Here is a 57,671-nt window from a genome sequence, read left to right as displayed (position 1 = left end):
GCTAACTGCCCTTTAGAGTATTCATGAATAAATGTAGTTAAACGTTTTAATGTATCTGGATTTACTTCTGGGAATACACCGTGACCTAAGTTAAAGATATAACCCGGCTGTTTCATCCCTTGATCTAAAATACCTTTTACATGTTCTTCAATAACAGACCATGGCGCAAGTAAGAACGAAGGATCCATATTACCTTGTACCGCCTTGTGAACGCCGCGTGCACGTGCTTCTTCAATTGGTAAACGCCAGTCTAAACCGACTACATCAAGCGGTAAGTCGTGCCATTCATTTACTAAGTGTGCAGCTCCTACGCCGTGCATAATCATCGGTACACCCATCGTGCGAACTTCTGCAAAAATACGCTCCATTGCTGGTTTAATAAATACGCGGTAATCTGCTACGTTTACTGTTCCAACCCAAGAATCAAAAATTTGAACTGCTTTTGCCCCTGCGTTAATTTGCGCTTTTAAATATGTAATAACCATATCTGCTAGCTTATCCATTAAAGCGAACCAAGCTTTTGGCTCTGCATACATGAACGCTTTCGTATTATGGTAGTTACGAGATGGACCGCCTTCAATCATATAGCTCGCTAATGTAAATGGAGCTCCTGAAAAACCGATTAACGGTACATCTAGCATTTCAGTCGTTAATAAACGAATTGTATCTAATATGTACGGTACGTCATCTTCTGGATTGATTTCCCCTAGTTTTTCTACGTCTTGTAAAGAACGGATTGGATTATCAATAACTGGGCCAATACCTGATTTAATTTCTACATCCACACCAATTGCAGGTAGTGGTGACATAATATCTTTATAAAGAATTGCTGCGTCTACGTTATACTGATCAACTGGCAGTTTTGTAACGTAAGCACATAACTCTGGATTATGTGTAATTTCAAATAAAGAATACTTTTCTTTTATCTTTCTATATTCCGGCTGCGAACGACCTGCTTGACGCATATACCATGCTGGTACATAATCAGTACGTTCCCCCCTACATGCTTTTAAAAATGTCTCATTTATAGTTCTTACCAAGACCCTAGCTCCCTTCCTTACCACAATGCTTCGAATACGTTCGATATTTATCTTTTTTTACTATACAGCTTGTAAAAACAAAATGCATAATATTATGTACGTTGTTCATTAAATTGACACAAACATTCTTAAAAACGCTTACTATTTTCACAACATTCTTATTATAACACAGAGAAAAACTATGGTTTAGCTACTTTTGACTTTTCTCCTTCGCGATTCGTTTGTGTGTTATATGGTACAACGTAAAAACTCGGTTTTGAAAAGATGTTAACGAACTTTTCCTCATATTCCCCGGCACCATTTACAGTACCTACATGCGTATGAATTCCATTTTCCACTCTATAAATACGATACATAATTCTTTCATCTGGAAGTGGTGTCCAGCTTAATTTCGCTTTAAATAAACCGAAAGGGCTAAATGCTAATTTCATTTTCACATCTTCAATCTTGCGCAGCCGAATTGGAGCACCGATTGTTTCCACACCTTCTGGTTTCCTAAACTGCTCTTTCTGTTCTACATTTGCTTTCGTTAAAATTTTCTTAAATAATTTTGTTGCTGACGCACTTTCTCCTTGCAACTGATGCTCTTTATCTATGCGGTCATAACCAATCCAAACAGCGCCTACTAAATTTGGCGTATAGCCAACGAACCACATATCCCTCGCCCCATTATCGTCATTTGGTAAGGAAGTTGTACCTGTTTTCCCAGCTAACGCTCCGTTATATACACCGGCTTTCGCTGTCCCTTCCTTTACAACTCCTTCTAACATTTTCGTCATATACCATGCCGTTTGTTTCGAGAAAATTTTCGTTTCTACTTTTGGTGATTCTCCAATGACTGCGCCGTGTCTATTTAACACTTTATCAATAACGTGCGGCTCAATAATATCACCATTTGCTAAAAACGCACGATACATTTTCACAAGATCAAATGTTGAAACACCATTTTTCAATCCGCCAAGCGCTGTGCTTAAACCAGCATCAGCAATGTGAACATTTCCTTTCTCTAAATATTGCTTTCCTTCTTCTACCCCTAACTCATTTAATAAAGAAACTGCTGGTACATTTGCTGACTCTACAATCGCATCGTACATCGTCATTTCTTTCGAATACTCATGGTTATAATTTCGAGGTTCATACCCTTCAAAAGAATGTCTTTCATTCTTTAATAAAGAATACGGATTATACTTTTTCGTTTCGAGTGCTGGCGCATAAACGATAAGTGGTTTTAGCACAGAACCGGGCTGTCTTTTTGCAAAAACACGATTGAACCCTCTCGGAACGTACTTTCTTCCGCCAATCGCCGCTTTAATGCCGCCTGTACGATTATCCATTAATAAAAAAGCACCTTGCGCTCCCTCTTCTTTCCCAGGGAAATTCCTTGCATCTTGAAACTGGTTATATGCTACCTTTTGAATTTTTTCATCCATCGGTACGACAAACGTATATCCTCCGCGAAGCACTTCTTGATGAGACAATCCGTATAAACGAGCTGCTTCATCTATAACCATATCAATATACGGCATATATGCGAGCTCATTCTCATCTAAGTTTTTATAGAGAGCGATTGTCTTTCCTTGATAACGTACGCTTTCTTCGGCAGTCAAATAGCCTTGTTTATGCATAAGTGACAATACGAGATCGCGGCGTTCTTTACTCTTCTCTGGAGAAAAATAAGGTGAATAACCGTTTGGCGACTTCGGAAGACCTGCAAGCATTGCTCCTTCTTCTACTGTTAAATCCTCTACATTTTTATTAAAATATAACTTTGCTGCTGCTTGAATACCGTAAGCTCCATGGCCAAAATAAATATGATTCATATACATTTCAAGAATTTGTTGCTTCGTATATTTTTGCTCTAACTGAAGGGAAATTGCGACTTCCTTCACCTTACGCGTAAATGTTTTTTCACGAGTTAAAAAAACGTTTTTAGCAAGTTGCTGCGTAATCGTGCTACCGCCTTCGACCTTTCCTCCAGCTAACGTGTCTTTATAAAGAGCACGAAATATAGACGGGTAATCAATTCCTTGATGCTCATAAAAACGAGAATCTTCCACCGCAACGAACGCCTGCTGCACATATTTCGGAATTTGCTCGATTGGCACCAAGTCTCTATTTTCTACGTATAATTTCGTAATTTCTTTCCCCTTCTGGTCAACGATACGTGATGAAGAGTGGAAAACGAGCTGCTTTTCATCCATCATATAGCCACCAGCTAACACAATTAGTTTATAAAGGACAATCGCTAATAGTAGCGTTGCTAACCCACCTAATAAAGTCCACTTTACTTTCTTCATACATCGGCCTTCTTTCCAAATGATGGTACATTTATTATTTGAAAAAGAAGTATCTTTATGTATATAATCTTCGAAGTTTTTTAAGAGAGTTGATATAATAGAAACAAATAAGTAAGGGGGCATTAAAATGAAGGCTATTATTTCATACGAAACACCTCTAGAACAGGCACATTTCACTGCAAAAAATGATGAAAAAAATATGTTTTATAAAGAAAATACAGAAGAATCTGTAGAAGGATCACTTCAGTATGACGTACTAGACGCTGTTGGAGAAATTAAAGGACAACCTGGCTACATCGTTTGTAACAACATTTCTGTAACAGATGAAGGTCGCCCAGTATTTGAAAACCGTTTTAAAAATCGCGCAGGCCTTATTGAAAACGAACCAGGATTCCAAGCAATCCGCGTTCTACGCCCATTAAGTAACGATACATATGTCATCTTAACGATGTGGGAAACAGAGCAAAACTTTAAAGACTGGACAGAATCACGTTCATTCGAAAATGCTCATAAAAAACGCCCCGCACATGCAGAAGGACAAGCTCCGGCGCATCCACATGCAGAACAGCAAAAGAGTATTTTCTCTCGTCCGTCATTTGTAACTACTTTTGATGTGTTAGTTTAGTTTTTTTGTATCGTGGTTTCTCCAAGGATGCGGTACATGAAATTATATCGGCGATTTTTCGAATATATCTGTCACTATACTCATAAATTTGCCGCAATTGGAAGCATAAACTTGCCGGAAATCACTTATTTTAGAAGAGATTCATCTAATTTTCCATAGAAAATGGAATCATAAGCTTGCCGTAAGTTAATTATTAAACCATAAGCTTGCCGTGTGTTTTATTAATATAGCTTTGGAATAATATTTGGTTAAATTGATACTAATAATCTTGATAAACGAGCAAAAAGAAAGGGCGTGTTTTGAAAAAAGATTGATCAAAATACGCTCTTAATTTATTTAATTGAATCATTATTTTATAAAAAGTCTGACCATCTCTGTGATTCTTCTTCCATTAAAGCGCCCGATAATTGAACAAGATAAATTCCAAAGTTACCCCCATTTATGTATATAACAACTTTACTTCTATTATAAATTAATAGCGTTATGAAGAATGAATACGAATCAACGCTTCCGCATGATTAATGCTTTCTTTTAAATAAATTGGCGAATTGGGGTGATTTAATATTTCTTTAGTAGTTAACCATAATACCGCTTCAACCTCATCGGGACTTTTAGAAAATGCCTCCCCCGATTCATATTCGCAAAGAAAAACAATATCGACAACATTTTCACCTGTTTCGGTTACGAATGATGTACTATGTACATAATTTATCCTGTCTTTTACGCTCACACCAACTTCTTCTAATATTTCTCGCTTTACTGTTCGCTCTAATATGTCTGAGGAATTTCCTTCTATATCTACCTTACCTCCCACAAGAGAAAGCCAACCACCAGCATGTTCCTCTTTTTTGCTTCTTTCAATAATAAGCCATTTATCATTTTTCCTTATAGCACCTTCAACATTTACGATAAACATTTTAAAGTACCTCCTATAAATTATCCTTAATCACTTCTTCAAGGTTTGTAATATTCCCTTCCCTTTACATGAATTATAAATTCGCCACAGACAAAAAGAACCATAACCTTGCCCAAGAGGCAAAGTTATGGTTCAAATCACAATATCGGCGCAACTCAAATTATATCAGCGATTTTCAAAATATATCGACTTATCGACAAATCATGACACAAAAAAGGAAACACCGTTACACACCGTTGTTTCCTTTTTCTTTGTACCAATTATATATACGAAGCGCATCTTCTTTTTGCATATGTTTCACTTTATAACGATGCCCTGCTACTGATACGACAGCTGCACATAGCTTGTCTTTCTTTTGAAAATACGACTGACTGTATCCGACTGCTTGCACATGCCTTCTTCGCATGATTCCTGTATATTTCGCGAGTCCTCGGTATACCATGACTAACTGATTGTCCCGTATCATATAACCACTACTTGTATACCGCGCGTATGCAAGTAACGTAAATATAATACATAATGGTATGAGAGTGAATAACGCGATATTTTGTTTAAAATATATACTCGCACCTATGATTGGCACAGCGAGTACGGCACTTGTAATCCAGCCCATGATGACATAACGACGTAATGCTGCTTTCGGTAAATGAACGATTTCCGCTTCCATTTCATACGGCAACTGTAAATATGCGAGTAACTGCTGCACATCTTTTTTCTTCATAAAAGGATGTAACATCACTTCATTTCCTGCCGCTTCTATACTTTGAATGACTTCTACTTCGACAGAGCAATATCCGAAAGGCTGGCGGAGAATGCCTTCTTTCACCGTAATCGCTTGAATACGGTGTAATTTTAAAACAAACTCTTTCTTATCAAATAAACCTTGCACGATGCGAACTTCATTTCCGTTTCGCTCAATTTTAAAGTTCGCATATTTTAATGCATAACCTGCTGTTGAAATGACCCACGACACTGCCATTAAAATCGCCGCCATAACGATTAATTCATATACACCGTTATCCATCACATACGTTTCTACTTTATTGATAAGCCATTCTGGTAGAAATTGATTAAACTCTGTGTAAAGGATGACTAACATAGAAAACACTAATCCGAATCTACCAGATGTAATAGATGCTGCTAAAATCTCTTTCGTTGTTAACTGATATACCGTCTTACTTCCTTCTTCCGCAGGCCCTTCTTCACTCACAACACTTCTTTCTTTATGTAATAAAGCAATGAGTTCCTTCGCTTCTGCTTCTCTAATACCCGCCAACATCACTTCTGGCTCAGTACCGCCACCTGCCACTTCAATATTTAATTTGGTCAGTCCAAATATTTGATAGATGATGTTAGAAGACGTACTAATATTTTGCACACGTTCTTTATTTAAGTAACTTTCTTTCTTTACAAAGACGCCATGTTTAATATGTAAAATATTATTTTCAACCCAGTACACTTTAAAATACCATTTTATAGCTGAGAAAATAGCCATAATGAATAATACAAACAAAAGAACAAGATGCAAGAAATACCATGGTTCTACTTCACCATCTGATCGAAATAAAACAAGAAAAATAAAAGGCAACAAAGTCGCAACTCGAATCCCTAATAAAATCGTGATCGGATGTTGCCTCTTATACATCCTCATCACTCACTTTCGCAAGTTCTCCAATTTGTCTTTTCAACTGCTCTGCTTCTTCTTTCGTTAAACCTGGAATACTATGAGAAGTTGCTGCTGTTGAAATATGTAATTCTGCTAAATTGTACTTTCTCATAATCGGGCCCTGTTCAATCGTTACGTGCTGCACACGAATCATCGGAATAAGCACGCGTTTTACAACGAACATTCCCTTTTGAATCTCAATCTCTTCTTCATTTAATCTGTAACTATAATAGCGCTGACGTAAATTTGGAAATACAAAATAATCGAGCGGAATAAATAGAATAGCTCCTGTGACTAACAAGCCAAACAACCAACCCCACCAATTAAAATTGATCATAAAAAAGAAATACGCAATTACGACTGCTAGTATAACTGCCGCCCCAATTAAAGCATGAATTCGCCACACTTTCAGCATATTAGAATGAATCTCCCTTTCTAACGGCTGCATCTCATCACTCCAATTATATGAATGTATTACTTATATATTAGTTGGTATATACATTTTTGTAAAATTATAGTTTTTTTACATCGTATCGAGAACTTCTTTAAAATTCCCTTCATTAATGGAATACACTTGAAACTGAATGTAATCTATCTCATTCGTATCTGGCTTAGCAAATGGCAAAATGTTAAATCTAGAAGCCGATCTTCCTAGCACATCTACAATCATAAGAGAAACGTCAATATATTCGAAGTCTACACAGAATACGACTGCTTCTCCCGTACATTCATACTCTTTAATCGCATCGTAAGACTTATTGGCACTAATTAACATTACTTTTAATAGTTGGTTCAAATTTTCTGGTTTAAAATTAATCATATACGTGGCTCCTTTTTCAACAAAACACTACAAAAATAGTGTAATCTTATACTTTCATAGCTTCACACATCAATTATATTAAAAATAAAGCTAGTTTTTTATAAATTTTTTGATATAATTACTTACGGGAAAAGGGAAGAATTTTGTCTTCCCTTGTGTTTTTATTTGCATCTAGTACTTTTGCTAGATGCTTTTTTTACGCTAAAAAGGTATCCTCAAACACTTTGAGGATACCTTTCCATTAATTTAGTGCACTTCAACAATCGTACCATCTTCAAATACTTTAAATACGCCAGTAAATCCTGATCCAGCTGCGCCTTCTATTTTATATGTCGTACGCACTCTAATTTGATAATATTTCTTTCCATTCTCTACTTGCGTATTTTCTAGCGTATAATCATAGTCTTCTTTATATTCATTTTTAATATATTCTTTCGCTTTCTCAAAAGTAAATGCATCTTGAGTCTTTCCTGTTTCTACCTTTTGGTTCTTCTCTGTCGTTACCTTCTGGTTCTTTTCTGTTTCTACTTTTTGAGGCTTCTCTGCCGTTACCTTTTGGTTCTTTTCTGCTTCTACCTTTTGAGGCTTCTCTGTCGTTACCTTCTGGTTCTTTTCTGTTTCTACTTTTTGAGGCTTCTCTGTTGTTACCTTTTGATTCGTTGCTACATTAGTTTTTTCTGCCTTCGCTACCGTTGCATTCTTTTCTGCTTCACCAATTTTAGTAATTAATCCTGAAGCCTTTTTATTATATTCTTCAAGATTTTTGTTATCTTTTGTTTCTGAAACTAGCTTATTTAATATATCTTTCGCTTCTGCGTAATTTTTCTTATTTATTAACTCTTCACTTTTCACTAGTTGCTCGCTATACTTCTTTTTTTGTTCGACGATAGCTAATAATGCTGTTCGTTCTTCCTTCGCTTGTTTTACTAACGTACTATTTCCATCCTTCATGTTCTCTACTTTTTCAAATGACTTGATTGATTCTTCTACCTTTGTTTCTTCTTTTAACTTCACAGCTTCAATCATTGCTTTTGTTTGTTCTACAAGCACCTTTGCATCTGAATCATCTTTCTTCTCATCTAGTGCTTTTTCAAATGATGATAAGGCATTTTTATACTCTTTATTCGTTAACGCGGTCTTTCCTTCATCCATTACTTTGTCAAAATTCCCATTACTACATCCAGCTAACATTAAAAATGTAAGTCCAATTACCATTAATAACTTTTTCATTTTTTCTCCTCCTATATATCCCCTAAAACAATAGCTTTATATGTATAAAAGTCTGTGTAGTAATTAGACTGAGCGTAAATATGTACTTTATGTGCGGGAAAGGAAGTACATTTCATTTACTATCATTACTTAAAACTCCTAAATAGTTGGTTTTCTTCTTTTAAAGACAGAAAGGAATTTTAATAATGTGCGCAAAGTTCTCACCAAGCTCTTTACTACACACACTCTTATACACATAGAAAAACTTTTTGAACTTCATATATCCTCTGACGATTTGATACACACTCCGATTTGTAACATACCGAAAAACAAAAAGAAAACAAACTGTAATATAAGTTACAGTTTGTAACTATTTTGTAACACAAATGTAACACACGGTTTTTAAACATACAATAGTTTTTTTACATTATTTTCCCCACCTTCTATATTTTAAAGCGTTAATCCGGTTCTAATCCTTAATGTAATACGTATTTTCATAACAATCGCGCTAAAAAAAGAATTTACATTTTTGATTAAATTGAAGGATATACCCCCTTAAAAAGAAAAAATACGCTATTCTTTCCTATGAGCCTATAGGAAGAAAGAATAACGTATTTTTCAAAAATGAGTTCTTTTATACAAACGCTTTAGTTCTATATCACAATTAAAAGGGCAATCAACGCTAATATAGCTGGAAGTCCTTGTTTTACAATAATTGATTTATTAGATGTGAAACCGCCAAACAGAGCTGCTACTACCACACACATTACAAAGAATAATTGAACCATATAACCAATTGAATTGAGACCAAGTATAAGTCCCCAAATGAGACCAACGGCTAAAAATCCATTATATAAACCTTGGTTTGCAAACATAATGGCTACGTTTCGATCTCCTTCTAAATGCTCGGGTAATTGAAAAGCACGTTTTGCCACTTTTGAATTCATAAAAAACATTTCGAGGATCATGATAAATAAATGTTCTAATGCTACGATCCCGACTAAAATAGCTGCGATTATTTCCACAGTATTGTGCCCCCTCTATCTTCGCTTTAATCTTATAGCTTATATAAAAATCCGACATCGTCTGAATAATACGTTTTCGAAAATTCCTTCTTCTTACTTATTAAAACATTAATTGATACATCAATATTTGATGCATCAATTAATATACAACTCCTCTTTTAGTTTTGCAAGTTTTTTTGCTCTATTCGTTTATTTTGTTCCGTCAACTTCAAATCAATTCAAAACCCCTGTTCACTCTCTAGAAACTATGGTGTTTTTCAATAACTACAAAAAAAATCAGCTAAATCATCAAATTAATAATTAGTTGTCTCCAAAGACGAAAATTTTATTTCTTTTTTATTTGATAAGGCGGCGTTCATTCTTTCATCATGGCATAAAAAAATGTTATTACTCTTGTTAAATTGAGTAATAACATTTTTATTTAAAGCTATTTAACAAATTTGCTTCCAACTAGCATCCTTCACATCTTCACTAGTCGGCTTTCTAACCAATTCAATACATCGCTTTTCACAGGCACCAAACACAATGAAATTTTCCTGCGCTTGTCTTAACGAAACTTCATTTGCCCCGCCTTCATAGTCAGGCTCTTTAAATTGAACAGAATCATCTTCCCAAAAACATATGTTACAAATTTCATATGTACCTGGTGGTTCTTCTTCTAATGTTTTATATCCGCAGCATGGACAAGTGTATTTCATATAATCACCTTATTTTCCTTCATATGTAGTCCTACTTACTAAAAATGTAATAGAGCAAATTATAGTTAATCCCATAAAGTACATCATTTTAATAATACGAGTATTTTCATATGTTGTAGGAACCCCGTCAGATATAACTTCATAGCAAAAAACAATACTTATGGCTAAAAGAATATATAAAATTAAGGATGGGATAAAATGTAGCTTTATAGGTAAAATAACGCACCTAAACAATATCTCTCCAAGAAGACATCCAACTAAAACAACAGGGACTCCAACTATTAAAGTAGCGGCCAACATTTGGGTCATAGCAATAAAAAGATTCGTAAAAATAGAAAATAGCTCTCCTTCAAAAATCCCCTTCTCATCGTATATTTGAATTATCGTCATTGAAATAAATAAGCTTAATAAAGAATGGGAATACGGAATTAAAAATTTCCCCAATCCTGCTCACCTCACTTTTTTTTGCGTCACATATATTATTCATTATTTCCTATCATTTTTACATAGAAAAATAACTCGCCTTCCGCAAAAGACGAGCCATTCCATTTAATTCTCACTTATTCTCTTCTTATACCAATTCTGCATTCTCTCCGCATCTTCTACTCTCGTATGCTCTAATTTATAACTCGATGATGCGCTAGAGAACTTATACGTACATAAATCCGCGCGGCGCTGGAAATAGGATTTCGTCTTTTCCATTGATTGGACGTGTCTTCTTCTAACAAGTCCTGTATATTTTCCAACACTACGATATACAAGCGTAATTTGCTCTCCATTTACACTGTAACCATTTGTTTTAAATGTTGCGTATCCAAGTATAAAGATGAGGATCGCAAGCGGAATGAGTGCCCACATAATGAAGTGCTTTTCAAAGTATATACTTATTCCAATAAGCGGGATAGCTAGCATTGCGAAGAAGATGAAGCTATCAATGAGATAGCGGCGTAATGCTGCTTTTGGTAATGAAATAATATTTGTATTCAGTTCGTATGGTAATTGTAAATGTGCGAGTAACTGTTGTACTCGGTCTTTTCGAATGATTGGATGGAGTGTAACTTTTTCTTTTTCGTCACCCGTTCCCTTACTTTGAATCACTTCTACTTGCACAGCACAATAGCCGAATGGCTGACGTAAAATACTTTCTTTTATCGTAATACCTTGAATACGGTGCAATTTTAGGACGAGTTCTTTTTTCTCAAGTAATCCTTGTGAAATGCGGACCTCATCATTTCTTCGATTCACTGTGAAATCTCCATGTTTTAGCGCATAACCGATTGTCGATATAATCCATGAAAGGACGATCAAAATGGCTATCATGAAAATCAAGCCATATATATCGTGGTCCATTACATACGACTTTACGCCATTCTCTATCCATTTCGGAATGTACTCATCTACTTGGTGGTACACGAAAAAGATTAATGAGAATAATAGTCCAAACTGACCAGATGTAACAGAAGCTAATAAAATCTCTTTCCAAGTTAACTTGTATTCTGTCGATTGTTTTTCTTCTGTAACGATTTCTTTTTCTATTGCATGTTCCGCTTTTTCGTCTAGCGTTCCTTCTGCTTTCACTTCTGGAGTTGGCTCATTTAGCAAAGCAATAAGCTCAGTTGCCTCTTCTACTGTAATACCGGCTAAGCTAACCTCCGCTTCATCGCCCCCACCAGCTGTTTCGATTTGGATTTTCTTTAAGCCAAGCATTTGATATAACACGTTAGAACTTGTATTAATCGTTTGAACACGTTCTTTATTTAAGTAGCTCTCCTTCTTCACAAAGAGGCCTTGTTTTACATGTAATACGTTATTTTCAACCCAGTATGTTGTGTAATACCATTTTTCAAACGCTGAAAAAACGGTGAGTAAACCGAATGCAGCGGGAATTAAATACCAAAACGGGAATTTTCCATTTAAGCTAAACATGAAAATAAAGAGTGGTATAAAATCTGTTATTTTTAATTCCAGTAACATCGTGATTGGATGCTGCCTCTTATACATCCTCATCACTCACTTTCGCTAATTCTGCGATTTTCGTTTTCAACATTTCTGCTTCATACATCGTTAAGCCTGGGATGCTGTGAGAAGTTGCTGCTGTTGAAATGTGTAATTGTGCTAAACCGTATTTTCTCATAATCGGCCCTTGTTCAATCGTCACGTGCTGTACACGAATCATCGGTACTAATACGCGCTTTACGACGAAAAGACCGTGTTGAATTTCAAGTTCTTCTTCATTTAGTTGGTAGCTGTAATAACGTTGACGTAGTTTTGGGAATACGAAGTACTCCAATGGTGCTAACGCAACTGTTAAACCGATTAACACGTACAAAATCCACGCCCACCAATCAAACTTTATCATGAGGAAAAGGTAAGCTAAAATGACAAGAATACCGATCCCTTCTTCTATTACAGCCCGAACTTTCCACACCTTGACCATGTCAGGGTGAATTTCATTTTTCAATGGATCCATGTAACCACTCCAAATCTAGTAATCTACTATATGAATAGTCTCAATCTATATTTTACATAACCTTACAGAAAATTGAAATTCAATCTTCTTTCTTCTCAGGAATAAAATATCCGAACCAAAGTAGCCAAATGAAACCGATTAACTTCATCCAATTTCCATCCGCTTGAAAAGCTTCTATCATGCCTGGAATTTTATACACCCCAATGAATCCAAGAAAACCGAGCCACCAGTTTTTTTGCATTTTCATCTTTACTCCTCCTTCATGACGTTTTTCACATTTCGAATCCAAATTTCTTTATACTTTAACTGAAATCCCATGAGCATGTAATTGCTCATATTATCAATTACGAGCGCTAGCGTATGAGCGTTTTCTTCCGTTGCATCTTGTGACACAACGCCTAGTCTCGCGCCTTTCTTCAATAGATCGTGGAAACCATTTAAAAACTCTTCTTGTATTTCAAATAAGCGTTTCTGATACTTTTCATTTCGCGCCGCAGTTACGATAAATTCATTTATGACACGTAGTATTCCTTCTTGTCCTTCATATTCAGATAGCATATGTAAACCATCTGCGATTAACTTTTCTGCAAAATTTTCTTTCGTATATTGCTCTTTATCAAAATAACTCACGAAATGATACCCAGAAAAAATTTCTTCAAATAAAAAGTCCACTAACGCTTCTTTAGAAGAAAAATGATAATAAATAGCCGGTTTTGAAATACCTACCTCTTTCGCAATCATGGAAAGACTCATCTTCTCAATGCCGTGCTCTGCCATAAGTTTAAATGATGCCTCTACAATGTTTTGCGATGTTTGTAAATTCTTTGTCATACTGTACCTCACTTATTTTTACTTACCGGTCGGTAAATAAATTGTAAAATAAAAAATTATCGTTTGCAAGTTGGATTCAAAATTACATATTACTTTCTCCATTTACTTTATGAAGCGGAATCATATTCCTCCATAATTACTATAGTAATCTTTCAGCCAATTAAACTACAAAAGCACCTTTGCGAGTGCTTCTTGTAATTTAATATTTAGGCCCCATGTAATCATAACTTTGATCTAACGCTTTTAATAAATCAATCGCACCCTTTAACTCTCTTTTATCAGACTCTAATTCTTCCATTCTTCTTTCAATATCTTTTTTAAAAGATTCTAAATCGCTAATGGCTTTTTTCCCTACTCCAAGTTGAGACCAGCTTGATAAAAGTAAATTATGTACATTACTTACAACCCTTTTATTATGGTTTAAGTCTTGAATCATCTGGTCAAATTGTTGTAAAGCTTGGCTCAATACTTCTTCATTTAAGTAAATTCTCGGCATCCTAATCTTCTCCCTTAATATTGTTGATCCGTCTTCTTATAATCATCGGCTTTCTTCTCAATAAACTCTGAAATTTCCGTCGCTGTTCGTATGTACCAAAAACTTAAATGCTCTACATGTGCGCGTATATTATTTACTTTAGCTTCTACCCGTCTACTTTCAGCCGTTTCTAATAATGTCATCATATTAGAAATTAACCTTGGTACTCTATCTTGAAATTCTTGTGCGTTTCGCTTCATATCTCTTACAGCTTGTTCTAAATTCTCTACCACTACACGAATCTCTCCCCCGCCTAATAACGCGCCTGGTGAATCATAAACTCTTTCATTCGTGTCTACATTTAACAAGTATTTATTGGATAAAGACCCATTCTCTCCAAACCGGAAGTTCTGATCTGTTTGATAATGATAACCAGGGCCACTTATCGAATTTAAAAATCGAGTAACATCCATCCCAAGCTTTTGCTGCAATGATAGCTTTGACATTTCTTCTTTCGAAATTGGTGGGGTTACCGCATAAGTAGAGCCTATATGACTTTCATATGCACCAAATGGTCCATAGCCAATTGAATCATTTCCGTGAACAACACTTACAATTCTATTATTAAACTCACCATTATTTGCTTTTTCTTGTAAATCAGGCGGTAACAAATGTTTTGCACTCGGTGCATTCCATGACATACACCTTACATTGTCATTAGATGCCGCTGCATATTCCGCTAAGGCGCCGCCTAATGAATGACCCGTCGTATATATCTCCACATCATCCCTGCCCTTATATGTATCCGTTACTTGTTTCATGACCCTTTCAGCTTGTTCAAATTGATTATGTGTTTCCCAGCGCTCATTCTCTTCATTCCAATATTTCTTTGAACCTGCATTCTCAGTTCCTGCTACTGGAGGTGCTGCTGGTTCATGAACACCTTCTCGTAATACAAAATGATTTGTATCCGTTTTTAAATCCTTCATACCTTCCCCTGGTTTCATCGGAATGCCTAAAGAGTTTTTCTCTATAATTTTATCCCCTTCTGTTCCTCGGAAAGATATCATAACTTGCTTTTTCCCATCCACATCTCGTTCAAAGACTACTGCGTCCATTCCGGTTTGTTTGTCGTGGAATGTTTCTCCTACTTTCCATGTTTGTAATGTTTCTTTATTCCTATTTTTCACTGTAATTTCGCTTCCCAGCTCTTCATCTGTCATATATGCATCTTGAGCCATTCGATAATAACTTATATCTAATAATTGTTCCGACCCTTTATTCTCCAAAGTATTCCCCTCCTAGGTGATTTAGTATATTCTTAATAATAAGAATAACATTTTTGGAGGATATATATGGGAATAAAAATTAAAAAATATACCTTCTTAACTTTATTTATCCTGTTAACTACAATGATTGGAGGGTGTAACATGGGACAAAATGAAAAAGAACAACAAATAGTTAATAAAGCAACAGAAACTACAATCCAATATTTTAAAGAAAAAGAAAATTTAGAAGTGACTATTACGAATCATCGATTTCCTTCTAATGACATCGAAACTATTTTTATAACTGGTCATATCAAAGATGATACAAATAAGAAATTTACTACTTCAATTGATTATAAAGATGATTATAATATCGGTTCTATCTCTACCACTAATTTCAGCCTAAAACACTGAATAGACAATCTGAAATTTTCCTTTTAAACATTAATCATTAGAACAAAAAGACATCCTAAATGTGTGATTAGGATGTCTTTTTTATAAAACAAATCAATTCCTATTTGGATAAACGAAAAAAGGTTTCATCTGTATTTTTATTATTTTCTTTCAAAACACTCCCTCCTTGTAAAAAATGATATATCCTAATAACTGGGACAACATCATTGGAGGGAGAAAATGGTTATCAAATTCAAAAAAATTAGTTTTTATTTCCTTTTAATCTTAGTATTTGCTACTTTAGGAGGGTGTACAATAAATCCAAAGAATGATGAACAACAAATCATTAATAAAGCTAAAGAACAAACTTTTAAATACTTCAAGGAGGAGGAAAACGTAGATGTAACTATTACTAAACATAAATTCACTCCAAATGATCTTCAAACAATTTTTATATCTGGTTATGTAACGGATGACAAAAGCAAAGAATTTAGTGTTGCAGTTGAATACGCTAATAACTATCATATCAGTACCATTTCAACCACCAAAAATTTTGAACTAAAACATGATTAGTTAACGATTTGTTGTAATATTTTTTCTTTATGAAAACCCTAAACAAATCCATACCGTCAAAAGCACTCGTAGATTGTATCTATGAGTGCTTTTTTTACATTCCTTAAGTACAATCGAGAAACATACAAGCTATTAAAAACCGTAGGGACATCTATAAACGATATCAATATATTGATAAATGCCCCTTTTCACGTAAAATATTTTAGCATATGAATTTTTTTCTTAACAAAATGATTTGTATCCGTTTTTAAATCCTTCATACCTTCCCTGGCTTCATCGGAATGCCTAAAGAGTTTTTCTCTATAATTTTATTCCCTTCTGTTCCTCGGAAAGATACCCTAACTTGCTTTTTCCCATCGGCATCTCGTTCAAAGACTACTGCGTCCATTCCGGTTTGTTTGTCGTGGAATGTTTCACGGACCTTCCATGTTTGTAAAGTATCATCATTCGCATTATTCACTGTAATTTCATTTCTTAACTCTTTATCTGATTTATACGCATCTTTAGCCATTCGATAAAAGCTTAAATCTAACACTTCTTGTGTATTTTTGCTATCCAAAGTATTCTCTCCTCGGGATATTTAGTATATTCTAAATTATAGAACAACATTAACGGAGGATAAACATGAGAATTAAAATCCGAAAATTTACCTTTTTTGTCTTTTTTATCTTTGTAAGTACAATAATTGGGGGATGTAATATGCAGGAAAATAATAAAGAAAAACAAATAGTAGATAAAGCAACAGAAAAAACAATTAATTACTTTAAAGAGAAACAAAATTTAGATGTAACTATTACTGATTACAGGTTCCCTTCTAATGATCTAGAATCAGTCTTCATAACTGGTCATATCAAAGATGATGAAAGCAAGGAATTCACTGCTACAATAGATTACAATAATAATTATAATGTTGGTTCTGTTTCAACGAATTTTTCTCTAAAAAAATAATACAATATGGATAAAAAAATGAGGAAATAGCATTAAAAGAAAAAGCAAAAAAGATCGCAATCCAACATTTTAAAGAAGATAAAAAGCTAGGTGTCACAGTGACAAGAGTGGAATTCGCCCCCTCAGATTTTTGGGTGATTTTTGTATCAGGTCATGTAACAAATAATCCAAACCGTAAAATAACTGCAGATATAAATTATAAAAATAAGGTTGAAAGTATTAGTTATGATGACTGAAATTAATATGAAAATAAAGTATATTTTTGTTGGCCCTTTATATTAATTCCAATTATTTCATATGTATATAAAGGATGATATCAATATTCAATAAGCTCAACTTCTAACGTTAAAAATTTAGAAGCAATGTATCAAACTTTTGGGCACCTAACAATAAGGTGTCTATTTTTATTTTCAAAAGGAGCCCCTCAAATAATTCTTAAAAACCTAGATTGATTTGAACCTATTAAAACATTTTAAAGTTTCTCTTCTGCAACATTTGATATATCCCTAATTTAGGAACCAATGATTGGAGGAGAATTATGTTGCATAAAAGATTGTTTTTTTATTTAGTTTTCATTATTACTACCTTAGGAGGCTGTAATAATGAAAATAATACCGAGGAAGAAATCATTAATAAAGCAAAAGAAGAAACCATTCAATATTTGAAAAAGACAGAGGGCTTAGATGTATCAATTACTGATCATGAATTTGGACCAAAAGACTTTCAAACTATCTCTATATCAGGCTATGTGACTAATGATAAAACGAAAGAATTTACTGCTTCAGTTGGATACGCAAATAATTATCATATCGGCGCTATTTCAACCACCAAAAATTTAGAGCTTAAAAACTAATAATCCAGGCACTTTAGAGTGCCTTTTCTTTATACTTCACCACACAATGTTCAGTGAATATAAAATTTATTGAAGAGGAATATAACTCAACATTCATGGAGTGATTGTTCGTGAAAAAATGTGATATAAGATTATTCTTTATTTTTACACTTATCCTTTTAGGAGGATGTACTATAGATCAAAAGAATGAGGAACAACAAATAGTTAATAAGGCAACAGAAACTACAATTCAATATTTTAAAGAAAAAGAAAATCTAGATGTAGAGATTACTAAACATAAATTTGCCCCAAAGGACTTTCAAAGTGTTTGGATTTCAGGACATGTGAAAGATGATAAAAATAAAACATTCTCGGCAGCTGTTGAATACGCTAATGATTATCACATCGGTTCCATTTCCACATCTGAAGGTTTTGATTTAAAACAATAAATCTAACGGTTTCACTTCAACATAACTAGTTAAGTTTGTTTCTTTCATTCAGGAGTGTTCCTTATAAAAAATAAAAAGCATCCTAAATCACAATTTTAGGATGCTTTCTTGTTAATCCTTATTCAACAATCGCATACGATAACAATTCATCGTTACTTCTCCAAGTCTTTGCAGTAATTGATAGTTCGCATATGCGCCGACTGGGGCACCGATTATCGGTACGAGCTGAAGCATTTTCGCTAAATCGATATAGTCTCGGTACTCTGTTTGGAACTTTTCCCAGTCCATATGATTTTCTTCTTCTGTATCCCACGTTTCGATGGCTTTCCATATTTCTTTTCGGTGTTCATCACTTGAAAAGGCAAGTTGGAAAACGTGAAGGATAAAAAGGCGCTCTTCTTTATCGCTCGTATCAAATCCGTACAATGTTGCTGCATCGAATAAAAATTTAATTTTAATGCCGAGCAACAGCGGAAAGTCAGCAAGGCCAAGGAGAATACCGCCTGCTCCCGTCCCCGCTCCTTCTGCCGCTGCTATTTTTTTGTACTCATCCATTTTTTTACGTACTTCATCATCTCGTCTTTGCAACGACCAGTTCGTCTCTTTTAATTTCGGCTTTATAAAGTTTGATCCGGCACTAATTGTTTGCACCATCATCCGAATCGTTTCTGTTAATACTTTTTGCACTTTCGCCGGAATAAGCTGCTGTACTTTCGTCTGCACTTTCTTTGAGAAGCGTGTCATCATAGAAGAATCTTTCATGAATGTAGCTTTCCACTGCTCCAGTTCTTTTATAACCTTTTCTTCATATGTAATCATAGGTTCATTCCCTTCAATTTAAACGCTCAATACGTTTTGCCCCGTATTGATAAACGAAACCGATACTAAATACTATGCTTAGGACTAGTAAAATTCCTGTCATCATGAAATCTTTCGTAGCAAGTGCAAATATGATTGTAAATACAACGCTGCCAATAATGAGAATTGCATTTAATAAAGTAAGAAAATCTTTCTTCTTCTCTTCTCCGCCTACTGGGTACAAATCAAGCCAAATTTTCATGCGGTGATGTTTCCATAAAGTTAATAGCTGATAACCGATTAAGTATAGGAAGATAAGGCTTACGATAAATCGTCCATATAAAAACGGAATGAAGTAAAGAATAACTCCGCCAAGAGCGAGCAGGCGCACATATAAGCCAAAATAATTACCAGATCTTAAGAACGTTCTCGTATATAAGTATAAATAGGTACGCTTTTCACCGATCATCGAAAGAATGAAATCAAGCCATTTTCTACGTGCTACTCTCTCTTTTAATGCTGGTACATCAACGAACATATTCGCGATGCGGTACAGCAGCATCATCTTCTTACCTTCTTCAGAAATTAAATACTCCCAGTTTAGTGGTTTCCCCTTCACGATTTGATACATAATCGCAAGGTATAACACCATGAGAAGGACGATTCCAGCAATAAAGATAACGGAAGTACGTTCTACAAGGAAATACACAAATAAGGCGTTTAAAATAAATCGAATGAACCAATCGGCTCTTTGTATATTTTGATCTGTTAAAAATGACTTTTCCCACGCTACGAATAAATTCCATGCTTTTACAATGATAAACGCGATTACAACCCATATGTAAGCCGCTCCTGTTTGCTTCATTTGCTGGAAATATAACGGAGCAAGCGCTGCCGCTACAATTGCGATTATGTATAACTGAATCATAAACGTAAAAAGAAACGCCTTTGTAAAATATGGTTTTAACTTTTCTTCCACTGGCAGTAAATAAACGAGATCCGCTTCTTTTAATAACGTTTGAATGGATCCGGCCGTTAATACGAATCCAAGTAACACTGCCATAACGAGCGCAGTCGGAAACGAAGGTGTTAACGTTTGTAACCATTGCTGGTAATAATACGCTCCTGCGCCGATGATGAATACGAAAATAAATTTTAAATGATCATTAAATACGTATTTACTATATGTACGAACTTCTTGTAAAAAGTAACGAAATCGTTCTTTCCATAACGCTGTGCTATTCATAATCTTCTTCCTTCGTTAATGCAATATAAATATCATCTAACGTTGCACCTGGCATATGAAACTGTGATTGCAGCTCAGATAATGTTCCCTTTGCTCTTACTTCGCCTTGATGCAAAATTATGAACGAATCACAATAACGCTCTGCCGTCGCTAAAATATGTGTACTCATTAAAATACCTGCACCACTCTTTTTCATTTGGTCCATCATTTGAAGGAGTGATTGGATTGCTAACGGATCAAGCCCAACGAACGGTTCGTCCACAATGTAAAGAGATGGCTCTACTAAAAACGCACTCATAATCATTACTTTTTGTTTCATCCCTTTTGAGAAATGAGACGGAAACCATTTCAAACGATTTTTCATACGGAATTCTTGTAATAATTGTCCTACACGTTCTTCATATTGTTTTTCATCAACACCGTAAGCCATCGCTGTTAACTTCAAATGTTCTTCTAGCGTTAGCTCATCATATAATACTGGTGTTTCTGGGATGAACGAAAAACTAGAACGGTACGCTGTCATATCATCACGAATTGTTTTCCCATTAATCGTGACAGTTCCTTTTTTCGGTTCCATTAAACCGATAATATGTTTAATCGTCGTACTTTTACCTGCTCCATTTAAACCGATTAAGCCGACAAGTTCACCTTTATTCACAGAGAACGAAACATCTTTTAATACAGGTCGTTTCGTATATCCTCCTGTAACATTTTCTACACGCAATAACTCGCTCATACGACACCACTTTCTTCATTTATATTCGTTCTATATTCATCTTACCAAAAATTACGCTGTACTACATAGTATCGATGCATTCAAAAAAATTTAAATTTGTTCGCATATATTTTCCCGAAAGCGGACATCATAATTAAGGAAGAAGGAACACATTGAAAAAGCGACCACCAATTGATGAGTACAACAACATAGTGAAGTCATCATGAAATGGGGTGTCCAAGTTGGACAAAGGAATTTACACATAACCAGATTATTTGTTTTATTTTCGAAACGGGGTGTCTCCGAAAGAGCATATACTGTTTTAAAAAGTAAACAATTTCATTTAAAAAGATTGCAATTCATTTCACTTGAAAATGGGGTGTCTACGGCAGAAACTTTAGCCGATTTACCGTGCATTTCTTAAAATAAATGAGGTGTCTGCGAAACGTAAATTACAATAATGCTTTTTCAATCCATCTTCAGAAAACAGGAAGCTGAGTCAGCTTCCTGTTTTTCGTGTTTGTTCTCTTATGTAATTATGGTAAAATACGGCTAAGGATATTTGAAAGGATGAGATCAATGAATCATACAGCGGATAATTGTATTTTTTGCAAAATCATTGACGGGCAAATCCCTTGCTCAAAAGTATACGAAGATGAACATGTGCTTGCATTTTTAGATATTAGTCAAGTGACAAAAGGACATACTCTTGTTATTCCGAAAGTTCACAAACAAGACATTTTTGCGTTAACGCCAGAAATCGCATCACACATTTTTTCTGTCGTTCCAAAAATCGCAAATGCGATTAAAGCAGAGTTTAATCCAGTTGGCTTTAACCTACTTAACAACAACGGTGAAAAAGCTGGACAAACTGTGTTCCACTTCCACCTTCATTTAATTCCACGCTACGGTGAAAACGATGGTTTCGGTGCTGTTTGGAAATCACATCAAAATGAATACACAATGGAAAATTTACAAAACATCGCAAGTACAATTGCAAATAGCGTGAAATAGTGACACTATAATAAGTAGTCATACATAACAAGCCACTTTCCTAAAGTGATTAAATATGGCACGGCTTGTTTCTCCACTTAAGATGCCAGGGACTGCACACTTTCCTTTCCCTCGTCTTAAAGATATGCATATTTTTTCACATCATGAATACGAACAAAAAATAAGGAGGTCTCCTTTTATGTCAAAAGCTAAATCCTTTATTACCGGTGTCATTTGCGGCGGAGCAGTTGCTGGACTAGCTGTTCTTTTCTCAACTCCTTCTTCTGGCAAAGACATGCGCGGCAAGTTAAAAGAAAAAGGAAATGATATTAAAAAGACTTTAGCTGATATTACAGCTGATACAAAATTATTAAAACGTCAAATCGTTGAAACTGCTTCAGAAGGTAAAGAAGTGTTCCAAGAATTAAAAGACGATATGCACGATACACTTTCTAACTGGAAGCAAGATATTTCTCAAAACAAACGACATATTGAGAAAGAGATTTTGGACATTCAAAAATCAATTGAGAAACTACAAGAAGCTGTTCCGGAAAAAGCGTAAACAAATTCCTGCTTAGTTTTTTGCATATAACAAATATTTTTTATATAAATTGACCTTAACACGGCATATCACATAGATATGCCGTGTTTTTATGCATTTACAATATATGTTATCACTTAACATGTATGGACAACACATGTATTCATGACTCATAAACCGCTTCCATAGTTATGCATGATTTGTATAGAATGTCATTTTTTTAAAAAATTTTCACAATTCTCACAAAAAGACTTTATTAATTTTTATTTTACTGGCATAATAGATAGTAATGAAAAAGAATGTTAAAGTGGGTGAGTATATGAAAAGTGGAGAAAAAGATTACTCGGTAAAAGAAGCGATGATTTTCAGCCAACGCATTGCTCAATTATCGAAAGCGTTATGGAAATGTGTAGAGAAAGATTGGCAGATGTGGATTAAACCTTATGATTTAAACATTAATGAGCATCATATTTTAACAATCGCTTATCATTTAAAAGGGGCTTCTATTTCTGAGATTGCTAAGTTTGGAGTTATGCACGTATCAACGGCGTTTAACTTCTCGAAAAAGTTGGAAGAACGCGGCTATCTTGTATTCTCGAAAAAAGAAGATGATAAACGAAATACGTACATCGAAATTACAGACAAAGGGGAAGAATTACTACTTCGCTTAATGGAGGAGTATGACCCTGAAAATAATTCAGTGTTTAATGGGGCTCTTGCACTTCGTAATTTTTATGGGAAGTTCCCAGAAAACATCGAACTGATTGCTATCTTGCGTAACATTTACGGACAAGACTTCATCGATATTTTTGAGAAATCATTAGAAGATATTGAAGAGAACTTTACAGAATCCGATCAGAAGTTAGTTAAGAAGTAATCTATTTATTTTTTCGCAATCATGCTTAAGAATTCATTCATAAGCGGTTTGAATAAACCTTGTTTTGCTAGCGCTTCCGCAGTTTCGTGTACTTCGAGCTGATGTGGAAGCGCTTTTTCAAATTGATCTAACAGCGCATCGAACAAAAGAAGGCCTTCTGCTTTCTCCGCTACATATTGTTCGTTCAGTTTTTCACAAAGATTTAGTATACGTTCAACATCTTTTTTACGAGCTTTTTTCTTTATGATCAAAGAATAAAATGGACACTTTTCTTCATCAATCATTTTAAATAGTAGGTCTACGTAGTATTCAGCTTGTTCTAATCTTCTAACAACGTCCATTTTCTCCCTCACTTTCTAACACAAAGTCTTCTATTTCTGAATTTTATAACACGAACAAAATATCGTATGATACAATATATAAAGTATATGTATTTTAGCCAAAAGGAGGTCTCGCCTCATGACACTTATAACAGTTGTTTTTGTCGCATTCGCACTTCTTGTTATATTTTACACGAATTTCATGACACATACACTGTGTGAACGAAAACAAATATCTGCGAGCCGCCAACCCGGTGTCTTTCGGGTTATTAATGTATGTATAACAATTTTATTAATTTCTAGTTATATAGAAATTATATTTCATGGAAAGTGAGGAAGGAAAGCCCCTTCCTCACTTTTTTCCTCTATAAGCAAATTATACCTACTATAACCAATAAAATAAACAGTACAAGTAATAAAATAAGTTGAGAATTCATCCCCATCCCCTCCTCTTTTCTGTATATGCGGCATACGCCCAATATGGCACACCTTCAAAATCTGACACGTACTGGTTAATTTTTCTTTATCAATATGAAAACACGTCGAAATATGATATATTAAATTTTGTACATATTGCTTATACTATGAAATAAATGACACGCATCTTAACTTTATCCTTAAGCCACGGTAAGCCCTGTTAAGCGCGCTTTACCAACATAAAAAGCAAAAGTATCAGTGAGACTTAACCGGGCTCTGATGAACTAAAATTCATTGGTATAGGATAAATTAAAAATACATAATAGTAGGAGTGTTTATCGAATGAAGAAAGCTATGCTTGCCTTAGCCGCAACAAGTGTAATCGCATTATCAGCATGTGGAACATCATCATCAGACAAAATCGTTACATCTAAAGCTGGTGACATTACAAAAGAAGAATTCTACGAGCAAATGAAGACACAAGCTGGTAAACAAGTACTAAATAACATGGTTATGGAAAAAGTACTTATTAAAAACTACAAAGTTGAAGACAAAGAAGTAGACAAAAAGTTCGATGAAATGAAAAAACAATACGGTGATCAATTCGATACACTATTAAAACAACAAGGTATTAAAGAAGAAACGTTAAAAACTGGTGTGCGTGCTCAATTAGCGCAAGAAAAAGCTATCGAGAAAACAATCACTGATAAAGAATTGAAAGATAATTACAAGCCTGAAATTAAAGCAAGCCACATTCTTGTAAAAGATGAAGCAACTGCTAAAAAGGTTAAAGAAGAACTTGGACAAGGTAAATCTTTCGAAGAGTTAGCAAAACAATACTCTGAAGATACTGGTTCAAAAGAAAAAGGTGGCGACTTAGGATTCTTCGGACCTGGCAAAATGGTTAAAGAATTCGAAGAGGCTGCTTATAAGCTGAAAAAAGATGAAGTAAGCGAACCTGTGAAATCACAATTCGGTTACCACATCATTAAAGTAACAGACATTAAAGAGCCAGAAAAATCATTCGAACAATCTAAAGCTGACATCAAAAAAGAAATCGTTCAGAAGAAATCACAAGACGGCGAATTCATGAACGATCTTATGATGAAAGAAATCAAAAAAGCTGACGTAAAAGTTGATGATAAAGATTTAAAAGATCTTTTCGAAGAGAAAAAAGCTGACGCTAAAAAAGACGAAAAGAAATAATGAAATAAAAAGCTTGGGCTTAGGTCCGAGCTTTTTTTATACCCTCTTCTCTCGGTAGTTATGTCCGATTCGGTAAATGAAATTATATAGTTGGTCCTTCGAATAAATTATATCGGCGATTTTTTAAATATATCGACCACAACTCCAATTATATCGGCGATTTTCGAGATATATCGGCGCAATTCCAAATATATCAGCGATTTTCAAAATATATCGACTTACCGACAAAAAACGACAACAAGCGTGACTCCCTCTATAAACACAAAAAAACCTTGATCCACGTATCATGGAACCAAGGTTTATCTTATTATCATTGATTAAATTAAAAAACTATGTTAAATTAGTACAGAAACACGTTTTCAGAAATACAAAGAACGTATTTATCCGTATCTTAATTGTACACCAAAACACATCTTCAGTCAACCTCTATTTTTCACTTTTAAAGGAGTGCTATCGTATGAACAAAAAACTTGATCAAGAGCAAAAACGATTGGATACCGTAATCGAAACGATTGCGAAACAAATTGATAAGCTGGAAAACGAAACTGGCAGACGCCGAGCAGAAGTAATCAATATTCGTAAACATTTCTGGGATGACGTGAAAGTGAATACTGATACTTTTGATGATTATCTTGAAACAGTTATCAACTTAAGACAACAAGCTCAGTCACTAGCTGTCACACAAATTACTCATAAGCACACCTTTAATCGACTTGCCGCACTAAAACGCATGCATAAATCACCTTATTTTGGACGAATTGATTTTAAAGAAGAAGGAGAATCTGCTGCGGAGCAAATTTATATCGGTGTAGCCACGCTTACTGATGCAAGCGGAGAAAATTTTCTTATATATGACTGGCGCGCACCCATTTCAAGTGTGTACTACGATTATCCACCAGGACCGGCTGAATACAGTACACCAGGAGGCGTAATTCACGGTAATGTGGAGAAAAAATTACAATACATTATTCAAAATGGCGAGATTGATTCTATGTTCGATACGAGCCTTACAATTGGCGATGAAATCTTGCAACAAGCGCTCGGAAAAGGTACGAACAAACATATGCAAAGTATCGTCGCTACGATTCAGCGCGAGCAAAATGAAATTATTCGTCACGATGAAGGCCGACTCCTTATCGTGCAAGGAGCTGCTGGTAGCGGTAAAACATCAGCTGCGCTGCAACGAATCGCCTACTTACTATATAAATATCGCGAATGGCTAAAAGCGGATCAAATTATTCTCTTCTCCCCTAACTCTATGTTCAATAGCTACGTATCTAACGTACTACCTGAACTCGGCGAAGAAAATATGCAGCAAGTGACATTCCAAGAATATTTAAATCATAGACTAAGTAAGTCATTTGATGTGGAAGATCCTTATGAACAATTAGAATATATGTTAACTGAAACGAATAACCCTATCTATAAAACGAGAAATGCGAGCATTCGATTTAAAGCATCTACTCAATTTTTCGAGATGATTCGAGCGTACAGACAATCTCTTGAATCTTCAGGCATGCTATTTAGAGGAATGAAATTTAGAGGAAAGCTAATTGTCTCTGCGAAAGAAATTACAGAGCAGTTTTACAATACCGATTCCTCCCTCCGCTTCCATAGCCGTATTGAGAAGTTAACGGATTGGCTAAATAAGCAAATAGATGTACTTGAAAAAGCAGAACTGAAAAAGCCTTGGGTAGAAGAAGAAATTGAACTACTGAGTAAAGATGAATATCAAAAGGCTTATAAATATTTACAGAAAAAAGGTGAGTTTGACGACAACTCCTTTAACGATTTTGAGAAAGAAGCGAAAGTACTTGGACGTATGATTGTCCGTAAAAAATTGAAACCACTTCGCAAAGGTGTTCAAACATTGCGTTTCATCAATTTCACAGGCATATATAAACAGCTATTCACAGATGCATCATGGGTTACGGGAGAAAAGCCGAAAGACTGGGATGACATTTGTTCTTTAACGATGAACATGCTCGATGAAGGAAAATTATATTACGAGGATGCAACTCCATTTTTACTTTTGAAAGAGTTAATTGAAGGCTTCCAAACGAACCGATCAATTAAACACGTACTCGTAGACGAAGCGCAAGATTATTCACCATTTCAGTTCGAGTTTTTAAAACGTCTCTTCCCTGCTGCAAGAATGACTGTACTCGGAGACTTTAACCAAGCGATATTTGCCCATGCAAGTGAAACAGTGAATTTCAATACGCTCACTAGCTTATACGGACCGGATGAAACAAACGGCATTAACTTAACTCGTAGCTATCGCTCAACAAAACCAATTATTGAATTCACACGTGCTCTCGTACCAGAAGGAAAGAACATTCACGCCTTTGAACGTGACGGCGAGAAACCTACAGTGACGAAAGTATCAAATGACAGCGAACTGCACGAACATATTACTGTTAAAGTTGCTGAACTGCAAAAAGAGCAGCACAATACGATCGCAATTATATGTAAATCTGCAGCCGAAAGTGTAGCTGCTTACGAAGCGCTTAATCATATCGAGAATATTAAACTCGTGAAGAGTAACTCAGCCGAGTATGAGCAAGGCATCGTCGTGATCCCAGCTTACTTAGCGAAAGGTATCGAATTTGATGCTGTTATTATTTACAATACTTCTAAAGATGTATACAGCGATGAGAGCGTTCGTAGACTATTCTACACTGCTTGTACGCGCGCGATGCACGAATTGCAACTTTATAGCGTTGGCGAGGTTAGTCCGTTTATTGTTGAGGCTGATTCGGAGAGTTTTGAACTTATTACACCTTGATAACAATCAAGGTGTTTCTTTTTTGTGCAGGATTTACAACTTTAAAGTAGAATATATCAGTTTAGAAAAAAGTTAAGGAGCGAAAAGATGAACCATTATTTTATTGCTATTTATGACGGTGAGTTTCCTACCGAGAAATTACATACCATTTTACAATCTAATCCCACTTTTACTGATCTAAACGTCCGCACCCTTTCAATCTCATCACCAAGACCTTTCACATTATTAGTTGACGAAGAACACGATGCACTTACAATTGAACTTACAGACAAATACCACTTATTAACGAAAGAGTTGCAAACACTTGAGCAGCAAGAAAAGTACTACTATGTATACGATTATAAAATTAGAAAGACCATCGAGAATCCTACCCAAAAATGCTTTCCATTCGCACAAATCAATATAAGTGTTACGAAATTCCATCAGATGATTCAAAAAGTAAAACACTTAAAACGACCTGTATTTGCAGGTTATAACATCATTTCTCATGATGCAGACATACTTACGATTGATATACTTCTTTCTTCACCTTTATTGGATCCTAACACTTCTGAAAAAAATACGACAGAACATGCTTATTTACAACAATTAGCTGAATCCATTTCTCGTTCTGAATTGTGTACTTCTATTAAAGCGAGTTCACTTATTTAAACATAAAATGAAACTTTATCGCTAAGTTAGAGCTGTTCCATTATAAGTTTAAAAAGGTGTGGTGTGCTATCCGACAAATACTATTTTAATAAGAAGGAACCAAAATCAAATTAATATGTAGGAACAAAATAATAAAGAGGGTTGCCCTCGGCATACCCTCTTTACTTCGACCCTTAACTTTCTGAGGTCTGCGAGCGTTTTATAAATAAAGCTACAACAACTGCAAGTAGTGCCAAACCAAAGCCAATCGTAAATGCGTTATGCACGCCTGAAACCATTGCTTCTGTCAATTGAGCTGGGTCAGTTGGATTTGAAGATGCATCCAAATATTTCTTTTGTCCGGAAGTCATAACACTAATAAAGAACGCAACTCCTACCGCACCCGCTACTTGCGATAGAGTATTCAAAATAGCTGTTCCGTGAGGATAAAATCGCTTCGGAAGTTGGTTCAAACCGTTCGTTTGCGCCGGCATCATGATCATTGAAATAGATATCATCATAGTGACGTGTAATAGGATGAAAGTTATTTTAGACGTATCTGCCGTTACTTGTGTAAAGAACCACATCACACCTGCTAATAATAGCGTACCAGGAATAATAAGCGCTCTTGGACCAAATTTATCAAAAAGCTTCCCTGAAACTGGAGAAAGCAGACCATTCAACAGGCTACCTGGAAGCATGATAAGACCGGTTGCATAGACAGTTAAGCCTAAAGCACCTTGGAATAGAAATGGTAATAAAGTCATTGTCGAGAACATCGTCATCATCATGATCGTCAATAAAATTGTCGTGAGCGTAAACATCGGATACTTAAATGCACTAAGGTCTAGTAATGGCTCTTTCAATTTCAATTGACGCAATACGAAGAATAGAATTGCTACAAGACCAATTAGGATTATGCCATATACTTGGAAACTACCCCAACCTTCACCTGAGCTACTAAATCCATAAACAATTCCGCCAAATCCAATTGTAGATAAAAGAATAGATAATACATCCACCTTTGGTTTAGTAGGCTCAGAGACATTTTTCAAATAAATAAATGCAAAAACAATAGAAAAAATCGCGAATGGAAGAACGAAATAAAATAGCCATCTCCAATTCAATGTTTCCAAAATGAGCCCTGAAAGTGTCGGCCCAATGGCAGGGGCAAACATGATTACAAGCCCAATACTCCCCATTGCCGCTCCTCTCTTTTCAGGAGGATATAGAAGGAGAATCGTATTCATTAATACGGGCATTATTAATCCCGTACCTGCTGCTTGTAACAAGCGACCCATTAATAGTATAGAAAATCCAGGCGCAATCGCACTTACAAGTGTACCGAAAGTAAAGATTACCATAGCACCTATGAATACTTGTCTTGTTGTAAACCATTGTACTAATAAAGCAGAAGCTGGAATGAGTACAGCAACTACAAGCATGTACCCTGTTGAAAGCCATTGAAGAGTCGACGCTGTTACATTCAACTCAACCATTAATTGTGGAAAAGCAACGTTCAATAATGTTTCATTCAAAATGGTGAAAAACGCTCCAATGATCATTGATATTAAAATTGGGAGTCTTTTCACATTGTCAAACTCCTTTGACTGCGAAGAAACAGGTGCAGTTTGAGTATTCATACATAAACCCTCCTTGTATTTTCTTTTATAAGTTTTTACTACCTTTGCTAGTCATATTTAACGTAGAAACGCCCATACCAAATTGAAAACGGTAGAGCACAACTACAAGTAAGATCAACAATGACATCACGCCGAAGATATTACTATACATATTTGCAGCTTCATTTGCAACAAAAGGATTTAGCTTTAGTGAAGTCGATCCTTTATCAAGCAATTTCCCTACTACACTCATAGCCATCGCGCCAGATATGAAATTAATCATCGACAGTAATCCCATTCCCACACCTGTCTCTTCCTTTGACAGTGTTTGTGAAATCGTATTAGACATTGAAATCTGCATAAAGGTCTGTCCTACATTTCCGAAAATTAAAATCAATGCTATGACAAAAGCCGAGACCCCAATGAAAGTAGATAATAATGAGAAAGCAAGGAATATGAATACTGAGGCAATAAAAACGAGTGCAAAATTGCCCCGAGTATCAGCTAACCTTCCTCCCTTTCTTCCCATAATTGCCGAGGCAATTGCAGCTGGAACTAAAACAAAACCAATATTCGAAGGAGTCAATCCATTTACTGCTGATAGAAATTGCGGCGTCATGAATGTCATACTAAAGCTCATCGCTGTCGTCATAAAAGCAAGGAGTAACCCAATCGAAAAGTTTTTATTTTTAAACAAAGTCGGTTTTATAAACGGCTCTGTAGCTTTTCTAATCCGCAAAATGAAGAATGCCAACATGACAAATCCTCCAAGGAATAACAACACTTGCATCTGCGTAATAGCAAGCAAGAAGAACGCGACCGATACAGCTAATAGACCTCCGCCAAGAATATCAATACTACCCGCCTTTCCTTTTGCATTGTCTAAATACTTTCTAAAGAAAGGTAGCGTTAGAAGCGGTAGTAATGAAAGAACAAACATGAGTCTCCAGCTTCCAAAACTCGTAATTAATCCAGCGGCAACGGGCCCTAAAGCATTCCCAAGCGCTAAACCAACTGCTGAAGTTCCAAGCGCACGCCCCCTTTTCTCTGGCGCAAAGTATCTAACCGGAATAATCATTGCTGTCGCAGGAAGAACAGAAGCTCCCGCTGCCTGAATGACACGGCCTAAAATGATAACCCAATACTCAGTAGCAAGTAGACCAAGCAAGGAACCTAGAGCGAAAATAAGTAGTCCATACGTTAACAAATCCTTTAACCGATATTTATCCGCCAGTTTTCCCATTACGATGGAACCAACAGCATAAACAACCATATAACTCGTCATAATCCAGCTAACCTCTGAAGGAACAAGGTTGAATTCTTTACCGATTTCAGGAAGAGCTACATTAAACATCGTACCGTTCATAACCGAAAATATTAGCGTAACTACTAAAACTGCTAGTAATTTATCCGCATTTTGTGATGAATGATCTACCATCGTGTAGACCTCCTTTCCTCTTTCCCATAATCTATATAGATTTAAATGAGTATCAACATAATGAATATCCTCACTATTTTATTATAACGAGGATATCATTTTTATCGTACGTGCCCAATTTCTACCTCTATTCAACCAAATCTACTAAACTACAATTTATTTTACAGAAGTTCTGTTACTGCTGAAAAATGAACGACCGCAAGAACTAGTGCTAAAATCATAAGCACGGCTGCTGGCATGATTTTTCCAATTGGATCTTTAACACGCATATGTGACAATACAGCTCCTAACATAATACAAGCAATCCATAATGCTGCTAAAACTAATACGATCTCATTCCAGAAACCAAAAATTAGTCCAACCACGCCTGCTAAAGCGATCCAACCTGTCGCAATTCTAAACCATTGAGGTAAACCTAAATGAGCGAAAGCCTCTACTTGCATTTTTGCTCCCGCAATTTTACTCACACTCGAAAAGAAAAATGCAAAAATTAATAAACATTGAAGTACTAATGCTACAATAGTCATGTACAATCCTCCATTATATATTTTTTAAGGGTATTGCTATTAAATGCTGAAACGATTTGAAATTCCTTACATAAATCCACCTCTCTCTATTATCGTTTTCTATAGATCCCCGCATCAGTTATAATAGTAATTATCCCGCTATTACACATTATGAGTACGCGATATAATGAGGTTACTCACTAATTGTTTATAATATAGAGAGGATACTCACTAATAATATACAATATATTTATGAAACGTGCAAAAATGAACTACAAAATAATGAGGAGGTCATCCCATTCATGAAATCAAATAATCCAGCCGCAATAGATATCATCCATATTTTAATGCAATCGTCCAACTATGTTCAAAGAGAATTTCAATCTCAATTGTCAGCCCTTGACACACCTTATCATCTAACAGGTCCTAGGTTACGCGTTCTATCCACCGTTTCTGAAAATGGTCCCATTCGAATGAATGAATTAGCTGCTAAATTAGGCGTCAAAGCACGTACAGTTACCGATTTTGTCGATGCACTCGAACAAGACAAGCTCCTAGTTCGTATACCAGATCCAACTGATCGCCGAGCTACATTAATTCAACTTACTGAACGCGCGCATTCCAATATGGAGCAGGCGCTCGCGTTCCAAGACAAGGTCGCAAACGATATTTTACAAAACCTCACATTAGAACAACGCGAACAGTTTTTTGAACTTCTATTACTATTAATAAAAGATAAGCAAATTCCAGATTCATGCGGAGAAGTTGAGAACGGAAAAACTTGTTAAGTGTGTAAATAAAACCACCTACACCCTAAAAAATATAGGGACTAGGTGGTTTGTTTTTTAAGCTGATTTTCTCGCTGGAATGTCTTTACGTCGATATACACTTAGTACGATTCCCATTATAAGCGCATGAAATACAGTTGGTGTTAATCCATAACTAATAAAAGGTAGTGATATAGCAGTAATCGGTAATAAACCTAAAATCATACCGACGTTATAAAGGAATTGTACTACGAAAAGAGTCAATCCACCAACGAGCAGCAATTTACCGTACCGATCATTTATTTTATAAGAGATGACTATTAATCTTGCTACAAAAAGAGAAAGAACGAAGACAAGAATTAACGCAAGCCAATACCCATAATAGTAAGTCAAACTTGCAAATACAAAATCAGTATCCGGAGCAGGGATGAATTTCATATCTCCATATGTACCAAACCAACCTGCTGACGACATTACCTCCTTTAAACGTATATACATAAATCCTGCGCCCTGTGCATCACGTTCTGGATTCAAATACCCTAAAAATCTATCCAAATAAACTCCTTTTACTGTGTGCCAGGAAAAATAGGCCCCTATAATCAATAAACAGATTGGTACAATTGTAATAATTAATGCCTTTTTCTTCCCTAACTTACTCCACCAAAGCATAACGAATACCATCGTGATATAAATAAAAATCACTGAAAAAGCTGCGCCAATTAAAAATAAATACAAAGAAAATAAATAAAGAGCCACAAGATGCATTACTTTTATCCTACTATTATTGAAAAAAGAAGCCCAAGCTAGAAAAAAGAACGGCACTGCCATTAAACGGTCAATTGCAATAGGACCAACTTTTATTATCGGTTCTCCAAGCATCCCAGCATTCGGAAAGCAGTATAGCATTAACAAGATAAGTACACCAATTGTATAAAACAACCATCCTAATCTCTCTAACTTCCGATAATTAATCAGCATCATCCCTAACGCTGTTGCAATACCAAGAACAACAAATATCACCTTATCCATTAGTAAATCATTCATATATCCAAAAGCTATAACCGGCAAAAACCCTAATCCCATCGCAGCCACTAATAAACCAATTAAAAACCAATCAACCTTTGGCTTATGCAGTTTGTTAAGTTCTTGTCCCAGTTTAATTGGACTCCCCATTTGCTCAACAGCCTTATCTTCAGCAACTTCCTCACTTAACCCTTTATCCATCCACATATTCTTTGCCTGTTTCAAGTGAAAATTCAGTTCAGTTGCTACTAAGTCCTTCGCTTCTTTTGATTTAATATGGTTCGTAACTTCTGTTAAAAAACGCTCCCCTTTTTTGTTCAATTTTTCTCACTCCTGTACGAATCCTTTTAATATAAATCGTGCCTTCGTAGCATTCTTCTCTGCCTTTCGCAGCATCTTGTTTCCTTTATCATTTAATTGATAATATTTAGCTCCTTCGTGGTCCCAGCTAGATTGGATAAAGCGATTCTGCTCTAGACGATGTAACAAAGTGTATAGAGACCCTTCATTACCTTCAAATGTTTGAATCCCTCTTCCCCGTAGTAACTGCATCAATTCATAGCCTGTTTTTTCATTCATAAGAAGTTGCAACACTGCTAAAAGGATGTCTTCTTCTTTTTCGGACGATTGATTGATTTTTTCACGCACCCGCTTCTGGTGCTGATCAGAAAAACTCAAATGTTTAAAAGTTGTGTTCTCCATTGATTTTCGCAAACCTTTTAATCGATCTTCCATTTGACTATTCCTCCAATCCTTTCTTCAAAAGCTCCTTCGCTTTTTTCATCCTCGTTTTTATCGTGTTTTCCTTCACATCTATTACAATCGCAATCTCTTTAATTGATAATTCTTCATAATAAAATAGATAAATGACTTCTCGATATTTGATCGGTAAATTCATTACTGCAGAAGCCAGTTCACGATCCTCCGCATTTTGAATGACAGTTTGTTCCACACTTTCTTTTTGACTCTCCATATACGTAAAATCATCTTCTGTAACAATAACTTTTTTGTTATACCAACTTTTTAAATAATCCTTACAATGATTAATTGCAATTCTCCATAGCCATGTTTTTAAGTTCGAATTCCCTTTATATGTATGAAGAGATTTATAACATTTCACAAATATATCTTGCGTTAAATCCTCCGCAACCTCTTTATTATTCACATATGAATACACAAGCTGTAAGACTTCTTGTCCATACTTGTTCATTATTTCGTCGATAAGGTCCTCCTTATCTTCTATTTCAAACGCTTCTATCATTAATTCATCCACAGCCTTCCCTCCTTCCCATATATTAGACGACGCACTGTATGGAAAAGTTTTATAAATTTATAAAAAAATACAGAGGGTAATAACGTTTTTTATAAAACACTTCCTCAGCAACTTACATATAATAAACCGAATAGTCGTTACAATACATTCACCTAAAGAGCGTCTTTCTCCCACGGCGCTCTTTAAGTTTGCAATAAGAGGGGCGTCTTCGTTTCCTATCGCTAAATGAAAAAGAGAACCGATTTAATCGAGTCCTCCTTCTTTCTAACGCTCACTTAAAGAATCTAATATTTCATGGCCATACAAAGATGGATCGATACTATCAAAACCAGTACACTCTTCATACAAGTGTAGTATTTGAAATTCTATACATAACGCAGCTGTTTGTTCTTGTTGATTTATTGCTTTTTCTAGTTCTGCCGTGTATTTCATTTGGATATTGTTATCAGTATCTTTATTTTTTTAGTTATGTTTATTTAACAAGGAGTCAACTCCCCCCACTGAGATAAAGCCTTTCAGTGGGGGGTTGAGTTTGAACGCTAGGGCTTTTTATCTATATGTCTTGTTCCCTATTTTAAAACATAATACAATGAATACGTAACTTAATAAGCTATAACTAGTAGGTGTGGTAATCATCTCTTCCATTTTGAAAAAAGGGGGAGGTGATAATATGATCGCGATGTTTGTCATTAAATTAGTGTATGGTATCCTAACCGGAGCTGGCGTTGTCATCGGTAGAAGATACGTCGGTCCGTGGCTAATTTCTGTATACAAAAAAGCGAGAACCACCCTGCTTTGAACCGCACCCAATTTGTTAGACAAATAACTAACAATTGGAGGTGCGGTTTTATTATGTCTAGAAAATATAAATTCGAATTAAAAAGAAATGCCGTTGAACATTATTTAAATACAAATGATTCTTTTAAAGTGACTGCCCAAAAATATCAAGTCAGTACATCGTTATTAAAAGAGTGGGTGGCACGTACTAGAGAACAAGGAATAGAGTCCTTAAACTCTAAATGTACAAGGTATGACATTCAGTTTAAAATGGAAGTATTGAATTTTATGAACAATACAGGAGCTTCGCCCCTACAAGCGGCCGCTATGTTCAACGTTCCATCTCCTCGTACCGTTAGGAAGTGGCGATCAATGCTAGAATCGCAGGGGATAGATGCTCTTCGTAAAACAAGTAAGGGGTACTCCACTGTGAAGAAGAAACAGGCTATTGCACCTAAGAAAAAACAAAATATTAACTCTCAAAATGATTTACAAAAAGAAATTGAATACTTACGCATGGAAAATGCTTATTTAAAAAAGTTACATGCCTTAATTCAACAAAAACAACAATCTCTGAAAAAGACAAAGCACACATAATATATGAGTTAAGGCATGAATATAAAATTATCGACTTGATTAAAGCGGCTGAAATGGCTCGTAGTACATATTATTACTGGGTGAAACAAATGAGTCGTGAAGATAAATATAACGAGGTTAAAGAAAGTATTAAGCAGATTTTTCAGGAACACCAAGGGCGATATGGCTATAGGCGTATCACACTTGAATTACGTAATCAGGGCTATACCATTAACCACAAAACCGTCCTTCGCTTAATGAATCAATTAGGGTTAAAATCGTTGGTAAGAATCACTAAATACCGCTCTTATCGTGGGAAGGTTGGGAAGGTAGCGCCAAATGTCTTGAAGCGTGATTTCAAGGCCTCTAAGCCTAATGAAAAGTGGGTTACAGATGTTACTGAAGTTCATTTGTTTGGTGAAAAACTCTACCTATCTCCTATTCTAGACTTGTTTAATGGTGAGATTATTTCCTATAATATTGAGAAACGCCCTACATTCCTTCTAGTCGAAAGGATGTTAGATAAGGCTTTAAAATGCTTGGATAAAGAAGATACTCCTATCCTTCATTCAGATCAAGGTTGGCACTATCAAATGGATAGATATCAATATATTTTAAGAGAAAATAATATAACTCAAAGTATGTCCCGTAAGGGAAATTGCTTAGATAATGCAGTCATTGAAAATTTCTTTGGCTTATTAAAATCTGAATTACTTTATCTTAAAGATTTTGAAAGTATGGAACACTTTAGGGAAGAACTAGAGAATTATATTTATTATTACAATAATAAAAGGATTAAGGCAAAATTAAAAGGATTGCCTCCTGTAAAATACAGAATTCAATCCTTATTAGCTGCTTAAATATATGTCTAACTTTTCGGGTCCAGTTCACTTCGTGGAAAAGGTAAGGGCGGTTCTCGGCTAAAACGTTAATGTAATTGTCTTATAACCGCACCTACTACCACCACAATAGCAAGTTAGGTTACAAAGGCAGAAGTTTCTCAGGCTTCTGTCTTCTTTATTTTATGCAAAATTCATACTATATACTCTACCATCATTGTAACACATTTTATTTATTTTTAGTCAAGATAAAAAACACCTAAAGAGTTTCTCTTCAGGTGTTTCTCTATTTTACGCTAATGCAGCTGCATGCTCTTGTTGATCTACAGGAATGACAGCGTCTCTTAATGCTTTTTCTAGTTCTGCTGTGTATTTCATTTGCTCTTCTTTGCTCCAGCCTAGTTTTGCAGCCATGTAGTTGATTACTGCTTCTTTCCACTCGTATACCCAGTGGATGTTGAAGAATACAGCGCCTCTGCGGCGTACGAAGAAGTCGACTGGTTTTGCTGTCATTTCGTAATCCATTGCGTATACAAGTGGGATTAGAACGTCTAGCGGCATGTTGTATTCTTTCGCTTCATCTTTATGTTTTTTCGCTAGGTCAAATAGTACGTCAACGTTAGAGCCGTAGAATTTCGCGAATTCTTCTGCTTGTGCTGTTGTTAAACCGTATTTCGTACCTTCGCCTGCTTTTTTCGCGATAAATGCTGGTAATCCTTTAGAGCCATCTACATGTCCACCAGAGATTGGCATATGTTTCGTTGTGCTCTTCGGATATGCACTATGCCCTTCTTTTTGTAGTAAGTTCGTTACGTAGTCTACTACCATTTCAGCCATTTTGCGGTATCCTGTTAATTTACCACCTGCGATTGTAATTAAACCAGATTCAGAAGTCCAAATTTCGTCTTTACGAGAAATTTCAGATGCACTCTTACCTTCTTCGTAAATTAACGGACGTACGCCAGCCCAGCTTGACTCGATGTCTTTTTCCGTAATTTTTACGCTTGGGAACATGTAGTTAATCGCATTAATGATGTACGTGCGATCTTCTGTTGTCATTTGTGGTACAGCTGCGTCTTTATCATAGAACGTATCTGTTGTACCTACATATGTTTTTCCTCCGCGCGGAATCGCGAATACCATACGTTTATCTGGTGTATCGAAGTAAATCGCTTGACCTAATGGGAAACGTTTTTGATCAATTACTAAGTGAACACCTTTTGATAACTGAAGTACTTTTCCTTTTTTCGAGTTATCTTTTTCACGAAGTGTATCTACCCAAGGACCAGCTGCGTTTACAATTTTCTTACCGTAAACTTCGTATACTTCACCATCTAGTAAATCGATTACACGTACACCACATACTTTTCCATCTTTATATAAGAAACTATCTACTTTTGCGTAGTTAACAGCTTTTGCACCGTGCTCAATTGCTTCTTTCATTACTTCAATTGTAAGACGCGCATCATCAGTGCGATATTCTACGTAGTAACCGCCGCCTTTTAATCCTTCTTGTTTTACAAGAGGCTCTTTCTTCAGCGTTTCTTCACGGTTAAACATTTTTCTGCGCTCGCTTCGTTTTACGCCTGCTAAGAAGTCGTATACACGAAGACCAATTGATGTACTGAATGATCCGAACGTACCGCCTGTATGGAACGGAAGTAACATCCACTCTGGTGTTGTTACATGGGGACCGTTCTCATATACGATCGCACGCTCTTTACCCACCTCTGCTACCATTTTCACTTCAAGTTGTTTTAAATAACGTAGACCACCGTGTACAAGCTTCGTTGAACGACTTGATGTACCTGCTGCAAAGTCCTGCATTTCAAACACAATTGTTGATAATCCGCGTGTTGCTCCATCTAATGCAATACCAGAACCAGTAATACCTCCACCAATTACGATCACATCTAATTCTTGTTTATTTACTCCGTTTAATACGTCTTTACGTTGTTTACTTGAAAATTTCATGGTAATTCCTCCCTTTGATAACGAAAAAAGAGACCACAAACTCCGCTATAGATTTCGCCTCTATAGCGTGTTGTGGTCTCTCCAAATCTCCTACCGAATTATTAACTTGTCACCATTATAACACTGTTTATGATTATTTGAAAGCTTTTGTTGCTTCAATTGCTTTTTTCCATCCAGCATATAGCTCTTCGCTTGTTTCCGCTTCCATTGTTGGTTCAAAGCGTTTGTCCATATGCCACTGTTCTTTAATTTCATCTTGGTTTTTCCAATATCCAACCGCAAGACCAGCTAAGTACGCTGCACCTAAAGCTGTTGTTTCATTGATCACTGGACGCTCTACAGGAACATCTAAAATATCACTTTGGAACTTCATTAAGAAGTTATTTTTAACTGCTCCGCCATCAACGCGTAATGTTTTCAGTTCAATACCTGAATCTGCTTCCATTGCGCATAATACGTCTTTCGTTTGGTAAGCTAAAGATTCTAGTGTTGCACGAATGAAATGCTCTTTCGTCGTACCGCGTGTTACACCAAACATAGCGCCGCGTACTTCACTATCCCAGTAAGGTGTACCTAATCCTACGAATGCTGGTACAACGTATACACCGTCAGTTGATTCAACGCGATTCGCATACACTTCACTCTCACTTGCATCTTTAAACATGCGCATTCCGTCACGTAACCACTGAATTGCAGAACCTGCTACGAAAATACTTCCTTCTAATGCATAGTTTACTTTACCATCTATTCCCCATGCAATTGTTGTTAATAGGCCATGCTCAGAAGCTACCGCTTTTTCACCAGTGTTCATTAGCATGAAGCAACCAGTTCCGTAAGTATTTTTCGCCATACCTTCACCGAAACAAGCTTGTCCAAATAATGCCGCTTGTTGATCACCAGCTACACCGGCAATCGGTACATTTTGACCGAAGAAGTGATAGTCAATTGTTTCTCCATACACTTCAGATGATGGACGTACTTCTGGAAGCATGCTCTTTGGTACTGTTAACATGTCTAGAAGTTCATCATCCCACTGTAAGTCGTGAATGTTAAACATTAATGTACGTGATGCATTTGAGTAATCCGTTACGTGCGCTTTACCACCAGATAGTTTCCATACAAGCCACGTATCAATTGTTCCGAATAATAGATCGCCGTTTTCTGCTTTCTCTCTTGCACCTTCAACGTTATCTAAAATCCATTTTACTTTCGTACCAGAGAAGTATGCGTCAATTAAAAGACCTGTTTTTTCGCGAACCATTTCGCTATAACCTTTTTCTTTTAACTCATCACAAATTTCAGCTGTTTGGCGAGATTGCCATACAATTGCGTTATAAATTGGTTTACCAGTCGTTTTATCCCATACAACCGCTGTTTCACGTTGGTTCGTAATACCGATACCAGCGATTTGTTCTGGTTTTACATCTGCTTCGCTTAAGCAAGTTGCGATAACCGCTAAAATAGATCCCCAAATTTCTTGCGCGTTATGCTCTACCCAGCCCGGCTTTGGAAAATGTTGCGTAAACTCTTTTTGAGCTGAATGAACAATTTCACCTTTTTTATTGAAAAGAATTGCGCGTGAGCTAGTTGTTCCTTGGTCTAATGAAAGAATATATTTTTTCATAATGGTTTCCCCCTTATGCTACTTTTCTACTATTTGTATTGCTTCCACTTTTTTTGCTTGTCATATAAGAGATTGCTAGTACAATCACAGTTGCAATAATCACATAAATAAGTGCTGCATTTTGTTTTCCTTCAAATACAACTTGATGGAATAATCCTGCCAGTGATCCACCTAAAATTGGACCTACTACTGGAATCCATGCATATTTCCAGTTTGAACCGCCTTTTCCTGCAATCGGAAGGAAGAAGTGCGCGATACGCGGACCTAAATCACGTGCTGGGTTGATTGCGTATCCTGTCGTTCCACCTAATGATAAACCAATACTTACAATTAAGAAACCTACGATAAATGGATTTAATCCATCTGCAAATTTATTTGCACCAATTGCTAATATACCAAATACTAAAACGAATGTCCCAATCATTTCACTTAAAAGGTTTGCAAATGTGTTCGGAATTGCTGGACCTGTTGCAAATACACCTAACTTTGTTCCTGGATCTTCTGTTTCTTTCCAGTGTGGTAAGTAATGTAAATATACGATAACTGCCCCGATAATTGCCCCAATCATTTGTGCTGCGATATAACCAGGTACGTCACTCCATGGGAACGCTCCCTTAAATGCTAATCCTATCGTCAAAGCTGGATTCAAATGTGCCCCACTAATTGATCCAACCGCGTACGCTGCAACCGCTACCGCTAAGCCCCAGCCCATTGTAATAACAATCCAACCAGAATCTTTCGCAAACGACTTCTTTAAACTTACACCAGCACAAACGCCGCCACCAAGTACGATTAACAACGCAGTCCCTATTAACTCTCCTAAAAATGCTGACATAGTATCCCTCCACAATCAATTTAAACGCTTTCAAATGTGATAGAGGTAAAATGAATGGCCATTCGTTTTTGTCAAAAGAAAAAGACCCACAGCTTTGCACGCTTCTATATAAATTTATATAGAAACAATGAAATGTGGATCTCTACTTTTCTCCGTCACGTTTATTAACTTGTCTATAATGTTAACCGTTAATGAAAGCGGTGTCAACAGAATTATTTCACATTTTCGTCACTTTTTTTGGTAATGTTTCCATAGTTCGCGTTTTGATGTCGTAATTGCTGTCGCACCAGCATTTAAAGCTCTCTCTACATCATCAACAGTACGAATAAAACCACCCGCTAAAATTGGTACACCAGTACGCTCTTTCACTTCAGCGATCACATCCGTTAACGCTCCTGGGAGCACCTCTATATAATCCGGCTTCGTCTTTTCTAAAAGATTGCAACTCTTCTCCATTGCACTCGAATCGATTAAAAAAATACGCTGAATTGCCACAACACCTTTTTGCTTCGCCTTCATAATGACGCTCGCCTTCGTTGAAAGTAACCCGTACGGTCTAAACTCCTGACATAAATACTCCGTCGCATGCCCATCACTCTGCAAGCCATGAATTAAATCCACATGTAAAAACACCTTTTTACAATATTGCTTCGCAAGTGATATAACACTCTTCAATTGACCGACATGAATATCTAAAATAACGATATACTCATACGAACTATGTAATAGCTTTTCCAAATCTTTAATTTGCCTCACTGCCGGCAAAATCTTTTGTTCATGAAATTCCATTCTAAATGTCCCCTTCTTTATGTCATCCTATCCTTTATAGTACACAATTTGAGTGAAAAGAACAGCTGGTGTAGGGGATTTCTTTCATTTTTCTCGTTCTTCTTTTAAACGTTCACTAAAAATCATACGATGTTTCTCACCTATCTACGTCTAGTAAGAGCAAATACATGATGATGAGTAAAGCAAGTTGTCGTTGCGTTGGCTGTGCAACTTGTGCGTTACAGGTTGTAATGGTGCTATTTCATGTGCTATACAATGTAGGTTTCAGATATTTTTCTTCTATAATAATTTCCCGAACAATAATACAAAGAATTAATACGAATAAAGACTAAATGGGGCATAAAAAATACGCTATCCTTTCTTATCAGTCTCCAGAAAGAATAACGTAAAGTTTCATTTTCAAACCTTTTCTTCAAAAAAAGAAGCTAACAATTCAGTGTTAACTTCTCAACTGAAAGCAAAATAGTATCTTTCCTTACCTTCTAATATCTAGGTTGTGATTGAATATTTGTAAGATGAACATCATACATATCAATGATTTCAAGAAATCTATCAGCTTCACGGAAGACATGGTCTGCCAATAATGGGTGGATGATACTCTTTATTTTACATTGCTCAATTAAATCACGTGCTGTTTTCTTAAAGTCCCGAAGAGATGCAACCGACACACGATTTTGATCTAAAAATTGATCTAGAAGAGGGACAGTTTGGGATTGTGGTTTCATTGATTCTAAGTCAATTGCTTGATACATTAATGCATCAAAATCATTGCTAAAATTTCGCGCTGTATCTACAAGCTTTCTTTCCGATGGATCAAGAAGATGGCCAATAAATTTAGCATGGTCTGCCATAATCCTCAAAAAGAAAACATTTTCTTTAATAATAGCATCAGGAAGAGCATCTAATTTTCCTTCATTTAATTCCATTAAACGTTTTCTAAAATAATCAGCTTCCCTACTCGTATGGTCAACTAACAGTGGAAAGTTATTTTGTCCCGGCAATTTACATGTGAGAATCAACCCTAAAATCTTTCGTTTAAATCCCCAAATATTAGTTGCGGCTTGTTGTACTTCTGCATTAAATCTTTTGATTTGCTCAGGATCTGTTTCATTTGTGTAGGAATGCGCTATTTGTTCAATATGTTCAAACAATCGATAAAATTGATTCGCCTCTTCAATTAGTTGCGTATCCTCGCATCTAAACCCTAAGCGAAGAAAAAGAGAATGCTCCTTCATGATTCTAGACCAAAAACGAATTTCATTTAATGAACGCTCAACAAACATTACAGATGTAACACCTGTATCCGGATGTAATGGAGTCTCATCCCTATGCATTGTTAATCCCCCCCAGTAAAATACCCCGCTAGTTCCATTCTTATGAAGAAACATATATATAAATGCCCTCAATAAAAGTTCATAATGAATTTCGTATACATGCTTCCCAACAAAGAAAAAGGCTACCACCTAGATGTAAACTTCTACTAGATAATAGCCTTTCAACATTTCTATTAAAGCAATACAGAATCTTTATCACTATCCTGATTACGTTTCTCGCGCTCTTCTGCTAAGCGCTTCATGTACACTTCGCCTTCTTTTTCAATAAACTCATTATCCATCTCTTGCTCTTTTTTTGAAGTATATAAAACCATGTAGCCACTTAATACGATCCCAACGATTACAAGATACACCCACCATGGTAAAGTTTCCACTCTACTTCATTCCTTTCCTTAGACAAGCCTTATTAGTTTCACTGTATGAGGAAAGAAGTACATTTATGCTTAAAATTTTATCATTGTGGATTCTTCGCGAAGAACGCTTGTACATATTCCATAAACTCGATTGGTTCCTGGCGAAACGGTGCATGGTATCCCTTTTCAATAATATGAAACGTACTATTTGCAAATAGTCCATGATACAGTTCACCATTTTTCCAAGAAACACTCTTATCGTGTCGTCCCCATATAATTAAAGTCGGCACCTTAATTTTATCGGCTTCCATCGCAATGCGGCGCTCTCTCATTTTCGTCAGCTGATCATAGTGCTCTTTATCGTCACGACTATTTTTCACTTCATTTTTATTGTAATCCGTAATCTCAGTTACAGTTTGTAAGTCTGTCGATAACGGCGGCACTTCATAACTTTCTTTTTGCTGGAAAGATTCAATTCCTGTAGAGTCTGCTAAAATGAGATGCGTCACTGCGTCCGGATATAAATACGCTAAATTCAGTGACATCTCTCCGCCCATTGAATGACCGAGCACCGCAAACTGATCGTATCCGAGCTTTTTCATTAACTTATAATATAAATTCACTTGTGCAGGAAACGAATACTCAAAATCAATTGGCTTAGAAGAACGCCCAAACCCTAAAATATCCACTGCAATAATCGTGTGGTCCCGCGCAAGTTCCGGATAAATATCACTAAATCCATCTGAAGAACCACCAAACCCGTGCAGCATAAGTAAAGGTGGTTTCCCCTCACCAATTTTCTTAAAATAAATCGTCTGCCCATCAATTTGCGCCATACTCTCTTTCGTATTCAGCTTCATCATAACAGTATCTTTCACTTCTCCAACCTTCGCAATCGGCTTATCAACGAAGTTACATACGATAAGCAAAACGAGCACAATACCGCTAATCAAATAAAACTTAAACCGTTTCAACATTCCCGTCTCCTTTCTCTTGTTGCTATTTAAAGTTTTTACATTATTTGGTTGTTTTATAATTATTTTTAATTGTAACTGTATCGGTTACAATTATACCAAAAAAATATTTCTCACTTTTATTACTGATGGTTATTTTGTAACTATTATAGTTACATATTTAAAGTAAGTCAATTCTTTTATCTACATGGCATAAAAACAAAAAAGGGACTTCATGTTGAAGTCCCTTTCTTTGTTTTTATAGTTGGCTTACTCCGCCACCATCGCCTCTATTATCTACTGGTGCTCCGCCATCTCCTTTATTGAAATTGGCTGGTGCTCCTCCACCGTCCCCAACACTAATATAGTCTGGTCTTGCTGGTGCTCCTCCGTCACCACGATTTAAAGCCTGGCTCTGATCACCTAAACTACTTAAACCAAATGCTAAAACAGTCGTTGTTATTAATCCTGTTACTATCACACCTAATTTTTTCATTATTTCAAAGCTCCTTTTTCTAAGTATTTTTTACTCGCTTTATTACTCATATAAAAATATTCACTAGCTTTAGAATCATTTGATTCCTCATAAAATCGTATTGCTAACTTTTCAGTATATTCTTCTACACAGTCCCATAATGATTCCTTTTCAAAATATGAGATTCCTTCTAGGACCACTCTTTCTAATTCTGCTGTATTGGATTTTTTATTTAATTCTTTTAAAATCATAAAGCGATATTGAAACTCTTGATTTTTCAATTCATTACAAACTTTTAATCCTAATTCGATAAACTCATTCGCTAATTCTACTCTGTTTAGTTTGTAATTCTCTTCAGCTAAAGTAAATACTCCTTTATAATGCTTAGGTGATTTTTCAACAACTTCAGAAATGTGACGAATTGATAATTCTGAAAGGTTTTGACTTCCATATAACCATCCTAAATTACTTTTCACCATTAAAATGTATCGTTCTACTTGTTGATGTTGGAAAATATTTAATGCCGAATCGAAACTTTCTTCTGCTAGCGAAAATTGCTTTAAGTCTACACTACATAGCCCATATATATTTTTACAAAGTGCTACACTTAGTTCATACCCACTATGCCTCTCAAACTCTTCTCTTGCCTTATTCACATTATCAATTCCTAAAATTGGTTGATATGATTGATAGTAATAATAGCCAAGTCGATAATAAAACTCCGCATGCTCTACGGGATTTGTAATATTCCCTAGCATTAATTCTGCTTTCTCAAATTCCTCACTTGCAGCTTTATAATTCGTCACTAATGTTTCTTTAATCGCTTTAAAGAAATGATAATAATATGTTAAAACATTATCATCAACAATATATAAAGAATCAATTCTATCAAAGCTACTATTTGTAACACTTAGACTATCTACTAATACTTGATAACGAAATTCTAATAAAGAATAGAACAAGGATATATTCTTTTCCTCTTTGAAATCATTAATTTTCGATTCAATCTCTTCTTTCAAAAATTTTGATTGCAGAAAATCTTGCTGCAACATTACACGATACCAATCATCTAAAGAATGTTTCATTTGCTCCCTTGTTACTACATCTGCTCCCATACACTCGCATCCCCTTTTCTTAAGCTTACAAAATTAGGATATTTATACAATTATCAAAATTGTATAGTATCACCTCTTTTCTATGTATTGAAAAATAATTATCAGAAAATTTATAATTTAAATAAATTATACCAAATATTTCTATTTTTAAAACTTGAGAAACATTTTTCAGAAAATTTTATAGACCAAATAAAAAAGCAAGCAGTTCCAGCTATCAGCTAAAACTACTTGCTCTCCTACTTACTATCTCTATTGTTACTCTTTAATAAATTCCTTCGTACTTCTCACTGTATCAATTGGACGAACTAATTTTTCGATTTCTTCACGTTTTGGCTCTAGGAATGGAGGTAAAGATAATTTTTCGCCAAGTGTTTCGTATGGCTCATCTCCCATAAATCCTGGGCCGTCTGTTGCAAATTCAAATAAGATTTGTGGTGCAACTCTTGCATATAACGATTCGAAGAAGTGACGGTCTACATAACCAGATGAAGGAAGTCCTACGCTACTGATTCTCTCGATCCATTCTTCTAATACAGCGCGATCTTCTACGCGGAATGCAGCATGGTGAACCGTACCAAAACCTTGTCGTGCTTCTGGAAGGACCGTATTATGTTCTACAATAACAGATGCACCGTTTCCACCTTTGTTCACTTCAAATAAATAGAATTCTCCTTCTTGCGCAACCTCTTTAAATAATAGAACTTTTTCTAACACTTCTTTGAAGAAACTAAAGTTTGCAATACGGATAAATACAGGTCCTAAACCAGTGATTGCATATTCTAATGGAACTGGACCTTTTTGCCATGGTGTACCTGATTCAATTCCTTTATCAAGTTCATCTGAGATTAATTGATAATGTTGGTCATCAAAATCAACAAAAGAAAGAGTTTTCTTTCCGAATTGTTCTTTAATTCCTGTATGTTCCACTTCCAGACGGTCAAAACGTTTTACCCAATATTCTAATGCTGCATCAGTTGGAACACGGAATGAAGTTTTTGAAATTTCATTTGTACCGTGTACTCCTTTTGGAATACCTGGGAAGTCAAAGAATGTCATATCTGTTCCTGCACTACCTTTATCATCTGCAAAGAATAAATGATACGTTTGAATGTCATCTTGGTTTACTGTTTTTTTAACTAAACGCATTCCTAAAACGTGAGTGAAAAACTCATAGTTTTTTTCTGCACTACTTGTAATTGCTGTAACGTGGTGAATTCCTTTTAATTGGTTCATTTTATATTCCTCCAATGGTTTTAAATTTATATTTTCTCTTCTATTACTTCTCTTCAATAGGTGCTAAATTCGCTTCAATCTCTGCACGCTGATCTTCTAGGAACGGTGGTAAATCAAGTTTTTCTCCTAAATGTTCCACATCTCCATCAACTGTAAATCCTGGTCCATCTGTCGCAATTTCAAATAGAATTCCGTTTGATTCGCGGAAATATAAGCTTTTAAAATAGAAACGGTCGATGATTCCTGAAGACTGGAAGCCTCTTTGTATCACCTGTTCTTCCCAATAAGCAAGCTCTGCATCATTTTTTACACGAATTGCTAAATGGTGAATGCTACCGCGGCCCGGTTTTTCAGTAGGACCATCTAAATATTTCACAACGATTTCTCCAAAAGCCTCGCCTTTAATGGACTGAAAAATCGCTTCCTCTTCGCTGCGGCTAACCTCTGTATAACCAAACATCTCTGTAAGTGTACTCGCCATTTTATCAAGTCTACGAACTGTCATTTCCACAGAACCCATTCCTTGAATTTGATGCTCTGCAGGAACTTCTGATTTCTCCCAAGTTTCCCAGTGCTCTACTTTTTCTCCGTTTGAAACGAGTAATACTAAGCGAAGACCTTCAGCATCCTCAAACTGCAAAGCAGGACGATTTGCATATGTTGTTATTTCACTATGTTTCACATCAAATGTCTCAAATCGTTCTTTCCAGTAATGCAAGCTATCCTCTGAAGGAACAAGTAATCCAATTCGAGTAATGGCATTCGTACCGCGATATGTTTTTCCTACTAAAGGAATTTCAAAAAACGTTAATTCCGTACCTGGACTTCCTGTTTTATCTCCATAAAATAAATGATACATTGACGGATCATCTTGGTTTACTGTCATTTTCACGCGACGTAAGCCAAGTACATTTTTATAAAAGTGATTATTTTCATTTGCATTTTTCGTAACCATTGAAATGTGATGATGCCCTTTAATTTCATACATTTTTTATTCCTCCGTTTCGTTTTACTAGTCAAGTGATAACTAAAAAAATAACATTTCCCACAACTAATATGGTTTTTAACGTTTCAATTTATTCTTCATTATGTTTTTGTAAATTCATCTTAGTTTTTACTGCCTAACTTACTTTTTTTATCGAAAGCAACTGAGTGTATGTTTTTCATATGACTCAATCGCTTTCGTTACTATCACTTTACACCTCAAGTGATTAAAAAGCAAGAGAAATATCTCAAATTCGAGACATTTTTTTATTGCATAACATTTTGGACTGGAGAATGGTTTAGTAAATCTTAAAAACATGAGTGGAGAAAAGAACCGTCAATCTAGATTAAAGTTGCAACGCCATCACCAAAACAAAACATCATCAAATCAGGAGCTTGCTCACCCTATGAAACACCAGATGAGCAACTTAATGGATTGAAAGGATACCTTGATCATAGATGTTGGTGGTATGAGTTTAAGTAAGATAAGAGACTAGCCTCCTTTTACAGATTCAATGTTAATTCTAGCAACTTCTATTTCAACATACTTGTTAAAGTATTCACTGCGTTCAAGGAATATTTCATCTTCGTCTGTAATAATAATCCCTGCATCAATAAAACCACGATTTAATATTCCACTAATACGATACTTAAAAGAATTATCAATTCTTTTTAAACTTTTAACTCCCTCTATTCCTTCGTTTATTTCAATATTATCGAAAACTGTAATATCGAAAATAACAGGATAACTTTTTCCTTCTTCAATTTTATATGAACAAACAGTGGAGAATCCCATAACGTTTACTTGTTTTTTACGGATAACTTGTGCATAACGTCCATCCGTTAAAACGTACCTTACGATGACTTCAAAAAATAACACAATCCTTTATTTTCCCCTCTACTATCGTCGTACACTGTACATAGCCATTATAATCTATAAAACAACAATAAAAATTTAACACTTAATACACTTATAAAATTATAATGCTCTTTTAAATTTCTACGCTAAAATGCAAAAAACACTTGTTGCCTTTAATTGACAATCAAGTGCTTTAAGTTCATCCATTTTTAAGTAGCATAAATTTGTAAGTTTTGTAGTAACAGTATGACACTTTTTACATGTCATGACAACTACTACGTTAAATCTTACGAGTTTGTACGAGTTCGTTAGTTTTATATACATTCCGTGTGTTTATATTCATCACCCAGTAAAATGTCATCTCTCCTAACCTCGTACCTCGTTTTCTTCTTCTATCATTGCACATAGCACTCTATGATGGTACAACCATCATGGAGTACGCACTTTTAAACAACCTATTCTTTTTCTTTCCACTACAATAATAAGTTATTTTCTTGTTGACTTGCCTTATGTGCTTTTATATCTTTTCAACTTTAAACATTAGATGCTCTTAATTACCTCATTAACAGATTCACTAAACATATCAGGGTCTTCATTTTTTATATCGATCAATAATTCTTTAATACTAATCGTAATTGATGGATCAAATTCCGAAAGTACTTTTCCATATGCTAATCTTACTTGAGGGTGATTAAGAATTCTATAATGTAAAATTTCTACCCATTCTTTTGCTGAGTTAATCATCTTCGGAACAGCTTTAGCAATACATACAAGTCCTTCTTCTATATTATTTTTATATAAGCTCTCTATTTCATGAATTAAACCAAACATAACCTCAAATTGCTCAGTCTCATCATCCAAAACTAAACATAAATCTGTAATAACAGAGACGTCGTTGTACTCTATTACTTCCATTAATGACTCATTAAAATCTCGTATCTCATTTTCATTTTCTAATAAACGATTATCGTATAGTCTTTTTAGATGACTCTTAATATCCAAAGGTAATCATCCTTTCCATGTTTTATTTATTATATTTTTTGAAACAATACAGGCCCCAGCTTTTTCAATAAATTTAACAGACTCTTTTTTATCCATATTTTCTCACCCCTTCAATTAAACTTGATCTATATGGGAATTTTCTAGCGTATTCAATAGCTGAAAATCCTGTACTATCTTTTTAACTATTTCATTTCATTTTTTATAAAAACAGCCTCACTAAGCGTATTAACACTTAATGAGGCCACTTTATTCACACTATTAATTATGGAACGACGGTTTATAGAACGAACGATTATCAAGAGCAAAGACACGCTCTGTGTATTCGCCTGGTTTTGTGCGTCCTAATGCGCGGTCCATCATGTTCATTTTTGCATCTAAGTTATCGATGTAATGCAGAATTTCTGCTTCTTTTACTAATGGTGGTTTTGGACTACCCCATTCTGCTTTTCCGTGGTGAGAAAGCACGATGTGTTGAAGAATTAATACTTCTTCTGCATCGATTTGCAGCTCGTCTGCTGCTTTACCAATTTCGTTCACCATAATCGAAATGTGGCCTAATAAATTTCCTTCTAACGTATACGTTGTGGAAATTGGACCAGACAACTCGATTACTTTACCAAGGTCATGTAAAATAACGCCTGCATATAGTAAGTCTTTATCTAATGATGGATATAGATTTGAGATAGCTTTCGCTAAATCAAGCATCGATACGACGTGATAAGCTAGTCCAGATACGAACTCGTGATGGTTCTTCGTCGCTGCTGGATAGTCTAAAAATTCGTTTTGATGCTTATTTAATAAATGTCTTGTTAGACGTTGAATGTTCGGGTTTCTCATTTCAAATATGTATTGCGTAATTTTCTCAACCATATCTTCTTTTTTCACTGGTGCTTTTTCTACGAAATCTGAGATATCCGTAACTTCATTTTCATTCGCAACTCGAATTTGTTTCACACGTAATTGAATACGTCCTTTGTAGTTTAGAATGTCACCAGCTACTTTCACGATTGTTTCCGCTACATATTGTTTCTCAACTTCTGGTGATACGTCCCATAACTTCGCTTCAATATCTCCACTTGGATCTTGTAAGATTACTGTTAAAAATGGCTTTCCATTGCTCGCGATACCTTTTGTCGCTGTTTTAATTAACAAGAAAATATCGACTTGTTCACCAACTTCATACTCTGCAATTTTCTTTTTCATTCGAATTCCTCCACCAAATCAGTTACTTTTAGTATAGCACACTACAACTCATTTTCTTTACGCATATGTGTTAATTTTATAATCTGTTTTTCTGTAAAATACGCGAGTAAATGCGCATGACATGTAAAGAAGATCACTTGTCTATCCTTTGCAATTTCCTTTATAAGTTTAATCGTCCGATTCGTCCTTACCGCATCAAAGTGCACGAAACTGTCATCAATAATAAATGGATAATCATGCTCAAATGTTTTTGCTAATGCAAATCTCAGCGATAAATACAACTGCTCAGCTGTCGCTTGGCTTAGTTGATGACTATAAAAACGCATACCATCGTTACGCTCTACAATAAATGGCTCCGCCTCTGACGGTGAAAAGATTTTACTATATCGTCCGCCGGTTAAATAGACGAAATACTCTTCTGATTTTTGTAAAATACGAGGAAGATGTACTTCATGATAATATTGCTTCGTTTTCGTTAACACTGTCTTTGCAGCCGCATAAGCAGCCCACTTCTTCACTTGTTCACGCACTTGCGCTTTTTTCATTTCCCATTCATGCATTAAATCACCGTACGTACTACCTTCTTCTAAATTCGCAATTTCCATACGATGCTGTGCAATACGCTCTGTCAGTTCTTTTTCTTGTGCCAGACAGTTTTGCGCGGCTGTCAGTTCTTGCTTTAATTTTTCATCATAACCGTCAGCTTCATAATGTTCAGCTAATGATAAACTCGTTAAACGTTGTTCTAACAGATCAATTTGCGGCAATAAACGTCCTACTTGCTTCTCCGCATCTTCACGTTTTTCCGCTAGTTTACCTGCTTCTAAAAACATCTCTTCATTTGTAGCCTCTGCAATATGCCATAAACTGTCTCGTTCTACTAGTAATTGCTTTAATTGTTCTTGCATAAACTCATATTCTTCTTGCCATTCCGTCAGTTTTTCTTTTAACTGCTTACAAGTTTGGCGTTTTTCTTTCTCATTTTGCATACGACTTTGTGCCTCGTGCAGCTTACTATACTCCGCGCTACCGATAACAGTTTCTAGTTTATGTTCAAATTGTGAAATCATTTCATATAATGAAGATTTTCGCTTGCCTTGCTTCTCTAATTCACGATATAATTGTTGCATTTTTTCCATACGCTCAAATGCCGGCAATATGTGTGCATACGTATAAAATTCAGGGAACGTATAGCGCTTTTTATACACATTGACTTGTTCGCTCGTGCGGAACGTTTCTCTCTCCCATTCCTCATACGATGAAACGACTTTATCATACGCTCGCTCCATTTGCTGCAATTTATATGACTCACGCTCAAATAACTTACGAATCTCTTCGTCTTTTTCTAACTCATAACGAACAGACATCGCTTCTTCACTTTGTCTCCCGCCAGCACTTTGCTGAAGAGTAAGGAGCTCTTCTTGTAACCCACTTGACGGATCTTTATATAAAACAAGAGCAAGAACAATCCCTACAAAAACAATGACACTAATAAATAAAAGCGGGCGGTTATCTATAAATAAGCTTGTGAATAACACGCCTGTGTTAATAAGAAGTAACAGAAGACAAACTCTTTGCCATTGTTTTTTCTTTTGCATCGCTGCTCCTGCTTTTTCCTCATATTTGCGCTTCATTCTCTCAGCGCCCATACCGATAAACGCCGCATCTTGGAACGATTTTTCTTTCTCAACTAACGTATTTCGCTCTTCATCCGCTAACATTTGCTTCTGAATTTGTCTTATATTTTCTTCTTGTTCTTCTAATTGCTCTTGCGCTACTTTAAAACGATCATCAAGCTGTGCTTTTTGCGTTTCTAATTCGCGTGCCTTTTGCACAGTTTGCGTAATTAACTCTTTCGTTGCCAAACTCATATCAAAGGAAAGAACTGTTTCTTCTTCAAAAGTAGTGCCGATTTGTTGCTCGAGTTCTGCAAGCTCTTCTTTTATATTCGTAATCGCTCCTGTTATATCACGCATTTCTTGACGTGCATTTTCATACGACATATGCTGCATACGAAGTTCTTCTACATAACTTTCTTTTTGTAAAAACTCTTCGTCTATTTGAATCGATTCCATTTCCAATTGCACTGTCTCTATTTTTTTATGGAGCGAATCAACTTGCAACTGGAGCGGCTCCATCTTTGCCTTAATTGCTTCATAACGCGCCATCCCGTTTACAGGAAACTGCCCATTCTCGTTTTCTAACACTTTCTCATACGCACGCTTTTCAATAACGAGAGGTTCAAGTGCTGCTAATATTTCATAATCTTGCTTTCGTTTTTCTGCATTCTCTTTTTCCACTCGAACAGAAGCAAGTTTCTCTTCACTTTCTTTTAACTGCTCCACTTGCTTTTCATACGTGCCAATTTTCCCTTGCCACTCTTTCATCTTCTCTTCAAGTTTCTTCATCTCTTGCAGTGACACGTTAATTTCCGGTTTACGCCCGCTCGGCTTAAAGCGCTGGTCCATTTCTTTTTCTAGCTTTTTATCTAGCTGTAATAGCGCATCGCTTCCGACTGCACTTGCCGAAAATAAATAATTGCCGATATCCGCTTCGCCTAGCTGATGAATGTTTTGAAGACCATGCATATCAAAAGAAAAGACCGATTCAAATAAACTTTCATTCATCCCGGTTAATATATCGTGTAAAATTTCTTCGCCGCCCGTTTTCCCGTCTTCAAAATAAACAGTTACCTCACCAACAGCCGTCTTTGGCAATCGTTCAATTTTCAAACGGCCGTACTTCTCTGTTTGCACAGTGATTGCTCCGCCATACTTCCCGCCTTCTTTCGGTTCATAACGGCGCTGTCCTCTCGTCGGAAAACCGAATAAAATACTTTTCATAAACGAGCGAATTGTTGATTTCCCTGCTTCATTTTCACCGTATAACACCGTCAGCATTGAAAGGTCCATTTCCACATTTTCTAATTTTCCGTATCCATAAATATGGAGTTTTTCCATTCTCATTTCTTATCCCTCTCTTGCTGGAATAATTGTTCTAAAATAATATTTTCCGCTTCCTTTTGAATCTCTTTCTTCTCTTCTTCTGTAAAAGATTCAATACTATTACGCGCTATAGGAGATGTCCAAATACTGCGCAACACGCCGTCCATATTAGTGAAAGCTTCTAACTCCTTCAGCACACTACCGACGAAATGATTTTCTTCTTTCAAACGCTCGATTTCTGCAAAAGAAACCGTCTCATTTTTCCACTTCATCGCATACACGAAATCTTTTCGCTCTTCGCCAGCTGCTAAAATATGAACAATCTCTTCTACGCGCTTTTCATCACGTAAATAAGGAGAAAGTTGGCCTTGTCCTGTAAATACGACAGTTAGTAGCGTCCCTTCCTCTTCTCTTCGGCACTCATTCATCGCAGTTGACGCTGCCGTCATAAGTTCATCAACAGTTTCAATTCCATCAATATTTACCTCTATCTCATCCCATACAACATCTGCCGTATGGAAAAATGAGCAATGCGTTCCTTGTTTCGTAAGTTCAATCAGGTACGCACCCTTTTCCCCTGTTTCCTTACGATGACGCCCTTGTATATTACCTGGATAAATCATATACGGCTCTTCTGATAAAATTTCACGTTTATGTATATGGCCAAGAGCCCAATAATCAAACTGCTTTTCTTTCAGCTCACGAATTTGAAACGGCGCATAGCGATTATGCTCTGCATCCCCTTCCACACTTCCGTGAAGCATGCCAATATGAAAAGGCGCATCACTCATTTTCGTATACTGCGCTGTCATATTATCCGTTACCGCTTGCTGCAAATAACTAAACCCGTAAATAGAAGCTAACAACTCACCATTTTTATAAAATGATTTCTCTTCTACGTAAGGCTCCGTAAACACGTGAACATTTTCCGGAAACTCAATTGCTGCCCAGCTTCCCCCTAAATGATCGTGGTTACCGTGAATAATAAAAACAGGGATATCGTACTGCGAAAGTCTCTTCATTTGCTCGCGCACAAACACTTGCGCCCTCAAACTTCTCGTCTCCGCATCATACAAATCCCCGGCTAGTAATACGAAATCCACGCGCTCTTGAATCGCTTTATCAACAATACGTTCGAACGATTCAAACGTACTTTGCTTCATTCTCTTCCAAACAGACTGCGGTACATTCATCTCCATTCCTTTAAACGGACTATCCAAATGCAAATCAGCCGCATGTATAAACTTCACTTGTTTCACAAATAACGATCCTTTCTTTTCCGTACTTTACTACAAATAGTAAATCTAGTGTCCATAAAACTTTCACTCTATTTTAACACGCAATGTCATATATTTCTTTGCATATTCTAGTGATTTATGCCAAAATAGTTATAAGATTCTGATTTTTATTATTGGAGGGAATTTTCATGGGAGTATACGTTCTAACAGTCTTTGAAAAAGATGGTTCAAAAGCATTAGACGAATCATTCGAGGCGGCAACTGAAAAAGAAGCGAAAGCAAAAGGTGAATCTATTTTACGAGAAAAAGGATTGTATGAAAAAACACATCGCTGCACATCTACTGCAGGTAAGCTCGTTTTATTCCAGCGCTAAAAAAAAGAAGCGTCATCCGCTTCTTTTTCACTCTACTATATCTTCGTCACACCACGTAAACACCACATCTAGAATGCGATTACCGATACGTACGCGCTTATTCCATTTTCCTGTTTGGATCTGATGTTGCAATTCTGCTTTCATCTTTTCCGTCCAGTCGTGAATCGTTTCACTACCGTCGTACGGATATACGCTCGGAAACTCTTCCTGCAGTAGATGCAAGCTCTCTGCATCAAAATGAAAATGGAAGAAGTAGTTTGCTGTAAGCGATGGTTCTTGCAATCGTAAAAACTGATCATCAATTTGCTTTCTATTTCTATAGAAAGTAAAGATATTCACTTTACCGCTCGTAATTTGGTCAATTTGAATTTCGTGCTTCTCTATAATCACGTCTTGTCCACCTCGTTATATACTATCTTTAGTATATATGTCTTTTGCAACAAAGTTAACCATTTTCGCGCGAAATTCATTTCCTTCATTATATTACCTGTACC

At 35.9% G+C, this 57,671-nt stretch carries 61 protein-coding genes and 1 pseudogene (1 of these 62 only partly in view); 17 read left to right on the top strand and 45 right to left on the bottom strand.

Annotated elements, in window-relative coordinates:
* Both hemE and NST14_RS05895 read right to left on the bottom strand, forming a co-directional pair.
* Positions 1 to 1,040 carry the 5' portion of a uroporphyrinogen decarboxylase gene (gene hemE / locus NST14_RS05900; RefSeq protein ID WP_000252614.1) on the bottom strand. Its footprint begins 7 nt before the window's first position, so 1,040 of the gene's 1,047 nt are visible here — the first part of the coding sequence; its start codon is at positions 1,038 to 1,040; the stop codon falls past the left edge of the window.
* A gap of 179 nt (positions 1,041 to 1,219) precedes the next feature.
* Positions 1,220 to 3,337, bottom strand: coding sequence for a transglycosylase domain-containing protein (locus NST14_RS05895; RefSeq protein WP_229142907.1), 2,118 nt, complete (start codon positions 3,335 to 3,337; stop codon positions 1,220 to 1,222).
* A 127-nt stretch (positions 3,338 to 3,464) separates the two neighbouring features.
* Between NST14_RS05895 and hmoB the strand changes: the two genes are divergently transcribed.
* The gene (gene hmoB, locus NST14_RS05890) at positions 3,465 to 3,962 is read left to right on the top strand and encodes a heme-degrading monooxygenase HmoB (protein ID WP_229142906.1); all 498 of its coding nucleotides are present in this window, start codon (positions 3,465 to 3,467) and stop codon (positions 3,960 to 3,962) included.
* Between the two features lie 481 nt (positions 3,963 to 4,443).
* Here hmoB and NST14_RS05885 read toward each other — a convergent pair whose 3' ends face one another.
* The 14 genes from NST14_RS05885 to NST14_RS05820 form a co-directional block, all read right to left on the bottom strand.
* Positions 4,444 to 4,878, bottom strand: a complete 435-nt coding sequence (locus NST14_RS05885) for an NUDIX hydrolase (RefSeq protein WP_000471218.1) — start codon at positions 4,876 to 4,878, stop codon at positions 4,444 to 4,446.
* A gap of 226 nt (positions 4,879 to 5,104) precedes the next feature.
* On the bottom strand, positions 5,105 to 6,523 hold the full coding sequence (locus NST14_RS05880) for a PH domain-containing protein (protein ID WP_000278160.1): 1,419 nt from the start codon (positions 6,521 to 6,523) through the stop codon (positions 5,105 to 5,107).
* Positions 6,516 to 6,992, bottom strand: coding sequence for a PH domain-containing protein (locus NST14_RS05875; protein ID WP_001182705.1), 477 nt, complete (start codon positions 6,990 to 6,992; stop codon positions 6,516 to 6,518). The genes NST14_RS05880 and NST14_RS05875 overlap by 8 nt, the downstream gene beginning before the upstream one ends.
* 75 nt (positions 6,993 to 7,067) lie before the next feature.
* Positions 7,068 to 7,364: a hypothetical protein gene (locus tag NST14_RS05870; RefSeq protein WP_000606818.1), complete on the bottom strand. Its 297-nt coding sequence runs from the start codon at positions 7,362 to 7,364 to the stop codon at positions 7,068 to 7,070.
* Positions 7,365 to 7,610: 246 nt separating this feature from the next.
* Positions 7,611 to 8,594 carry a hypothetical protein gene (locus NST14_RS05865; RefSeq protein WP_071741540.1) on the bottom strand — a complete coding sequence of 328 codons (984 nt, stop codon included), beginning with the start codon at positions 8,592 to 8,594 and terminating at the stop codon, positions 7,611 to 7,613.
* 632 nt (positions 8,595 to 9,226) lie between these two features.
* Entirely contained in the window at positions 9,227 to 9,598 is a 372-nt protein-coding gene (locus NST14_RS05860; RefSeq protein ID WP_000402491.1) for a DUF1304 domain-containing protein, read from the bottom strand.
* A 431-nt stretch (positions 9,599 to 10,029) separates the two neighbouring features.
* Positions 10,030 to 10,296: a CPCC family cysteine-rich protein gene (locus NST14_RS05855; protein ID WP_000877827.1), complete on the bottom strand. Its 267-nt coding sequence runs from the start codon at positions 10,294 to 10,296 to the stop codon at positions 10,030 to 10,032.
* Positions 10,297 to 10,305: 9 nt separating this feature from the next.
* Positions 10,306 to 10,740, bottom strand: a complete 435-nt coding sequence (locus NST14_RS05850) for a hypothetical protein (RefSeq protein ID WP_000514473.1) — start codon at positions 10,738 to 10,740, stop codon at positions 10,306 to 10,308.
* Between the two features lie 105 nt (positions 10,741 to 10,845).
* Positions 10,846 to 12,297 carry a PH domain-containing protein gene (locus tag NST14_RS05845; protein ID WP_229142905.1) on the bottom strand — a complete coding sequence of 484 codons (1,452 nt, stop codon included), beginning with the start codon at positions 12,295 to 12,297 and terminating at the stop codon, positions 10,846 to 10,848.
* Complete coding sequence (locus tag NST14_RS05840) at positions 12,290 to 12,766, bottom strand: PH domain-containing protein (protein WP_229142904.1); 477 nt, start codon at positions 12,764 to 12,766, stop codon at positions 12,290 to 12,292. Before NST14_RS05840 ends, NST14_RS05845 begins: the two co-directional genes overlap by 8 nt.
* Before the next feature lie 79 nt (positions 12,767 to 12,845).
* Positions 12,846 to 13,013 carry a hypothetical protein gene (locus NST14_RS05835; RefSeq protein ID WP_000783813.1) on the bottom strand — a complete coding sequence of 56 codons (168 nt, stop codon included), beginning with the start codon at positions 13,011 to 13,013 and terminating at the stop codon, positions 12,846 to 12,848.
* Positions 13,014 to 13,015: 2 nt separating this feature from the next.
* Positions 13,016 to 13,597, bottom strand: coding sequence for a TetR/AcrR family transcriptional regulator (locus tag NST14_RS05830; protein ID WP_000164848.1), 582 nt, complete (start codon positions 13,595 to 13,597; stop codon positions 13,016 to 13,018).
* A 199-nt stretch (positions 13,598 to 13,796) separates the two neighbouring features.
* Entirely contained in the window at positions 13,797 to 14,093 is a 297-nt protein-coding gene (locus NST14_RS05825) for a hypothetical protein (protein ID WP_001137439.1), read from the bottom strand.
* A gap of 14 nt (positions 14,094 to 14,107) precedes the next feature.
* Positions 14,108 to 15,313, bottom strand: a complete 1,206-nt coding sequence (locus NST14_RS05820; protein ID WP_370648078.1) for a lipase family protein — start codon at positions 15,311 to 15,313, stop codon at positions 14,108 to 14,110.
* A gap of 114 nt (positions 15,314 to 15,427) precedes the next feature.
* On the opposite strand from NST14_RS05820, the gene NST14_RS05815 reads away from it, so the two are divergent.
* Both NST14_RS05815 and NST14_RS05810 read left to right on the top strand, forming a co-directional pair.
* Entirely contained in the window at positions 15,428 to 15,754 is a 327-nt protein-coding gene (locus NST14_RS05815; RefSeq protein WP_000511535.1) for a hypothetical protein, read from the top strand.
* Between the two features lie 219 nt (positions 15,755 to 15,973).
* A complete protein-coding gene (locus NST14_RS05810) occupies positions 15,974 to 16,306 on the top strand; it encodes a hypothetical protein (protein ID WP_000234843.1) in 333 nt (110 codons plus the stop codon).
* A 215-nt stretch (positions 16,307 to 16,521) separates the two neighbouring features.
* On the opposite strand, the pseudogene NST14_RS05805 reads toward NST14_RS05810, so the two are convergent.
* Positions 16,522 to 16,817, bottom strand: a pseudogene (locus NST14_RS05805) (lipase family protein); the annotation flags it as partial.
* Positions 16,818 to 16,930: 113 nt separating this feature from the next.
* Here NST14_RS05805 and NST14_RS05800 point away from each other — a divergent pair.
* The 3 genes from NST14_RS05800 to NST14_RS05790 all read left to right on the top strand — a co-directional run bounded on the left by NST14_RS05800 (position 16,931) and on the right by NST14_RS05790 (position 18,535).
* Positions 16,931 to 17,254, top strand: coding sequence for a hypothetical protein (locus NST14_RS05800; protein ID WP_001220548.1), 324 nt, complete (start codon positions 16,931 to 16,933; stop codon positions 17,252 to 17,254).
* 538 nt (positions 17,255 to 17,792) lie between these two features.
* Positions 17,793 to 18,107, top strand: coding sequence for a DUF1433 domain-containing protein (locus tag NST14_RS05795; protein ID WP_000902682.1), 315 nt, complete (start codon positions 17,793 to 17,795; stop codon positions 18,105 to 18,107).
* Positions 18,108 to 18,217: 110 nt separating this feature from the next.
* Positions 18,218 to 18,535 (top strand): DUF1433 domain-containing protein, encoded by a 318-nt coding sequence (locus tag NST14_RS05790; protein ID WP_229142903.1) that lies wholly within the window; start codon positions 18,218 to 18,220, stop codon positions 18,533 to 18,535.
* Between the two features lie 111 nt (positions 18,536 to 18,646).
* On the opposite strand, the gene ecsC is transcribed toward NST14_RS05790, so the two are convergent.
* Genes ecsC through ecsA form a run of 3 tightly spaced genes read right to left on the bottom strand, consistent with a single transcriptional unit; the run spans position 18,647 to position 21,315 of the window.
* On the bottom strand, positions 18,647 to 19,354 hold the full coding sequence (gene ecsC, locus NST14_RS05785; protein ID WP_000634130.1) for an ecs operon protein EcsC: 708 nt from the start codon (positions 19,352 to 19,354) through the stop codon (positions 18,647 to 18,649).
* A gap of 13 nt (positions 19,355 to 19,367) precedes the next feature.
* Positions 19,368 to 20,579, bottom strand: a complete 1,212-nt coding sequence (ecsB, locus tag NST14_RS05780) for an ABC transporter permease EcsB (protein WP_214328665.1) — start codon at positions 20,577 to 20,579, stop codon at positions 19,368 to 19,370.
* A complete protein-coding gene (gene ecsA / locus NST14_RS05775) occupies positions 20,572 to 21,315 on the bottom strand; it encodes an ABC transporter ATP-binding protein EcsA (protein WP_001292602.1) in 744 nt (247 codons plus the stop codon). The genes ecsB and ecsA overlap by 8 nt, the downstream gene beginning before the upstream one ends.
* Before the next feature lie 558 nt (positions 21,316 to 21,873).
* On the opposite strand from ecsA, the gene NST14_RS05770 reads away from it, so the two are divergent.
* The 3 genes from NST14_RS05770 to NST14_RS05760 all read left to right on the top strand — a co-directional run bounded on the left by NST14_RS05770 (position 21,874) and on the right by NST14_RS05760 (position 23,705).
* Complete coding sequence (locus NST14_RS05770; protein WP_001016840.1) at positions 21,874 to 22,308, top strand: HIT family protein; 435 nt, start codon at positions 21,874 to 21,876, stop codon at positions 22,306 to 22,308.
* Positions 22,309 to 22,486: 178 nt separating this feature from the next.
* Complete coding sequence (locus NST14_RS05765; protein ID WP_000030300.1) at positions 22,487 to 22,849, top strand: YtxH domain-containing protein; 363 nt, start codon at positions 22,487 to 22,489, stop codon at positions 22,847 to 22,849.
* Positions 22,850 to 23,147: 298 nt separating this feature from the next.
* Complete coding sequence (locus NST14_RS05760) at positions 23,148 to 23,705, top strand: HTH-type transcriptional regulator Hpr (RefSeq protein ID WP_000834918.1); 558 nt, start codon at positions 23,148 to 23,150, stop codon at positions 23,703 to 23,705.
* Between the two features lie 5 nt (positions 23,706 to 23,710).
* On the opposite strand, the gene NST14_RS05755 is transcribed toward NST14_RS05760, so the two are convergent.
* Positions 23,711 to 24,046: a DUF1878 family protein gene (locus NST14_RS05755; protein ID WP_000383662.1), complete on the bottom strand. Its 336-nt coding sequence runs from the start codon at positions 24,044 to 24,046 to the stop codon at positions 23,711 to 23,713.
* Positions 24,047 to 24,164: 118 nt separating this feature from the next.
* On the opposite strand from NST14_RS05755, the gene NST14_RS05750 reads away from it, so the two are divergent.
* From NST14_RS05750 to NST14_RS05730, 4 genes are all read left to right on the top strand, one after another.
* Positions 24,165 to 24,359, top strand: a complete 195-nt coding sequence (locus NST14_RS05750; RefSeq protein ID WP_000172692.1) for a hypothetical protein — start codon at positions 24,165 to 24,167, stop codon at positions 24,357 to 24,359.
* Between the two features lie 425 nt (positions 24,360 to 24,784).
* Positions 24,785 to 25,648: a peptidylprolyl isomerase PrsA gene (gene prsA, locus NST14_RS05740; protein ID WP_000710072.1), complete on the top strand. Its 864-nt coding sequence runs from the start codon at positions 24,785 to 24,787 to the stop codon at positions 25,646 to 25,648.
* Positions 25,649 to 26,105: 457 nt separating this feature from the next.
* Positions 26,106 to 28,436: an RNA polymerase recycling motor HelD gene (gene helD, locus NST14_RS05735; RefSeq protein WP_229142902.1), complete on the top strand. Its 2,331-nt coding sequence runs from the start codon at positions 26,106 to 26,108 to the stop codon at positions 28,434 to 28,436.
* A gap of 87 nt (positions 28,437 to 28,523) precedes the next feature.
* Positions 28,524 to 29,087 (top strand): hypothetical protein, encoded by a 564-nt coding sequence (locus tag NST14_RS05730; protein WP_229142901.1) that lies wholly within the window; start codon positions 28,524 to 28,526, stop codon positions 29,085 to 29,087.
* A 173-nt stretch (positions 29,088 to 29,260) separates the two neighbouring features.
* On the opposite strand, the gene NST14_RS05725 is transcribed toward NST14_RS05730, so the two are convergent.
* The 3 genes from NST14_RS05725 to NST14_RS05715 form a co-directional block, all read right to left on the bottom strand.
* Positions 29,261 to 30,709: an MDR family MFS transporter gene (locus NST14_RS05725; protein WP_001097156.1), complete on the bottom strand. Its 1,449-nt coding sequence runs from the start codon at positions 30,707 to 30,709 to the stop codon at positions 29,261 to 29,263.
* 25 nt (positions 30,710 to 30,734) lie between these two features.
* Positions 30,735 to 32,126: an MFS transporter gene (locus NST14_RS05720; RefSeq protein ID WP_000227533.1), complete on the bottom strand. Its 1,392-nt coding sequence runs from the start codon at positions 32,124 to 32,126 to the stop codon at positions 30,735 to 30,737.
* Between the two features lie 161 nt (positions 32,127 to 32,287).
* Positions 32,288 to 32,653 carry a DoxX family protein gene (locus tag NST14_RS05715; protein WP_000156912.1) on the bottom strand — a complete coding sequence of 122 codons (366 nt, stop codon included), beginning with the start codon at positions 32,651 to 32,653 and terminating at the stop codon, positions 32,288 to 32,290.
* A 281-nt stretch (positions 32,654 to 32,934) separates the two neighbouring features.
* Between NST14_RS05715 and NST14_RS05710 the strand changes: the two genes are divergently transcribed.
* Positions 32,935 to 33,420, top strand: coding sequence for a MarR family winged helix-turn-helix transcriptional regulator (locus NST14_RS05710; protein ID WP_000841457.1), 486 nt, complete (start codon positions 32,935 to 32,937; stop codon positions 33,418 to 33,420).
* A gap of 57 nt (positions 33,421 to 33,477) precedes the next feature.
* Here the strand turns inward: NST14_RS05710 and NST14_RS05705 are convergent, their stop codons facing one another.
* The 4 genes from NST14_RS05705 to NST14_RS05690 form a co-directional block, all read right to left on the bottom strand.
* Positions 33,478 to 34,743 carry an FtsW/RodA/SpoVE family cell cycle protein gene (locus tag NST14_RS05705; RefSeq protein WP_001034637.1) on the bottom strand — a complete coding sequence of 422 codons (1,266 nt, stop codon included), beginning with the start codon at positions 34,741 to 34,743 and terminating at the stop codon, positions 33,478 to 33,480.
* 6 nt (positions 34,744 to 34,749) lie between these two features.
* Positions 34,750 to 35,157 carry a PadR family transcriptional regulator gene (locus NST14_RS05700; RefSeq protein WP_000390164.1) on the bottom strand — a complete coding sequence of 136 codons (408 nt, stop codon included), beginning with the start codon at positions 35,155 to 35,157 and terminating at the stop codon, positions 34,750 to 34,752.
* 4 nt (positions 35,158 to 35,161) lie between these two features.
* The gene (locus NST14_RS05695) at positions 35,162 to 35,695 is read right to left on the bottom strand and encodes a sigma-70 family RNA polymerase sigma factor (RefSeq protein WP_000343924.1); all 534 of its coding nucleotides are present in this window, start codon (positions 35,693 to 35,695) and stop codon (positions 35,162 to 35,164) included.
* 264 nt (positions 35,696 to 35,959) lie between these two features.
* Complete coding sequence (locus NST14_RS05690; protein WP_000877814.1) at positions 35,960 to 36,127, bottom strand: hypothetical protein; 168 nt, start codon at positions 36,125 to 36,127, stop codon at positions 35,960 to 35,962.
* Positions 36,128 to 36,547: 420 nt separating this feature from the next.
* Here NST14_RS05690 and NST14_RS05685 point away from each other — a divergent pair.
* Positions 36,548 to 37,908, top strand: a protein-coding gene (locus tag NST14_RS05685) for an IS3-like element ISBce15 family transposase (RefSeq protein ID WP_085962607.1) whose coding sequence is annotated in 2 segments (ribosomal slippage) — positions 36,548 to 37,004 and positions 37,004 to 37,908 — 1,362 coding nt in all. Because the reading frame shifts where the segments join, the coding sequence is not laid out codon by codon here.
* A gap of 270 nt (positions 37,909 to 38,178) precedes the next feature.
* Here NST14_RS05685 and glpD read toward each other — a convergent pair.
* The 11 genes from glpD to NST14_RS05630 form a co-directional block, all read right to left on the bottom strand.
* Positions 38,179 to 39,861 (bottom strand): aerobic glycerol-3-phosphate dehydrogenase, encoded by a 1,683-nt coding sequence (gene glpD, locus NST14_RS05680; RefSeq protein WP_000672812.1) that lies wholly within the window; start codon positions 39,859 to 39,861, stop codon positions 38,179 to 38,181.
* Positions 39,862 to 39,994: 133 nt separating this feature from the next.
* A complete protein-coding gene (gene glpK, locus NST14_RS05675; RefSeq protein WP_000759991.1) occupies positions 39,995 to 41,485 on the bottom strand; it encodes a glycerol kinase GlpK in 1,491 nt (496 codons plus the stop codon).
* A gap of 13 nt (positions 41,486 to 41,498) precedes the next feature.
* A complete protein-coding gene (glpF, locus tag NST14_RS05670; RefSeq protein WP_001272193.1) occupies positions 41,499 to 42,320 on the bottom strand; it encodes a glycerol uptake facilitator protein GlpF in 822 nt (273 codons plus the stop codon).
* A 228-nt stretch (positions 42,321 to 42,548) separates the two neighbouring features.
* Positions 42,549 to 43,109, bottom strand: coding sequence for a glycerol uptake operon antiterminator GlpP (gene glpP, locus NST14_RS05665; protein WP_000394287.1), 561 nt, complete (start codon positions 43,107 to 43,109; stop codon positions 42,549 to 42,551).
* Positions 43,110 to 43,591: 482 nt separating this feature from the next.
* The gene (locus NST14_RS05660) at positions 43,592 to 44,443 is read right to left on the bottom strand and encodes a DUF2935 domain-containing protein (protein WP_000554476.1); all 852 of its coding nucleotides are present in this window, start codon (positions 44,441 to 44,443) and stop codon (positions 43,592 to 43,594) included.
* Between the two features lie 173 nt (positions 44,444 to 44,616).
* Positions 44,617 to 44,817: a sporulation YhaL family protein gene (locus NST14_RS05655; RefSeq protein ID WP_000449227.1), complete on the bottom strand. Its 201-nt coding sequence runs from the start codon at positions 44,815 to 44,817 to the stop codon at positions 44,617 to 44,619.
* An 80-nt stretch (positions 44,818 to 44,897) separates the two neighbouring features.
* On the bottom strand, positions 44,898 to 45,770 hold the full coding sequence (locus NST14_RS05650; RefSeq protein ID WP_139264502.1) for an alpha/beta fold hydrolase: 873 nt from the start codon (positions 45,768 to 45,770) through the stop codon (positions 44,898 to 44,900).
* Positions 45,771 to 46,008: 238 nt separating this feature from the next.
* Positions 46,009 to 46,245 carry a Phr family secreted Rap phosphatase inhibitor gene (locus tag NST14_RS05645; RefSeq protein WP_000733095.1) on the bottom strand — a complete coding sequence of 79 codons (237 nt, stop codon included), beginning with the start codon at positions 46,243 to 46,245 and terminating at the stop codon, positions 46,009 to 46,011.
* Positions 46,245 to 47,339 carry a response regulator aspartate phosphatase gene (locus tag NST14_RS05640; RefSeq protein ID WP_000500575.1) on the bottom strand — a complete coding sequence of 365 codons (1,095 nt, stop codon included), beginning with the start codon at positions 47,337 to 47,339 and terminating at the stop codon, positions 46,245 to 46,247. Before NST14_RS05640 ends, NST14_RS05645 begins: the two co-directional genes overlap by 1 nt.
* A gap of 255 nt (positions 47,340 to 47,594) precedes the next feature.
* Positions 47,595 to 48,572, bottom strand: a complete 978-nt coding sequence (locus tag NST14_RS05635) for a ring-cleaving dioxygenase (protein WP_001072549.1) — start codon at positions 48,570 to 48,572, stop codon at positions 47,595 to 47,597.
* A 43-nt stretch (positions 48,573 to 48,615) separates the two neighbouring features.
* The gene (locus tag NST14_RS05630; protein WP_000272987.1) at positions 48,616 to 49,560 is read right to left on the bottom strand and encodes a ring-cleaving dioxygenase; all 945 of its coding nucleotides are present in this window, start codon (positions 49,558 to 49,560) and stop codon (positions 48,616 to 48,618) included.
* 342 nt (positions 49,561 to 49,902) lie between these two features.
* Between NST14_RS05630 and NST14_RS05625 the strand changes: the two genes are divergently transcribed.
* Complete coding sequence (locus NST14_RS05625; protein ID WP_374703494.1) at positions 49,903 to 50,040, top strand: N-acetylmuramoyl-L-alanine amidase C-terminal domain-containing protein; 138 nt, start codon at positions 49,903 to 49,905, stop codon at positions 50,038 to 50,040.
* Between the two features lie 9 nt (positions 50,041 to 50,049).
* Here the strand turns inward: NST14_RS05625 and NST14_RS05620 are convergent, their stop codons facing one another.
* From NST14_RS05620 to NST14_RS05600, 5 genes are all read right to left on the bottom strand, one after another.
* Positions 50,050 to 50,376 carry a hypothetical protein gene (locus NST14_RS05620; protein WP_229143336.1) on the bottom strand — a complete coding sequence of 109 codons (327 nt, stop codon included), beginning with the start codon at positions 50,374 to 50,376 and terminating at the stop codon, positions 50,050 to 50,052.
* A 579-nt stretch (positions 50,377 to 50,955) separates the two neighbouring features.
* Positions 50,956 to 51,417, bottom strand: a complete 462-nt coding sequence (locus NST14_RS05615) for an Imm30 family immunity protein (protein WP_000351977.1) — start codon at positions 51,415 to 51,417, stop codon at positions 50,956 to 50,958.
* A gap of 258 nt (positions 51,418 to 51,675) precedes the next feature.
* Entirely contained in the window at positions 51,676 to 52,620 is a 945-nt protein-coding gene (gene yhaM, locus NST14_RS05610; RefSeq protein WP_000726638.1) for a 3'-5' exoribonuclease YhaM, read from the bottom strand.
* Positions 52,621 to 52,661: 41 nt separating this feature from the next.
* Positions 52,662 to 55,586: an ATP-binding protein gene (locus NST14_RS05605; RefSeq protein WP_229143250.1), complete on the bottom strand. Its 2,925-nt coding sequence runs from the start codon at positions 55,584 to 55,586 to the stop codon at positions 52,662 to 52,664.
* Complete coding sequence (locus NST14_RS05600) at positions 55,583 to 56,824, bottom strand: metallophosphoesterase family protein (protein WP_229143252.1); 1,242 nt, start codon at positions 56,822 to 56,824, stop codon at positions 55,583 to 55,585. Before NST14_RS05600 ends, NST14_RS05605 begins: the two co-directional genes overlap by 4 nt.
* 167 nt (positions 56,825 to 56,991) lie before the next feature.
* On the opposite strand from NST14_RS05600, the gene NST14_RS05595 reads away from it, so the two are divergent.
* On the top strand, positions 56,992 to 57,177 hold the full coding sequence (locus NST14_RS05595) for a YhzD family protein (protein WP_000539554.1): 186 nt from the start codon (positions 56,992 to 56,994) through the stop codon (positions 57,175 to 57,177).
* Between the two features lie 27 nt (positions 57,178 to 57,204).
* Here NST14_RS05595 and NST14_RS05590 read toward each other — a convergent pair whose 3' ends face one another.
* Positions 57,205 to 57,567 (bottom strand): hypothetical protein, encoded by a 363-nt coding sequence (locus NST14_RS05590; protein WP_000582789.1) that lies wholly within the window; start codon positions 57,565 to 57,567, stop codon positions 57,205 to 57,207.
* Between the last annotated feature and the right edge of the window lie 104 nt (positions 57,568 to 57,671).

The organism is Bacillus sp. FSL W8-0519, from assembly GCF_038005585.1.
Taxonomy (GTDB): Bacteria; Bacillota; Bacilli; order Bacillales; family Bacillaceae_G; genus Bacillus_A; species Bacillus_A paranthracis.
Note: the sequence above shows the minus strand (reverse complement) of the source record. Positions and strands in the feature narration are given on the sequence as shown.

What these genes read in the sequence shown, in the direction of transcription:
- NST14_RS05645 (WP_000733095.1), bottom strand. Translation starts at nt 46,245, where the DNA reads ATGAAAAAATTAGGTGTGATAGTAACAGGATTAATAACAACGACTGTT.
- NST14_RS05830 (WP_000164848.1), bottom strand. Translation starts at nt 13,597, where the DNA reads ATGACAAAGAATTTACAAACATCGCAAAACATTGTAGAGGCATCATTT.
- NST14_RS05795 (WP_000902682.1), top strand. Translation starts at nt 17,793, where the DNA reads ATGTTGCATAAAAGATTGTTTTTTTATTTAGTTTTCATTATTACTACC.
- NST14_RS05870 (WP_000606818.1), bottom strand. Translation starts at nt 7,364, where the DNA reads ATGATTAATTTTAAACCAGAAAATTTGAACCAACTATTAAAAGTAATG.
- yhaM (WP_000726638.1), bottom strand. Translation starts at nt 52,620, where the DNA reads ATGAAAAAGAAAATTGCAGAGTATGAAGTTGGTGAACAAGTCGATATT.
- glpD (WP_000672812.1), bottom strand. Translation starts at nt 39,861, where the DNA reads ATGAAATTTTCAAGTAAACAACGTAAAGACGTATTAAACGGAGTAAAT.
- NST14_RS05755 (WP_000383662.1), bottom strand. Translation starts at nt 24,046, where the DNA reads ATGGACGTTGTTAGAAGATTAGAACAAGCTGAATACTACGTAGACCTA.
- NST14_RS05840 (WP_229142904.1), bottom strand. Translation starts at nt 12,766, where the DNA reads ATGGATCCATTGAAAAATGAAATTCACCCTGACATGGTCAAGGTGTGG.
- NST14_RS05760 (WP_000834918.1), top strand. Translation starts at nt 23,148, where the DNA reads ATGAAAAGTGGAGAAAAAGATTACTCGGTAAAAGAAGCGATGATTTTC.
- NST14_RS05880 (WP_000278160.1), bottom strand. Translation starts at nt 6,523, where the DNA reads ATGTATAAGAGGCAACATCCGATCACGATTTTATTAGGGATTCGAGTT.
- prsA (WP_000710072.1), top strand. Translation starts at nt 24,785, where the DNA reads ATGAAGAAAGCTATGCTTGCCTTAGCCGCAACAAGTGTAATCGCATTA.
- NST14_RS05820 (WP_370648078.1), bottom strand. Translation starts at nt 15,313, where the DNA reads ATGGCTCAAGATGCATATATGACAGATGAAGAGCTGGGAAGCGAAATT.
- NST14_RS05825 (WP_001137439.1), bottom strand. Translation starts at nt 14,093, where the DNA reads ATGCCGAGAATTTACTTAAATGAAGAAGTATTGAGCCAAGCTTTACAA.
- NST14_RS05765 (WP_000030300.1), top strand. Translation starts at nt 22,487, where the DNA reads ATGTCAAAAGCTAAATCCTTTATTACCGGTGTCATTTGCGGCGGAGCA.
- helD (WP_229142902.1), top strand. Translation starts at nt 26,106, where the DNA reads ATGAACAAAAAACTTGATCAAGAGCAAAAACGATTGGATACCGTAATC.
- NST14_RS05855 (WP_000877827.1), bottom strand. Translation starts at nt 10,296, where the DNA reads ATGAAATACACTTGTCCATGCTGCGGATATAAAACATTAGAAGAAGAA.
- ecsA (WP_001292602.1), bottom strand. Translation starts at nt 21,315, where the DNA reads ATGAGCGAGTTATTGCGTGTAGAAAATGTTACAGGAGGATATACGAAA.
- ecsB (WP_214328665.1), bottom strand. Translation starts at nt 20,579, where the DNA reads ATGAATAGCACAGCGTTATGGAAAGAACGATTTCGTTACTTTTTACAA.
- NST14_RS05720 (WP_000227533.1), bottom strand. Translation starts at nt 32,126, where the DNA reads ATGGTAGATCATTCATCACAAAATGCGGATAAATTACTAGCAGTTTTA.
- NST14_RS05710 (WP_000841457.1), top strand. Translation starts at nt 32,935, where the DNA reads ATGAAATCAAATAATCCAGCCGCAATAGATATCATCCATATTTTAATG.
- NST14_RS05595 (WP_000539554.1), top strand. Translation starts at nt 56,992, where the DNA reads ATGGGAGTATACGTTCTAACAGTCTTTGAAAAAGATGGTTCAAAAGCA.
- NST14_RS05770 (WP_001016840.1), top strand. Translation starts at nt 21,874, where the DNA reads ATGAATCATACAGCGGATAATTGTATTTTTTGCAAAATCATTGACGGG.
- NST14_RS05875 (WP_001182705.1), bottom strand. Translation starts at nt 6,992, where the DNA reads ATGCAGCCGTTAGAAAGGGAGATTCATTCTAATATGCTGAAAGTGTGG.
- NST14_RS05725 (WP_001097156.1), bottom strand. Translation starts at nt 30,709, where the DNA reads ATGAATACTCAAACTGCACCTGTTTCTTCGCAGTCAAAGGAGTTTGAC.
- hmoB (WP_229142906.1), top strand. Translation starts at nt 3,465, where the DNA reads ATGAAGGCTATTATTTCATACGAAACACCTCTAGAACAGGCACATTTC.
- NST14_RS05700 (WP_000390164.1), bottom strand. Translation starts at nt 35,157, where the DNA reads ATGGAAGATCGATTAAAAGGTTTGCGAAAATCAATGGAGAACACAACT.
- NST14_RS05605 (WP_229143250.1), bottom strand. Translation starts at nt 55,586, where the DNA reads ATGAGAATGGAAAAACTCCATATTTATGGATACGGAAAATTAGAAAAT.
- glpF (WP_001272193.1), bottom strand. Translation starts at nt 42,320, where the DNA reads ATGTCAGCATTTTTAGGAGAGTTAATAGGGACTGCGTTGTTAATCGTA.
- NST14_RS05635 (WP_001072549.1), bottom strand. Translation starts at nt 48,572, where the DNA reads ATGAACCAATTAAAAGGAATTCACCACGTTACAGCAATTACAAGTAGT.
- glpK (WP_000759991.1), bottom strand. Translation starts at nt 41,485, where the DNA reads ATGAAAAAATATATTCTTTCATTAGACCAAGGAACAACTAGCTCACGC.
- NST14_RS05845 (WP_229142905.1), bottom strand. Translation starts at nt 12,297, where the DNA reads ATGTATAAGAGGCAGCATCCAATCACGATGTTACTGGAATTAAAAATA.
- NST14_RS05630 (WP_000272987.1), bottom strand. Translation starts at nt 49,560, where the DNA reads ATGTATGAAATTAAAGGGCATCATCACATTTCAATGGTTACGAAAAAT.
- NST14_RS05835 (WP_000783813.1), bottom strand. Translation starts at nt 13,013, where the DNA reads ATGAAAATGCAAAAAAACTGGTGGCTCGGTTTTCTTGGATTCATTGGG.
- NST14_RS05800 (WP_001220548.1), top strand. Translation starts at nt 16,931, where the DNA reads ATGAGAATTAAAATCCGAAAATTTACCTTTTTTGTCTTTTTTATCTTT.
- NST14_RS05640 (WP_000500575.1), bottom strand. Translation starts at nt 47,339, where the DNA reads ATGGGAGCAGATGTAGTAACAAGGGAGCAAATGAAACATTCTTTAGAT.
- ecsC (WP_000634130.1), bottom strand. Translation starts at nt 19,354, where the DNA reads ATGATTACATATGAAGAAAAGGTTATAAAAGAACTGGAGCAGTGGAAA.
- NST14_RS05865 (WP_071741540.1), bottom strand. Translation starts at nt 8,594, where the DNA reads ATGAAAAAGTTATTAATGGTAATTGGACTTACATTTTTAATGTTAGCT.
- NST14_RS05690 (WP_000877814.1), bottom strand. Translation starts at nt 36,127, where the DNA reads ATGAAATACACGGCAGAACTAGAAAAAGCAATAAATCAACAAGAACAA.
- NST14_RS05660 (WP_000554476.1), bottom strand. Translation starts at nt 44,443, where the DNA reads ATGCATAGGGATGAGACTCCATTACATCCGGATACAGGTGTTACATCT.
- NST14_RS05715 (WP_000156912.1), bottom strand. Translation starts at nt 32,653, where the DNA reads ATGACTATTGTAGCATTAGTACTTCAATGTTTATTAATTTTTGCATTT.
- NST14_RS05750 (WP_000172692.1), top strand. Translation starts at nt 24,165, where the DNA reads ATGACACTTATAACAGTTGTTTTTGTCGCATTCGCACTTCTTGTTATA.
- NST14_RS05815 (WP_000511535.1), top strand. Translation starts at nt 15,428, where the DNA reads ATGGGAATAAAAATTAAAAAATATACCTTCTTAACTTTATTTATCCTG.
- NST14_RS05895 (WP_229142907.1), bottom strand. Translation starts at nt 3,337, where the DNA reads ATGAAGAAAGTAAAGTGGACTTTATTAGGTGGGTTAGCAACGCTACTA.
- NST14_RS05885 (WP_000471218.1), bottom strand. Translation starts at nt 4,878, where the DNA reads ATGTTTATCGTAAATGTTGAAGGTGCTATAAGGAAAAATGATAAATGG.
- NST14_RS05730 (WP_229142901.1), top strand. Translation starts at nt 28,524, where the DNA reads ATGAACCATTATTTTATTGCTATTTATGACGGTGAGTTTCCTACCGAG.
- NST14_RS05810 (WP_000234843.1), top strand. Translation starts at nt 15,974, where the DNA reads ATGGTTATCAAATTCAAAAAAATTAGTTTTTATTTCCTTTTAATCTTA.
- glpP (WP_000394287.1), bottom strand. Translation starts at nt 43,109, where the DNA reads ATGGAATTTCATGAACAAAAGATTTTGCCGGCAGTGAGGCAAATTAAA.